Below are 55,030 nucleotides of genomic sequence, written 5' to 3' on the forward strand. Positions count from 1 at the left end.
GCGAGCGATCGTTCCAAAAGAGAGCACTGCAACGGACGGCAGGATGGGACGAACATTGGTCGAGAGGGCCGAAGAAACTCCCCGAGTGTCACGCCCGGGCGCCATGACACCGGACCTCACCATCGGCGTGGTCGGACCCCACGACCTGGTCGAGCGAGTCATGCTGATGGGTCACGCCGCGGCACCGCTGCCGTGTCGCCTGGTCGCGGCCGCGTACCGCGATGAGCAGGAGGCGCCCGACAAGGTGACGCGGCTCGGTCCCGGTGTCGACGCGTGCCTGTTCGCCAGCCCGGTCCCCTATGACCTGGCCAGGCGATCAGGCGTGCTGACGATGCCCGCGACCTACGTGCAACTCGGCGGAGCGGCATTGGTGGCGGCGCTGGCGAAGGCCGCACTTGACACTCGGATGGACCCGCAACGGGTCAGCGTGGACGTGGTCAGCAGGGCGGATGTCGAGGAGGCGTACACCGACCTCGGCATACCGGCCACGGACGTGCACAGCCGCGACGAGCCCGGAGCCACGGGCACGATCGCGGCCTACCACGAACGGCTGGCCCGCCAGGGCGCCACCTCGGGGGCACTGACGTGCCTGCCCGCGGTGGCCGAACGCCTGCACGCCGCCGGCGTGCCGGTCATCAGGATCAGGCCGACCTCGGCCGCGGTCCGGACGGCGCTGCACACCGCGGCGCTGCTCGGGGCGCATCACCGGCTGGAGGAGTCGCAGCTCACCGTGGTGCTGGTGGAGGTGCCGACGCTGCGCGAGCCCGTGCGGCGCGCGGCGCCGCGCTACTGGCGCGACGAGCTGCGGCTGTCGCTGCACCGGTTGCTGGTCCAGGAGGCGAACCGGATCAACGCGACCGTCTGGCCGATCGACGATCACAGTTACCTGGTCACCGCGACCAGGGGCTCGATCGCCGCGGCCACCGACGGGTTCCGGGTGCTGCCCTTCGCGGCCAGGATCCGGGACGAGCTGGGGCTGGCGGTCGAGGTGGGCGTCGGCATGGGGCGGACGACCCACGACGCGGAGTCGCACGCGCGGGCCGCGCTGGCCCGTACCCAGGCGGGCAAGCAGGCGCAGGGGTTCGCGGTGGACCGCGAGGGCCGGGCCCTCATCCCGGCCCCCCGGATGCCACCCACCGGGTCGACCGCGCTCAAGCCGAAGGGCGTGGAGGTGCTGGCCAGGCTGGCGGCCAAGCTCGAAGGCGGCGACACGGTGGTGGACGCCGAGGGCGCGGGCAAGATGCTCGGGGTGACGCCGCGCACGGCTCGGCGGTTGCTGCGCACGCTGGTTGACGAGGGACTCGCGTGGCCGCTTCCGCCGAACCGCACCCCGCAGCCGGGGCGTCCGCGCCAGCTCTACCGGCTCATCGTGGAGAAGCTCGGACCGCGGTGACCGTTCGGGGGCCCGTCGCCCCATTTCAGGGGCGACGGGTGCCCGGTTCTTGACCTGGGGAGTCAAAGGTACAGACAATCCGCTTGACTCTTGTGGTCTTATTGGTTGACCCGAGTAGATCCGGGTATGTTCTCCCACGCCCCCGATCGACGGGATTCGGACGGGGGCGCCAAACTTTCCCCGCACAGCCCCTTCGCCGCCGCCCTTTTTACGGAAGGCGTCCGGACGGGGCTGTGAGGCCGTTTGGCGGCACTGTCGGCCCACCGGGCATGTCCGGATATAGCCGGCCACACCAACCCGCCTGGGTCGCTTTCAGCAGGCGCACACCATCGCCCGTCCAGCAGACGCACGCCGTCGTCCGCGCCGGCTTCAGCAGGCGCACGCGATCCCCGACACCGGCGCCGTCAGGGCGTCGACCGGTCGCCGGCTCACGCCCGACGCGGTCTCGACCGGAAAGCCCTCCCTGGCCCAGTACTCGAAGCCGCCGAGCATCTCCTTGACCGCGTAGCCGAGCCTGGCGAACTCCAGCGCGGCCCGCGTGGCGCCGTTGCAGCCAGGGCCCCAGCAGTAGGTGACGACGGTGACGTCCCGGGGGATCAGCGCGGCGGCCCCGGCGGCGATCTCGGCCGTGGGCAGGTGCATCGCCCCCTGCACGTGCCCCTGGTCCCAGCTCTCCCGGCTGCGCGAGTCCACGACCACGACCCCCGGCACGCCGGCGGCCAGGTCGGCGGCCACGTCGGAGACGTCGGTCTCGAAGGCCAGGCGGGCGGCGAAGTGGGCGAGCGCGGCGGCGTTGGGGGCGGCGGGGGTGGAGGTGACGGCTGACATCTACGACATGTCCCTTCATTGCTGGTCAGTCGCGATCCTCCCAGCCGGCCCTCGCGCCCAACAGTGGCACGAAAGCCGCCTGTCGCCAATATCGCGCCAAATCCCGAAGTCCGATACCCGCAGGTGCTTTGTCGGAGTCGCCGGATAAAGTCATGACCCATGAGTGCGAACACCACTGACAGCCGGGCTCCCGTCCTCGTCTGGAGTGCCCTGGCGATCGTGTACGTGGTGTGGGGCTCGACCTACCTCGGCATCAGGATCGCCATCGAGACCATGCCGCCCATGCTGAGCGGCGCGCTGCGTTTCGTGACGGCCGCGCTGCTGCTCGGCGGCTTCCTGCTGATCAGGAAGGGCCTGGAGCCGTTCCGGGTGTCGTGGCGGCAGGTCTGCGGGGCCGGGCTGGTCGGCCTGCTCCTGCTGACCAGCGGCAACGGCATGGTGGCCGTGGCCGAGCAGCACATCTCCAGCGGCCTGGCCGCGCTGCTCGTGGCCTCGGTGCCGCTCTGGCTCGTCGTGTTCCGGATCCTGGTCAGGGACCGGCCGGCCGTGCTGACGCTGGCCGGCGTGCTCGTCGGGTTCGCCGGCGTCGCGGCGTTGTCGCTGACCGGCGGCCAGTCGGTGGACACCACCGGCATCGTGGTGATCCTGGTCGCCTCGTTCTCGTGGTCGGTCGGCTCGTTCCTGTCGGCGCGCATCCCCATGCCCGCCAACCCCTTCGCGGCCAGCTCGATCGAGATGCTGGTCGGCGGCGCCGGCCTGGCCGTGACCGGCACGGCGCTCGGCGAACGGCTCGACCTGGCGGCGATCTCCGGACGGTCCTGGGCGGCGCTGGCCTACCTGGTGCTGGTCGGCTCGCTGGTCGGCTTCACCGCCTACACCTGGCTGCTGGGGAACGCGCCGATCTCGCTGGTCTCCACGTACGCCTACGTCAACCCGGTCGTCGCCGTGATCCTCGGCGTGCTGGTCGTGAACGAGCATGTGACGCCGCAGATCATCGCCGGCGGGGCGGTGATCCTGGTGGGCGTCGCCCTGGTGGTCTCCACCGAACGACGCGCCAAGGCCAGGACCGCGCCCCTCGCCGAAGAGGTCAGCGCCTAACCGCGGAACGCCTTGGCCGCGGCGAGGAAGGCGTCGTTGGCCTCGGGGTCGCCGATGGAGACCCGGGCCCCCTCGCCCGCGAACGGCCGTACGGCCACGCCCTCCACCGCGCAGGCGGCGGCGAAGTCGAGGGTGCGCTCGCCGAGCCGCAGCCAGACGAAGTTCGCCTCGGTCGGCGGAACCGTCCAGCCCTGCTCGATCAGCGACTCGCGGACCCGGCTGCGCTCCTTGACCACCCGCTCGACCCGCTCCAGCAGCTCGTCCTCGGCCTTCAGCGAGGCGACGGCGGCGACCTGCGCGAGGTGGTTGACGGCGAACGGGATGATCGTCTTGCGGACGGCCGCCGCCACGGGCTCGTGCCCGATCAGGTAGCCGACCCGCAGGCCCGCCAGCCCGTACGCCTTGGAGAAGGTCCGCAGCACGCAGACGTTCGGCCGGTCGCGGTAGAGCGTCAGGCCGTCGGGGACGTCCTCGTCGCGGACGTACTCGCGGTAGGCCTCGTCCAGCACCACGAGCACGTTCTCCGGCACGCGGTCGAGGAAGGACACCAGGGCGTCGCGGCGGATCGCGGTGCCGGTGGGGTTGTTGGGGTTGCACACGAAGACCATGCGGGTGCGGTCGGTGATCGCCTCCGCCATGGCGTCCAGGTCGTGGTCCTCGCCCGCCAGCGGCACCTGGACGGACGTCACCCCCGCCAGGTCCGCCAGCAACGGGTACGCCTCGAACGACCGCCACGCGTAGACGACCTCGACGCCGGGCTCGCCGACCGTCTCGAACAGCTGCTGGGCCACCGTGACCGAGCCCGCGCCCAGCGCGATGTGCTCGAACGGCACGCCGTACCGCTCGGCGATGGCCTCGGTCAGCCCGACGGCGCCGGGGTCGGGATAGCGGTTGATCTGCCGGGCTCCCTCGGCGACGGCCTCGACCACGGAGGGCAGCGGGTCGTAGGGGGATTCGTTCGAGGAGAGCTTGTACGACCGGCCGTCGGCGGAGACCACGGCCTTGCCCGGCTTGTAGGGGGGCATGGTGTCCAGGATGTGGCGGAAACGAGGCATAGAACTACCTTAAAAGGCCACGCCCGATGAAGCATCCGCCAGCCCCCGCACGTCGGGAGGGCTCATGGCCGGGTGCGCTCCCAGCGGATCTCACCGTCGTGCACGAGGTCGGTGGGGTGCAGGCCGGCGTGCGCGGCGACCGCGGCGGAGGCCGCGTGGCCCGGGTGGATGTGGGCGACGACGGTGCCGAGGTCGTGGGCGTTGCACCAGGAGACCAGGGCGCGGGCGGCCTCGGCGGCCAGGCCGCGGCCCTGCCAGGGCACCCCGACCACCCAGGCGATCTCGGCCGTGCCCGCCTCGACGGTCGCCTGCACGTAACCGGCCAGCCGGCCGTCGGCGCGCAGGCGCAGCACCCAGTTGCGCCAGCCGGGCGGGCCCGCGACCAGGCGTTCGTAGCGGGCGCGCAGTTCCTGCTCGGTGGCGGGGGCGCCGCCGACGAACTCGTGCAGGCGCGGGTCGGCGAGCACGGCCGCCATCTCCGCGGCGTGCTCGACGCGCAGGGGCACGAGCGTCAGGCGAGGGGTCTCGATGACGTCGACGAGGTCGTTCGGGATGGTCACTCCTGAAGCATGGGCGGGTGGAGGAGCTCGGCGGGGCCGCGGCGGTAGAGCTTGGCGGGGCGGCCGCCGTCTCTGGTGGTGGTGGCGCCCGTCTCCACCAGGAAGCCCTCCGCCTTGGTGACCTTCCGGTGGAAGTTGCGGGGATCGAGGGCCCGCCCCCAGACGATCTCGTACACCCGCCGCAGGTCCGCGACGGTGAACTCCGGCGGGCAGAAGGCCGCCCCCAGGGACGTGTACTCCAGCTTGGCGCGGGCGCGGTCGACGCCGTCGAGCATGATGCGGCGGTGGTCGAAGGCCATGACGGAAAGCGCCTCGACCGGCTGCCAGCTCATGTGCGCCTGCTCCGAGGCCGGCAGGTCGGGGGCCAGGCCCAGGTAGGCGACGCTCAGCACGCGCTGACGCGGGTCGCGGTCGGGGTATCCGTACGTCTGGAGCTGCTCCAGGTGCACCGGGGCGCCCGGGAGCCCGGCCCGCTCGGCCAGCACGCGGTGGGCGGCGGCCGGCAGGTCCTCGTCGAGCTGGATGAACCCGCCCGGCAGCGACCAGCGGCGCAGGAACGGCGGGTTGTCGCGCCGCCACACCAGGGCGCTGAGCGCGTGGTTGCGCACGGTGAGCACGACCAGGTCGACGCTGACCGGGATGCTCGGGACCATGGACGGCACGTTACACGGAGTCCCGTCTGCCCTATGCGGATATGCGTACGTGGAGGGGCGTCGTGGCCTCCTTGCCGGACGCCCCCTTGATCCCTATCTTGACCCACTCCCCGGACGGCACCTGGGTCCAGTCGAACGGCACCCAGGCCGTCGCCATCCGGGCCGGGTGCTCGTCCAGCGGGTCCTTGTCCAGCCAGCCGACGGCCGCGACCACCAGTTCCTTGGTGCCGCCGGACCATTGGACGAGTACGGTGCTGCCGTCGAGGTTGTAGCCGCGCACCTCGACGCCGTCCTGCGGGTCGCGGGCCCGCCTGATGGCGTCCACGGCGATCGGGCGCTGCCAGTCGCGGGCGATCTCGTCCTGGAGCGAGGGGTCGCCGCAGGTCATGAAGTCGCTCCACATGTAGGAGACGATCTTCTGGACGTACCGGCCGGCCATCGTGACGGCCTGGTCCAGGCGCTTCTTGTCGGTCTGGCCGCGGGTGCCCTGCGGGGCGCACGGCTGCTTGCCGGACGGCTCGAACGCCTCCACGTTCGCCCACAGCTCCACCTCGTGACCGGCCTGGAGCATCTCGTCGCGGGCCTTGGCCATCTCCCGGTAGTAGTCGCGGGTCGAGCCGTGGTACGCGGTGCCGTACGTGGCCTCGCCCACCACCGGGCGCAGCCGGTCGTCCACCTCGGTGTCGCGCTCGTCCGGCCAGAACAGGCCGACCTTGCCGGTCCCCCGGCTGTCCTGCGGGGCGATGATGCCGACGCCGGTCCGGGCCAGCGCCTTGAACGCCTCGGCCACCTGCGCCGGCGTCTGGCCGAAGCCGACCCGCTTGCGCGCGTCCAGGTACGGGCTGATCAGGATCGGCTTGCCCAGCTCCTGCTCCACGATCCGGTGCTGGTCGGCGTACACCTCAAGGGTGGGGTTGGTGGCCAGCGTGGCCCCCATCTGGACTTCGAACGGCTGGTAGACGCCGCCCAGGGCCTGCCGGTCGGCGAAGCGCACGCCGTAGTCCTGCAGGATGCGCCGGGTCAGCGTGGTGAGGGTGCCGATGTGCCGCTTGTTCGCCCTGGTCGGCGTCTCGGAGTCGCGCGGGGCGAGCGGCAGCGCGGGGAAGACCCGCATGCTGAACTGGTCGGCCAGGTCGAGCAGCTCGTTCAGGCTGTCCTTGGCCGAGCCGGCCACCAGGATCAGGTCGTACGACGTGGCCTTCTTGGTGAAGTCGCAGGTGGCGTCGTCGGAGCCGTCCGGAGGGGCGACCATGCGGTAGTAGATGCGGTCGCCGGCCTTGACCGCGTGTTCCATCTTGGGGCAGCGGAACAGGCCGCCGCCGAACGCCTCGTCGGTGCGGTAGACGTACGTGCGCCCGATCCGGTTGCCGGGGTTGGCCTTGCGCAGGTCCCGTTCGGCGGCGTCGTGGCAGCTCAGGCCGTCCTCTTCGCACGCCTTGTACAGCGGGTCGAGCGTCCCGTCCTTCGCCAGCACCTCGCCGGTGTCGTCGGAGACGCTCCGGAACTGCAGGCCGTACCCGATCCTGATGATCGTGTCGCCGCCGGCGCGGTGGATCTCCTGGAGCTGGTGACGCCAGGTGCACGGGTTCGACTTCGGCGTGATCCAGTAGCCGGTGACGGCGTAGAAGTTCTTGGTCGTGGTGTCGAACGTGCCGCAGGGGTCGGTGAACTCCTTGACCTTCGGCGGCGGCGGTGTCGAGACCGTCCTGGACGGCTTCGGCGTGCTCGACGAGGACGCGACCGGCCGCTCGGACGACGACGGGAAGAGGATGATCACCACCGCGACCACGGCCAGGACGGCTGCGCCCACGAGCAGGAAGAGCCATCGCACGTTCAGGAACCTACCGCTCTCGTGATCTGCCGGAGATAAACCGCTATCGGGTGATCCCGGCCCATGCCTCAAGCTGGGTCACGAACCGCTTGGCCGAGTTCGGCCAGTGGTGGTTCGCGCGGGCCGCGGCGTACCCGCGAGCGCCCTGCGCCCGCCGCTCGCGCACGTCGTCGCGCAGCGTCAGCACCGCCTGCGCGACGGCCTTCGGGTCCTCCCAGGGCACGACGACGCCGCTGTCGTACCGCTCCACCAGCTCGACCGCGCGCGGCGACGGCGTCGTGATGACCGGGATGCCGTGCGCCATGTACTCCACGATCTTGGTCGGCATCGAGTGCCGGTAGTTGGGCTCGTCGTGCAGCAGCGACAGCCCGGCCAGCGCCCCGTCGAGCCGCTTGAGCGCCTCGTCGTTGGGCATGAAGTCACGCCACTCCAGCAGCCCGTCGGCGACGGCCTGGTTGAGCATGGGACGGCTCTGCGGATCGGCGTACCCGATCAGTTCGACCGTCACCCGGTACGGCTGCAGCAGCTTGGCCACCTCGACGGCCTCGAACACCCCGCGCGCCCGCGACAACCAGCCGAGGTAGACCACCCGGTCGTCGCCCGGAGGCGTCACCGAGTCCGGCACCCAGGTCTCGTTGGGCACGATCAGGTGGGCGTGCTTGAACCGGCCCGCGTAGGCGGTCTCGGCCAGCAGCAGGTGCATGTGCCGCTCGGCCGTGCCCTCCAGCATGCGGGCGAAGAAGCGCACCGGCGGGCGCAGGAACGAGGGCAGCCACGGCTTGAGCGACAGCGTCGCGGGGGTGTCCTCGTGCACGTCCCAGACCACCGGCGGCCGGTTGCGCACGCCCCAGACCGCGAACAGCAGCTCCGGGTCGTGGATCAGGACCAGGTCGACCTTGTTCCGCATGCGCTTGAACAGCCGCCGGGCGGCCCAGACGGCCGCCATGCGTTTGCGCTGGGCGGCCCTGGGCAGATCGACGCCGTTGACCCATGGACGCGGTACGACCCCGTGTGCCGAGAAGGAGGCGGCATACGTGACCTCATGACCGGCATCCACGAGGGCACGGATCTGCCGATGCAGAATTCTCGCGTCCTCGGGGTTATGCACCACCGTCATGACGAGCACGTGCACTGCGCGCAGCCCTCCGTCGCTACAGCCGCTCGACGCGTTCACCCTCGGTGAGCACACCGCGGGTGTCCAGCACGAGCTTGGCCTTCGCCTCGACCATGGCCAGATCGAACGCGGCGTGCTGCTGCAGCAGCAGCGTCACGTCGGCGTTGACCACGCCCTCGGTCAGATCCTCTTCCCGTGGCACCGGAGTGCCGTCGACCGACCACTCCTTGACGTACGGATCGGCGAACGAGAGGTCGGCCCCCAGTTCCAGCAGCGCACGCGCCACCGGCAGAGCCGGAGTTTCCCGTTCGTCGGCGATATCCGGTTTGTACGTGACGCCGAGCATAACCACTCGGGCGCCGTTCACGGGCTTCTTGTGTCTGTTCAACAGTCGCTGGACGCGCGCCACCACGTAGGACGGCATGCGCTCGTTGATCTCCTGGGCCAGCTCCACGAACCTGAACGGGTACCCGAGCTTGCGCACGGTGTAGGACAGGTACGAGGGGTCCACGGGGATGCAGTGACCGCCGACGCCCGGCCCCGGCAGGAACTTCTGGAAGCCGAACGGCTTGGTGGCCGCGGCCTCGATCGACTCCCACAGGTTGATGCCGAGCTCGTCGCAGAAGATCGCCATCTCGTTGACGAGGGCGATGTTGACATGCCGGTAGGTGTTCTCCAGCAGCTTGGCCATCTCGGCCTCGCGGGTGCCGCTGACCGGCACCACCTGCTCGATGAACTGCTTGTAGAACGCCGTCGCCCGGTCGCGGCAGACCGGCGTGTAGCCGCCCACGACCTTCGGGGTGTTCTTGAGCCCGAACTTCGGGTTGCCCGGGTCGATGCGCTCGGGCGAGAAGGCCAGGTGGAAGTCCACGCCGGCGGCCAGGCCCGACTGCTCCAGCAGCGGGCGGGCCACCTCGTCGGTGGTGCCGGGCCAGGTGGTGGATTCGAGCACGACGAGCGTGCCCTTGCTGAGGTTGCGGGCGACGGCCTTGGTCGCGCCCTCGACCGCGGACAGATCGGGACGGTGGTCCTCGTCCAGCGGGGTGGGTACGCAGATGACGATCGTGTTGCTTCTGGCCAGCACGGACTCGTCCAGCGTCGCGCTGAATCCGTTCGCCAGCATGTGATCGAGGTCAGCGTCGGTCAGGTCATCGATGTAGGACTGCCCGGCGTTGAGCGCGTCGACCTTCCGGGGGTCGACGTCCACGCCGACGACCCGCAGCCCGGCGGCAACCGCTTCCTTCGCAAGCGGCATACCGACGTAGCCCAGGCCGATGACAGCCAAGTCGATTTCTGTCACAGCAGTGCCTTCGAGAGCCGGAAACAACACTTCATGGTCGCAAAGGTTATCTCAAGTCCACCTAGCTCACGCCTAATGCGACCGAACCCGTCACAACGTACAGGCAACGTGGAGGTCATCTTTCGGCAAGCGATCGGTATAGGGCTTGATAAGTCTCGGCAACGCGGCTCCAGGTCCGCTTCGCGGCGACCTCGGCGCGTCCGGCCTCGCCCATCTCCGCCCGCCTGGCCGGGTCCTCACGCAGGCCGGCGATGGCCTTGGCCAGCTCGGCCGGGTCGCCGGGAGGCACCAGCAGGCCGGCACCGTCGGAGCCGACGAGCTCGGACAACGCGGGCAGATCGCTGAGCACCACCGGCTTGCCGAGCGCCATCGCCTCGACCGGCTTCAGGGGCGTGACGAGCCGACAGACCCGCAGGTCCTCACGCGGGCAGGCGAAGATGTCGATGGCGTCCTGGGCCTGCAGCGCCTCGTCGGGACCCACCCGGCCGGGCAGGACGGCGTCGCGCAGCCCCAGCTCCTCGACCAGGGCGAGCAGGTTCTCCCGCTCGGCGCCGTCGCCCACGATGAGCACCCGCACCGGCGTGCGGTCGTCGCGCAGCAGCGCGGCGGCGCGCAGCAGGGTCGCGAAGCCCTCGTAGGCCACGATGCTGGACACCGAGCCGACCACGATCTCGCCGGGGGCGATGCCGTACGCCTCGCGGAAGGAGGCGCCGTCGTAGTGGGCCGACAGCAGGGTGTCGTCGACGGCGTTGGGGGCCAGGTGGATGCGTTCCCTGGGCACGCCGCGCTCGACGATCTCGGTGGCCATCGTCTCGGCCAGCGTGACGACCGCGTCGGCCTCGCGCATGAGGAACGCCTCGCGCTCGCGCTGGAGCACGTGCCGCTGGCTGCCGACCCGGATCGGGTCGCGGGAGGCCCACGTCTCCTCCAGGAAGCCGCGCACCTCGTAGACGAACGGGGTGCCCGTCCGGTCGCGGACGGCGTGGGCGACCGAGCCGTTGCGGTGGTCGGTGGCGGCGTGCAGGACCTGCGGGCGCAGCTGCTCGACCAGGCGGGTGACGCCCTCGGCGCCCTTGACCATGCGGCCGCGCATCTCGAACGGCACCTCGCCGTGCCCGTCGGGCAGCAGGCGGTAGTACGGGATGCCGTCGATCTCCTCCTGCGCGGGCGCGTCGGCGTGCCCCTGGAGCATGGGCCAGCCCCAGCTCGTCACGACGTGCGGGTCGAGCCCGGCCGCCTTCTGGGAGGTGACGATCCGGTGGGTGCGCACGGTGTAACCGGCCTGCGTGTACGGCAGCGCGTTGGTGACCAGGTGCAGCACGCGGCCCTCGACGCGCCCGGCGATGGCGACCTTCGGCCCCGGCGGGATCGGGTCGGGGCTGATGGCGGCCAGCTCACCGCGGTAGTAGGCGGCCCTGCGCTTGACGAAGGGGTATTTGGTGTGCGCGTCGAGCACTTCGGCGGCCTGCGAGACCCGCCCGGCGTCCCAGTGGGCCTTCGCCTCGTTCCACGGCGCCTTGATCACGCGCATGCCGATCTTGCGCACCATGCGGCGGGCGCGGCGGGCGGCGGGCCATGCCACGCTGCCGACGAACGGGCGCAGCTTGGGCGGGAGCGCGTCGGCGGCGGCCTGCGCCACGCGGACGGGGTCGGACTTGACCTTGGTCACGACGACGCGGGAAACGATGACGGGGTGCTGGACGAAGCCTTTGAGAAGTCCCCCGACGCCGGCCCGGGCGGACTTCGCGGAAACCTTGGAGGAGTCTTGACGACTGGCGTCGGATGCCACGCTGGGACCGTACCATAGGCAGCGTTTTTTCCCTTCCGCTATGAAAGGCGAGGTCAATGAGGGAGAACCCCCTGGTCCTGCACGTTTTGGGTGCTCGTCCCAATTTCGTGAAAGCGGCCCCGGTGGTGCGTGCACTCGGTGAACTCGGCGTGCGGCAGGGCATCATCCACACCGGTCAGCACTACGACGCGCTGATGTCGGACGTCTTCTTCGCCGATCTCGGCCTGCCCGAGCCGGTGGCCAACCTGGCGGTGGGCTCCGGCACGCACGCCAGGCAGACCGCGGCCCTGCTCGTGGGCCTGGAGGACGTCTTCGTCGCCCAGGAGCCCGACCTCGTCGTGGTCTACGGCGACGTGAACTCGACGCTGGCCGCGATCCTGGTCGCCGCCAAGCTCGGCATCAGAACGGCGCACGTCGAGGCCGGGCTGCGCTCGTTCGACCGGGGCATGCCCGAGGAGGTCAACCGGGTCGTCACCGACGCGCTGGCCGACCTGCTGTTCGTCACCTCGCCCGAGGCCCTCGCCTATCTGGCCTCGGAGGGCGTGCCGCCCGCGAAGGTGCACCTGGTGGGCAACCCGATGATCGACAGCCTGTTCGCCGCGCTGCCCTCGCTGGACCCGGCGCCGGTGGTGGCGCGGCTCGGCCTGCCGTCCCGGTACGCCGTGGCGACCCTGCACCGCCCGGCCAATGTGGACACCGCCGAGGCCGCCAGGGAGCTGGTCGAGGCGGTGCTGGAGGTGTCGCGGCGGACGCCGGTCGTGGTGCCGGTGCACCCGCGCGGCAAGGCGCGGCTGGCCGAGGCGGGCCTGGTGGACGGCGACACGATCAAGGTCATCGAGCCGCTGGGTTATGTGGACTTCCTCTCACTCGTCCGGGGCGCGGCGCTGGTCGTCACCGACTCCGGCGGCGTGCAGGAGGAGACGACCATGCTGGGCGTCCCGTGCCTGACGCTGCGGCCCAACACCGAGCGGCCGATCACGATCACGCACGGCACGAACCGCCTGGTCACGCCCGCGCTGCTGCCCGCCGCCGCGGAGAAGGCGCTCGCCGACGGCGCCGCCACCCCGGCCGGCGAGCTGCCGGTGTTGTGGGACGGCAAGGCCGGTCCGCGCATCGCGACGGTGATCGCGGCGTGGCTGAAGGGCGACAACCTGGCCCCGGCTTCCCAGGCCAAACGCCCCGAATAGCGGCTGAATCCGCCGTACTATGACATACCTCCGCTGAGCGATAGGCGTATCACCATGGCCGAAAACCCTGAGCCCCCCGCGTTCCAGCGACTGGGACCCGTCAACTGGCTGCCCGAGGAGCGCAAGCTCGTCGAGCGGTACGAGGCCGAGGTCAGGGAGCTGCGGCGGCGGCTGGAGATCGCCGAGGCCAAGGCCGCGTACGCCGGCTGGAAGCTGGAGGCCACCCAGGCCAAGCGCACGTTCAAGCTGGGCGAGGCCCTGGGCTCGAAGAGCCCGGGCAGGATCGTCGAGGCGGTCAGGTCGAAGGACAAAGCGCCCAAGCCGCCCATGCCGGTCACCGAGGCGGTCGAGCTCGCCAACCACCGCCCCCCGCTGGTCGAGGTGCCGGCGGCGAAGTGGCCGCTCGGCCCGGTCAACCGGCCCGACCTCAAGGTGGCGGTCATCCTGGACGACTTCTCCAGGATGGCCTTCAGGTACGAGTGGGACCAGATCGAGTTCGGCCTCAAGGACTGGCCGGAGATCTTCGCCGACAAGCGCCCCGACCTGCTGTTCTGCGAGTCGGCCTGGCACGGCAACCAGGGCCGCTGGCGCTACCAGATGACCGGCACGAACGCCCCCAAGGAGCCGCTGCGCGACCTGGTCGCCTGGTGCCGCGCCGAGGGCATCCCCACGGTCTTCTGGAACAAGGAGGACCCGCCGAACTTCGACTTCTTCATCGACACGGCCAAGCTGTTCGACTACGTGTTCACCTGCGACGGCGACATGCTGCCGAAGTACCGCGAGGTGCTCGGCCACGACCGGGTCGACGTGCTGCAGTTCGCCGCCCAGCCGCGGGTGCACAACCCGATCCAGCAGAAGCAGGGCCGGCTGCACGACGTGGTGTTCGCCGGCATGTACTTCCGCGACAAGCACCCCGAGCGGCGCGAGCAGATGGAGGTCGTCCTCGACCCGGTGCGCGAGCTGGGCCTGCACATCTTCGCCCGCAACGGCGAGGTGGACGAGAAGTACGCCTGGCCGGAGAAGTACCGGCCGCACATCGTGGGCGAGCTGCCCTACGACCAGATGCTGGCCGCGTACCGGATGTACAAGGTCTTCCTCAACGTCAACTCGGTGCTCGACTCGCCGACCATGTGCGCCCGCCGCGTCTTCGAGCTGTCGGCGTGCGCGACCCCGGTGGTGTCGGGGTGGTCGCGGGCGATCGAGGAGACGTTCGGCGAGCTGGTGCCGATCGCGCGTGAGCCGGTCGAGTCGTACAACCAGGTGCTGCACCTGATCAACAGCCCCGAGCTGCGGGCCAGGATGGGCCACCTCGCGATGCGGGAGGTCTTCGACAAGCACCTGTTCTCGCACCGGGTGGACCAGATCCTGCAGAACCTCGGCCAGGCCACCACGCCCCGGTCGCGCTCGATCTCGGTCGTGCTGCCGACCAACCGGGCCGCGCAGATCGAGCACGCGATCTCGTCGGTGGCCCGGCAGCTCCACCGGCCGCTGCAGCTCGTCATGGTCCTGCACGGGCTGGACATCGACCCGGTGGTGGTCGCCGACAAGGCGCGGATGGCCGGCATCACGGACGTCGTCGTCCTGCCCGCCGCACCGGAGCTGACGCTCGGCGCCTGCATGAACCTGGGCATCGCCGCCGCCGAGGGCGACCTGATCGCCAAGATGGACGACGACAACCTCTACGGCGAGCACTACCTGTCGGACCTGGTGCGCGCGTTCGACTACTCCGACGCCGAGCTGGTCGGCAAGGGCGCGCACTACGCGTACTTCGAGGGCAGCAACACCACCATGCTCCGGCTGCCCGGCCTGGAGCACCGGTACTCCTTCCTCGTCCAGGGCGGCACGTTCCTCGGCAAGGCGGACATGTTCCGCTCGTACGGCTTCGCGGACATCACGCGGGGGGAGGACACCCAGCTGGTACGCCGGCTGAAGGAGGACTCCGTCAAGATCTACTCGGCCGACCGGTTCAACTTCGTCTACTGGCGCAGCGCCGACGCCTCGATGCACACCTGGCAGGCCGACCACATCAAGCTGACCCGCAACGCCCAGTTCTCCTTCGTCGGCCGCCCGGACGACCACGTGCTCATCTGAGCCTCAGCGGGTGACGCGGGCCAGGTTCTGGTCGGCCAGGCGGGCGAGCTCGTACAGGCCGGCCGCCTTCACCTTCTCGCCGACGACGAGCATGCTCATGATCAGGTGGGCCCGCCTGATCACGATCGACCCGATCTGGGCGCGCTTGTCGCCGCCGGAGGCCGTTGTCAGGTACGCCCGCGACTCGTCGCCCCTGGCCGGCATGGCCAGCTTGGCGGTGCGGTAGGTCACGTCCGCGCCCTCGACGGTGGCCTTGTACAGGGCGCACTGCGGCGGCAGCGGCGCCGGCATGGACGCCGACGGCATCGACACGACGGCCTGCGTGATCGAGCCGCGCGCGGCCGAGAAGGCGATCACGGCGGCGGGCGCCTGGGCCACCTCCGGCTTGGCCGCGTCGAGCTGGGCGGCCCCGGCGCACTCCGGACGTTCCAGCTTGGCCTGCTGAATGGCGGCCAGCCCCTCCTGGGTGGACTTGAGCGAGCCGAACGCCCCCATCTCCGGCCCGTACGCGATGCGCATGCCCTTGGGCACGGGCAGCAGGGCGGCGCGCAGCCGGGCCGCCTCCACCGCCGAGGAGGACGCGGCGGGCTGCGCCGACCCGGCGGCCTGATCACCGGCCTCGCCGGCGGAACATCCGGCGACGACCATCATGCTCAGACATACCCCCGAAATAGCCTTAAGCACGAATTCTCCCCTTGCTCTAGCGGCTTTTTCGAAAACGCTAGAGGAAGGGCCGAGTAAGGAGCCGAGTAACGGCGCTATTCACGGAATTCGGCGGGTTCGCGAGGGATTTCAGGTTCGCGAGAGGTTTTGGCTTCGCGCGGGACAACGGGTTCGGCGCCGTTCCGGCTTCCGCCGTCGAGCAGCGCCCTGGCCAGGCCGATCCCGGTGCCGCCGAGCGTGAGCGCCTTGGCCAGCAGCTCCTCCACGCCCTGAGCGCCGTTCAGCACCACCATGTGGTCCACGTTCCCGAACGCCTTCGCGCCCGCCTCGACGACCTCCGGCCAGCGCTCGGCGAGCTGCTGGGCGATGACCGCCTCCTGGTTCTCCTTCAGCGCCTCGGCCCGCGCCCTGATCGCCTCGGCCTCGGCCAGGCCCAGCGCCCTGGCCGCCTGCGCCTCGGCCAGCCCGCGCGCCTGGGCGGCCTGGGCCTCCGCCTCACCCGCGATCTTGGTGGCCGCGCCGGCCGCCTCGCCGCGCAGCCGTACGGACTCGGCCTCCGCGGCGGCGGCCAGCTTCACCTGGCTCGCCTGGGCCCCGGCGCGCAGCTCGGTCTCCTGCGCCTCGGCCTGGGCCTGGGCGATCCGGGCGTCCCGGTCGGCCTGCGCGAGCGTGACGGTCTCGTACGCCTTGGCGTCGGCGGGCTTGCGCACCTGCGACTGCAGTCGCTGCTCGGCGAGCTGGGCCTCCAGCTCAGCGGCCCGGGTCTCCTGGACGACGACCTCCTGCCGGGCGGTGGCCTCCGACAGCGGCCCGGCCTGCCGGGTCGTGGCCTGCGCCCGGTCGATCTCGGCCTGGTAGGCGGCCCGCTTGAGCTGCGCGTCGCGCTGGGCGGCGGCCTTGTTGGCGGCGGCGATCTGCTCGGCCTCGGTGGCCTCCTGGTCGCGCTGGGCCTGGGCGATGCGGGCGACGGCCGCGACCCTGGCGGCGTGCGGCTTGCCGAGGTTGGCGATGTAGCCGGTCTCGTCGTCGATCTCCTGGATCTGCAGCGAGTCGACGATCAGCCCGAGCTTGCTCATCTCGTCGGCCGCCGAGGCCCTGGTCTCGCTGGTCAGGCGCTCGCGGTTGAGTATCAGGTCCTCGATGGTGAGGTTGCCGATGATCGAGCGCAGGTGCCCGGTGAACAGCTCGTGGATCGCGCTGGTCATGAAGTCCTGCTGGTCGAGGAAGCGGCGGGCGGCGTTGGCGATCGAGGACAGGTCGTCGCCGACCTTGTAGATGACCACGCCGCGGATGTGCACGGGGATGCCCTGCTGGGTGACGCAGGAGACCTGGAGATTGGCCGCCCTGGTGTCCAGGCGCAGCCGCCGGGCGGCCTGGAAGCCGGGGAGCACGGCCGTGCCCTTGCCTGTGATGATCTTGAAGCCGAGGCTGTCGACGCCCTCGCCCCGGCGGCGCGCCCCCAGGCCGGAGATGATCAGCGCCTCGTTGGGCTCGGCGACTCGCCAGACGGCTTTGAACAGCAGAATCACGATGACGACCGCGACGACCGCGGCTCCGGCGACGATGAAGACCTCGGGGGACATCCGCCCCTCCCTAGACGAGTGCTCTGGCCACGTAAACCGTCCGCGGGGGGAAGTAGTCCACCACGACGACGATGGTTCCGAGGCCGAACTCCTCGTCGGGCACACTGGGGTGGGCGTAGAAGGCCTCCACCCCGCCCCTGACCGGGATCATGACCTCGCCGACGAGCCCAGGGCCGATCTTTCCGGTGACTCTGCCCTGCTTGCCGACCACCGCGCTCCCCCCGCTCGCTTCCGTTCCGGACGCTACTCCAAACGGGCATTCGCGGTAATAGGCCACGCAAAATGTTTCTCGAACCGCTGCGCGCCCCTGTGGGGCTTTTGGTCGAAGTGCTGATGATCGCCCTCATGAGCAGGAATCCGCGCGACCTCGGGATGGATGTGCCCATTTCCCGCCGTGACTTGTTCGACGGGATTGCGGTGAGCGCTCTGGCATGCTCGGCGGCGAAGGCCGTTGTCAATGCCGCGGAACCGGCCGGAGGACTGCGCGGGGACACCGCGCAGGCGGTCGCCGTGCCGCACGCGCTGCGCGACGGCCGCTTCTGGCGGCACGCGGGCCCGCCCGAGCCCACCGGCGAGAGCTACGACCTCGTGGTGGTGGGCGGCGGGCGCAGCGGTCTCAGCGCGGCGGCGGAGTGGCTGCGCCGGGAGCCGCGGGCCCGCGTGCTCGTGCTGGACAACCGCGACCCCGGCGAGCACGGCGGCCCGGCGGGGTTCGGCGCGCGCCCGGCCGTGCGCGTGATGTGCGACAGGGAGACCTTCGGCGCCGACACGCTGGTCCCGGCCGACCGGCTGGAGGAGCTGCCGCTCGCCGCGCGGGCCGTCGACGACCTGCGCATGCTGCGCGACGACCCGCCCGACTGGTTCCCCGGGCTGTCGCAGGAGGACAAGCAGGAGCGCCTGGCCGGGCTGACCTACTCCGGGTTCCTGCTGGAGGTCTGCGGCGTGCATCCTGACGCCGAACGGTTCTGCCGGACGCTGCCGTGCGCCGAACGGGCCTACGACGGCCGGGCGCTCGGGGCGGTGGACGCCTGGGCCGCGGGTTATCCGGGCTTCGGCGGCCTGGGGCTCGACAAGCCCTCGCGGTACGCCTCGGCGGCCGGGCCCGCGACCGCGGGCCCGGCCGGTGCCGCGCGGGCGGTGCTGCGGCCGTCCAGCCCCGTGGTCTCGGTACGGCACGGGGACGCGTCCGTGGTGGTCGCCTACTTCGACGGGCATCGGGTCAGGACCGTCGGCGCGGAGTCGGTGATCATGGCCTGCTGGAGCGCGGACGTGCCGCACCTGGTGCCCGACCTGCCCGAGCAGCAGCAGCGGGCGTTGCGTCAGGCGGCCCGGCTGCCGGTCCTGGAGGCGAGCGTGCGGCTGCGCGGCGGCCGGGCGCGGATCGGGCGCACCCGCTGGACGGGCGCGTTCTGGTTCCTGACCGAGCCCGCGCCCGAGGGGGTGCGCCTGCTGGCCACGCCGTGCCGGTCGGAGCTCGGGCCCGTGGCGGGGGCGGCGGCGGGCCGGCTGGAGATGATGGCGACGCCGTACGACCGGCTGGCGGACGGGGTGCGCGACCAGGTGGCCCGGCTGCTGGGCCCGCGGGCCGGCGTCGAGGCGGTCACCGTCCACCGCTGGGGGCACGGGCTGCCGGTGGCGTACTGCAGGCCTTGGCACCCCTTCTACCCCGACGGCCCCTTCCCCGCCGACGTCGCCCGCAGGCGGTTCGGCCGCATCGCCATCGCCGGGTCGGACACCGAACCGGCGGCCGGCGGCGACGCGGCGGTGGTGGCCGCGCACCGGGCCGTGCGCGAGCTCACCGCATGAGGCCCTGGCTGCGGGTCTTTCTCGGCGGGCTGGTCCTGTGGCTGGCCACGGTCGCCGTCACGGCCTGGACGGCCAACTCCAACCTGGTGCCGACCGTCGTGCTGTTCGGCAGCTTCCTGATCCCGGTGACGTTCGTGGTGTGGGCGCACGGGCGCGACCGCTCGCCGGTGGTCACGGTGGAGCTGCAGTTCCGGGCGTTCGTGGTCGGCGGCGTGCTCGGGGTGCTCGGCGCGTCGCTGCTGGAGAGCTGGCTGATCCGGCCCTCGTTCGTCATGTACGCGCTGGTCGGCCTGATCGAGGAGGGCGTGAAGCTGGCCGCGCTGATGTACGTCACCCGGCACGCGGTCCGGCGCTCGTCCAGGGACGGCGTGGTGCTCGGCGCGACGGTCGGCTTCGGCTTCGCCGCCTTCGAGAGCTCCGGTTACGCCTTCAACGCCCTGTTCACCGCCGACGGCCTGTCGCTGGCGCAGCTCGTCGAGACCGAGATCCTGCGCGGCATCCTGGCCCCGGTGGGCCACGGCCTGTGGACCGCGATACTCGGCGGCGTGCTGTTCGCCGCCCACGGACGCCTCACCGGGCACGTCGTGTGGTGCTACCTCGGCGTCTCGCTGCTGCACGCGTTGTGGGACTCGATGAGCGCCATCGCCATCGCGATCACACTGGTCCTGACCGGGCGGCGGTGGCAGTTCGAGCTGCTGCGGATCGGCCGGGTGCCGAACGTGACCGAAGGGCAGGTGCACGTGTACACGCTGGTGAACTGGGCCGGACTCATCGTGATCTCGCTGGTCGCGCTGGGGTGGCTCTGGCGGGTGCTGCGTGCGGCTCGCCGGGAGACCGAGATCATGCCCCAATAATCACGGTAATCATCCTGTTCCTCCCACTGCGCCGGAACCATAAACGATGCTAGTCTCCTGTGCGATCTTCCGGAGGTGTATTTACACAAGGTGTGGAAATGCCCCCGACTCGAGGTTGGGACATGGGCTCGCGAAACCGGTCAATTCGGTTCAAGATCTTTTTATTGCTGCTGCTACCCCTCCTGTCTCTCAGCGCGCTGTGGGGTTTCGTCCTCAACCTGACCATGGGCGACGCACAGTCACTCCTCCGGGCCGACACGCTCTACGAAACACTCGGCGTCACCTCCACCGACCTGGGCGTACAGCTCCAGTCCGAACGGGTGCGCTCCGCCGAGGCGCTCACCACCCGTGAACTCACCGAGGTCCTGGGCGCGCAGCGGGCCCGTACGGACAAGGCGGCGGCCGACTTCCGGCACGCCGTCACCGAGGCGGGCGACGCGGTCGGCGACGACCTGCGGACGCCGCTCGACGCCCTGACCGCCCACCTCGACCGGCTCGGCGCCATCCGCGCCGACATCGACGGCGGCATCAGCTCCCGCCTGGCCGGCGTGGACGCCTACAACCAGGTGCTCGACGCCGTCTTCGCCCTCTACGACCACCTGATCTCCGTCTCCGACCTGACCGTCTTCCAGCAGGCCACCTCCCTGCACGCCATGGGCAGCGCCCGGGAGTACATCGCCAGGGAGCACGCCCTCATCGTCGGCGCGCTGGTGGACAAGCGGCTGACCGAGCCCGAGCGGGCCGCCTTCACCGAGTACGCGGCCTCCAGGAAGTTCCTGCACGCCCGCGGGCTGGCCGGGCTCGACGTGCCGCTGCGCAGGCCGTTCGAGCAGGTGTTCGCGTCCCAGCCGTTCCTGACCTTCTCCGCACTGGAGTCCAGGGTCGTCAAGACCGGCGCACCGCCCGCCGACGCCGAGACGTGGAAGAGCGCGGTGGACCGGCTCACCACCGAACTGGACCGCGACAGCGCCGCCGCGGCCAGGACGCTGGCCGGCCGGACCTCGCGGGCCGCGACCGGCACGGTCGTCGAGATCGCCGTCGCGGGCGGCCTCGGGTTGATAGCCGTGCTCGCGTCGATCATCATCTCTGTACGCTTCGGTCGCCGCCTGGCGGGCGAGCTGTACGGGCTGCGCACCGCCGCGATCGAGCTGGCGGAGGTGCGCCTGCCCGACGTCGTGGACAGGCTGCGCAAGGGCGAGGACGTTGACGTGCGGAAGGAGGCCAGGGCCATCAGGGTGAGCGGATCGGCGGAGATCACCGACGTCGGCCGGGCCTTCGCGTCCGTGCAGCGCACGGCGGTGACGGCGGCCGTCGGCCAGGCCGCGCTGCGCCGCGGGGTCGGGCAGGTCTTCCTCAACCTCGCCAGGCGCAAGCAGGGCCTGCTGCACCGGCAGCTCGGGCTGCTCGACGGCATGCAGCGCCGCACGCACGACCCCGACCGGCTGGAGGAGCTCTTCCGCCTCGACCACCTGACCACCCGGATGCGGCGGCACGCCGAGAGCCTGATGATCCTGTCGGGCGCGCCCCCGGCGCGGGCCTGGCGCCGGCCGGTGCCCGTGATCGACATCGTCCGGGCCGCGGTCGCCGAGGTCGAGGACTACACGAGGGTCAACGTCGAGGCCATGCCGGTCAGCGCGTTCGACGGCGGGGCCGCGGCCGACCTCACGCACCTCGTGGCCGAGCTGATCGAGAACGCCACCATCTACTCACCGCCGGACACCGTGGTCCAGATCCGCGGCGACGTGGTCAGCAACGGCTACGCGATCGAGATCGAGGACAAGGGGCTCGGCCTGTCGGCCGTCGAATACGCCGCGATCAACAAGCTGCTGGCCGCGCCGCCCGAGTTCGACCTGGCCGACAGCGACCGGCTGGGCCTGTTCGTGGTGGCCAGGCTGGCCGAACGCCACGGCGTCAAGGTCCAGCTCCGCCGCTCGCCCTACGGCGGCACCGCGGCCATCGTGCTCGTGCCGCGCTCGCTGGTCGCCGACCAGGCCGCGCTGACCTCCGGCGACGACGACGGCCGGCCGGCCGAGCTGCCGAGCCGTACGAAGAAGGCACTCGCGGTGGTCACCTCGGGCACCCACGCCGGACTGCCCAGGCGCGTGCGCCAGGCGAACCTGGCGCCGCAGCTCAAGGAAGAACCGCCGGAGCCGGAGCCGCAGGCCGAACGCTCTCCCGACGAGGTACGCGATCTGTTCTCCGCGTTCCAGCGGGGAACCCAACGTGCCCGAGAAGAAGCCTCCGAGGAGGAGCCCATGAGCAAGGGGGACGCATGACTGCGCAAACCACCAACACCGGTGAGCTGAACTGGCTGCTCGACGACCTGGCAGGCAGGGTCGCCGCCGTCCGCCAGGCGGTCATCCTTTCCACCGACGGCCTGGCCGTCGGTTACTCCAAGGGATTGACCCGCGAGGACGCCGAGCACCTGTCGGCCGTGGCCGCGGGCTTCCAGAGCCTGGCCCGCGGCACCGGGCGCCATTTCGGCGGCGGCGACGTGCGCCAGACCATCGTGGAGATGGAGAGCGCGTTCCTGTTCGTCACCGCGGCCGGCCAGGGCACCTGCCTGGCCGTGATCGCCGAGGCGAACGTCGACGTCGGGCACATCGCGTACGAGATGGCGATGCTGGTCAAGCGGGTGGGCCAGCACATCACCACCAACCCGCGCGCGGGAACGGCATGACCGACGCCCCCCGCTGGTACGACGAGGAGGCCGGGCCGGTCGTCCGGCCCTTCGCCCTCATCCGAGGCCGGACGCGCTCGTCGGGAGACGCCTTCGACCTAGTCGCGTCCGTGCGCGCGCTCGCCGACCAGGCGGCCGACCTCGGGCCGGAACAGCAGCTCATCCTGCGGGCGGCGCGGAGCCCGATCTCGGTGGCCGACCTGGCCGTCGAGCTCGACCTGCCCGTAGGCGTCGTCCGGGTGCTGCTCGGCGACATGCGTGACCACGGCCTCATCTCGGTGACGTCGCCCTCGGCAACGGGGTCGCGTTCGAATGAGCGCATTCTCAAGGAAGTGATCAATGGACTCCGTGCTCTCTGAGGACCCCGTCGCGCTGAAGATCCTCATCGCGGGCGGGTTCGGCGTCGGCAAGACCACCCTGGTCGGGTCGATCAGCGAGATCAAGCCGCTGCGCACGGAAGAGGTGCTCTCCGACCGCGGGATCGGGGTCGACGACCTCGACGGCGTGGAGGCCAAGACGACCACCACCGTGGCGATGGACTTCGGCCGCATCACGATCCGCGACGGACTGGTCGTCTACCTGTTCGGCACCCCCGGCCAGGAACGGTTCTGGTTCATGTGGGACGAGCTGTCCTACGGCGCGCTGGGCGCGGTCGTGATCGCCGACACCCGGCGGCTGACCGACTGCTTCCCGTCGGTGGACTACTTCGAGCAGCGCGGCACCCCGTTCGTGGTGGCCGTCAACTGCTTCGACGGCGCCTCCCAGCACAGCGTGGACGACGTGCGCATCGCGCTCGACCTCGACGACGACGTCCCGGTGATGCTGTGCGACGTGCGGCGCAGGGCCTCGGCCAAGGAAGTGATGATCACCCTGGTCGAGCACTCCCTGCGGACGCTCACCGCCGCCAACTAGGACGCGCGGCCCGCCGCGAACCCGGGCGGGCACGGCCCGCCGCCGGGCTAGAGCGCGCGCAGCCCGTTGATCACCTCGCGGAGCAGGCTCTCCGTCGGGGTGGCGGTCTTGTCGCGCGGCGGGCGCACGTCGATCAGGTCGTACTCCAGCAGGTCGCCGAGCAGCACCCGGACCACGCCCACGGGCAGCCCGAGCTCCGAGGCGACCTCGGCGACGGGCCTGGAGTGACCGGTCAGGCAGCTCATCAGCCGCCGGTGCTGGCCGCTCAGCTCGGCCTTGGCCGGCGCGGGCCGTCCCGTCGAGACGACGGTCGCCAGCAGATCGAGGGCCGGGGACGAGGGCCTGGTGCGCCCCCGCGCCACGGCGTACGGCCGGACGACGGGCCCGGCCTCCTCGTCAACCCACTCGTGCTCGCCGCTCACGCTCGGGAACCCCCATCCTGGTCGCTTTCCTGCCGCCCCCGCTGCCATCCGGACTGGAGTGAGGAGAGCAGCGCCCTGGTCTCCTCAGGAGAACGCTCGTCGGCCACGGGCGTCATGGGCGCCGGTGGCGTCGGCGCGGCCAGGGGCGCCTGCCTGAGCCGCTGCCGCTGCGGCAGGCCCGTCTGCCGGTCGCGGCGGGGCAGGTCCTGCCCCTCGCCCGGCGCGGGCCCCGCGCGCTTGCTCGTGCGCACCCGGCGCGGCAGCTCGCCCGGCCCGGTCGCCTCCCCCGCGTCGGCCGGCCGCTCGGACCGGACGACGGAGACGGACACGGGCTCGAACTCCATCGGCCGCACCGGCGTCGCCATGGGCTCGACCAGCGATCCCGGCACGAGCACGATGGCGGTCGTGCCGCCGTACGGGGACAGCTTCAGCGTCACCTTGATGCCGTGCCGGGCGGCCAGCATGCCGACCACCGCGAACCCCAGCCGCTCGGTCTGCGCCGGGTCGAACTCGGGCGGGCTGGCCAGGCGGTCGTTGATGGCCTTGCGGGTCTCCTCGTCCATGCCGAGGCCGCGGTCCTCGATCTCGACCGCGAAGCCCCTGCCGACCATCTCGCCGCGCACCGAGACCTCGTTGGCGGGCGAGGAGAACGACGTCGCGTTCTCGATCAGCTCGGCGAACAGGTGCATGAGGTCGGCCACGGCCGAGCCGGACACGCCGCACTCGGGCATCGGGTAGACCCGGACCCGGGTGTACTCCTCGACCTGGGCGGCGGCGCCGCTCAGCACGTCCTCGACCGGGATGACGCCGCGCCACCTGCGGCCCGCCGTGCCGCCCGAGAGCAGCACCAGGCCCTCGGCGTGGCGGCGCATGCGGGTGGTCAGGTGGTCGAGCCGGAACAGGCGCTCCAGGGCCTCGGGCTCCTCGGTCTGGCGCTGCATCTCGTCCAGCATCCTGAGCTGGCGCTGCAGCAGCGACTGGCTGCGCCTGGCCAGGTTCCGCAGCGCCTCGGCCACGCCCTCGCGCAGCCTGGCCTGCTCGACGGCGGCGTCCACGGCGGTGCTCTGCACGCTGTCGAAGGCCGCGGCGAGGTCGGCGACCTCGCTGGTGGCGTTGCCGCCGACCTTGATCGGCGGCGCTTCGGCCTCGATGTCCACCCGCTCGCCGGTACGCAGCTTCGTCACCACGTCGGGCAGCCTGACCTCGGCCAGGTCCAGCGCCGTACGGCGGAGGGTGGCCAGCTCCCTGGTGATCCTGCGGCCCACCCGGACGGAGATGAAGATCGAGAAGGCCACCGCGATGAGCCCCAGCGCGCCCGCGATCGCGGCCCTGACCACGATGACCACGCCGGCCGGCTGCATCCGGCCGAGCAGCTTGTCCCCGGTGTCCCAGACGGCCTCGCTGTACTCCTTGAGCACCTGGTCGGCGATGCCGCGCCAGAGGTCCATGTCGGCCGGCTGGCCGGCGACGTAGCTCCGCAGGAGGCTCTCCATGGTGATGTACCTGGAGGAGTAGAACAGCTTCTCGAACGGCGCCCGCAGCTCGGTGTCGAGGTTGGCCAGCGCCTTCGGGAACAGGAACGTGCGGGTGCCGTCGATGCCGGCCAGCAGGTGCACGTCGTGCATCGAGGGACGGCCGTTCGAGCCGACCATCAGGGCGTTCTCGCGGCTGAGCAGCTCGCGCACCTCGTCGGCCGCGATCAGGCCGTGGGCCTGGAGGGACAGTTCGAGGTCGGTGCTGACGGTCAGCCGGGAGTACAGCAGGTGGACCTCGTCGGAGACCTTGGCGTACTCGGTGACCAGGTTGCCGGGGGTGATCCTGCGCTCGTCGACCTTGCGCCTGACCTCCGGCAGCCGGTCGACGGTGTCCAGGACGACCTGGAACTGCTTCTTCATGTCGTCGGTCATCGCCGACTGGGAGTCCTCCGACAGGGCCTGCTCGCGCAGGGTCTTCCTGGCGGCGTCCACCTTGGCGCGGGCCTTGGTCAGGGCTCCGGGCTCGGTCGCCGTGCCGGCGAGGCGTTCGGCGGAGGCCAGGCGTTCGACCTGGAGGCTGGAGACCAGGCCGTCGGCGTTGTTGATCACTCCCGACCAGATGGCGTCGACCTTGAAGAGGTTCAGCGCCTCACCCGTGGTCGTGCTCGCGGCGAAGCCCCAGAGCGCGATCAGGGAGATCAAGGGGATGACGAGCAGCGTCGAGATCTTGAATCGGATGGATCTGCCCGATGCCATGACACCTGCTCCCGCATAGAAGATCGCGGAGAGAATAGCATCGAAACAGACGAGATTAAGATCGACTAGCGATAAATCTGTGATATGTCGGGAAATTTGCGTCTACTGGGTGCTTCGGGGCGCGGACCGGCGACCACGTCAGCCACAGCGCCCAGGCCGCCAGCAGGCCGAGCAACGACACCTCGGCGCCCAGCAGCAGCCGCTCGACCAGGCCGATCATGACCCGCTCCCCCGGCAGGGCCACGTACGTGATCGCCAGCAGCCCGAACCCGCCCGCCAGCGCCACCCACTCCACGGCCCGCGCGACGGGCTTCCAGTGGGCGTTCGCGGTCAGCCTGGGCACCAGCAGGGCCCCGGCGGCCGGAAGGCTCACGAACGCCGCGATCGACACGTACCGGTGGATCTGGGCCGCGAGGTCGAGATCGAGACCGAGCGGGACGGTCGGGATGACCGCCACCACGATCAGCGCCGCCGACCACACCATCAGCAACTTCTCCGGCAGCCCCCGGATCGGCGCCCCCATCCTCCGCAGGGCGGCCAGCAGCGTGAGCGAGCCGACCCCGAGCACCGCCATCGCGACCTCCGTGACGCCCCCGCGGTCGGTCACGGCGTACTCGCTGATGGTCACGTTCATGGGGTCGAGGTAGGGGTCGGGCCCGAAGTGGCCGACCAGGATCGCGACCACCGAGAACACGATCGATGCACAGGCGATCAGGGGGTAGAGCCTCGTCGGGGTCAGGAGGGCCCTCAGATTCACGCTCCAGGGCGCTCTCGCGACTCTCACTCTGCTGTTCGGCACTGCGGTCATGTGCCCAACTCTCGCGCCCCCAGGCGTGCCGCCACATCCGGTGGCACCCCCGAGCCGTCCCTGAGTCCACCCCTGAGTCCCCCTCCCCTGCCCCCGGAGGTGGACGGCGCTCCCCCGTCCGGCGAGGGTCCCGCCGATGGGCAACCAGCCGAAGGGGGTGCCGCCGTCACCCGATGCGATGCCCGTCTCATCGCCGGTTCCCCTCTCGCAGGAAAGACATCCTGTGGTTCCGGATGTCACGCTGTTCGCAGCATCGCTTCGCACGGCCGCGATCAGTACGTCCGACACGCATCCGGACTTCTAAGGAATTGTCAACTGCGAGGCTTTTTCGCCCGATACCACAGCCCTCAGTCGAGCACGTGGGACGTGGCCCTGGCGTAGCGGGCGCGGATCTCCGGGACGGCCGGGGCGTCGTAGGTCTCGGTGTCCTCGGTCCGCCAGTCGGGGGTCGTCAGGAGGGCGGCGGCCTGGCGGGCGGCGCCGTCGGCGACGTACTCGCCGGGCGGCGGCACCGCGATCGGCACGCCGAAGACGGTCGGCGCGACGCGGCGTACGGCCTCAGAGCGCGCCGCGCCGCCGATCAGCAGCACCCGCTCCGGACGGGTGCCGAGCGCGTCGAGGGCGTCGGCGAGGCCGCACAACATGCCCTCGACGGCCGCGCGGGCCAGGTGGGCCGGGGTCGAGGTGGCCAGCGTGAGCCCGAGGATCGAGCCGGTCGCGGTGGGCCGGTTGGGGGTGCGCTCGCCCTCCAGGTACGGCACCAGCGTCAGCCCGCCGGCCCCCGCCGGGGCCCGGAGCGCGAGGTCGCTCAGCTCGTCGAGGCCGACCCCGGCCAGCCCGGCGGCCGCGTCGAGGACCCGGGCGGCGTTCAGCGTGCACACCAGCGGCAGGAAACGGCCGGTGGCGTCGGCGAACCCGGCGACCGCGCCGGTGGGGTCGGCGCTGGGCGTCTCCGCGACCGCGAACACCGTGCCGGACGTGCCGAGCGAGACCACGACGTCACCCGGCCCGGCCCCGACGCCGAGGGCGGCCGCCATGTTGTCGCCGGTGCCCGGCGCGAGCAGCGGCCCCGCAGACGCCGGGTCGCCCGCGCGGTCGGCGGGCCCCAGCACCCGGGGCAGCAGCGGGACGGCGCCGAAGGCCGCCTTGAGCAGGTCGGTGCGGTAGGCGCCGGTCGCCGGGGACCAGTAGCCGGTGCCCGAGGCGTCGCCCCGGTCGGTGGTGAGCAGGTCGAGCGGGGGCGGGGGCGCGTCGTGCCAGGCCGCGAGATCGAAACCGGCGCCGGAGCCGCCCGGACACGAGCCCTTGCCCGAACCGGAGCCGCCGCCCGGACACGAGCCCTTGCCCGAACCGGAGCCCCTGCCCGGACCGGAGCCGTTGGCCAGGGCGAGCGCGCCCGCCAGCCGCCAGGTCAGCCAGTCGTGCGGCAGGCAGACCGCCGCCGTGCGGCGGGCGTTGTCCGGCTCGTGCTCGGCCAGCCACCGCAGCTTGGCCACGGTGAACGCGGCGACGGGCACCGAGCCGACCGCGTCGGCCCAGGCCCCAGGCCCGCCCAGCTCCGCCACCAGGTCGGCGGCGGCCCGGGCGGAGCGGGTGTCGTTCCACAGCAGGGCGTCGCGCACGACCTCGCCGGACTCGTCGAGGCAGACCATGCCGTGCTGCTGCCCGGCCACGCTGACGGCGGCGACGTCGGCGAGCCCGCCGGCCTCCTCGACGGCCCGCAGCAGCGCGGTCCACCAGTGGGAGGGGTGGATCTCGGTGCCGGCCGGATGGGCGGCGCGGCCCTGTCTGACCAGCGCGCCCGTCTCGGCCTCGCGAATGACGACCTTGCAGCTCTGCGTGGAGGAATCAACCCCAGCGACCAGCGTCACCCGAACTCCTTATGCGTGCTCCCGCGCGAGATGGTTGAGATGGTATCCCCGCTCGGGAGCGACGTTCAGGGGCAATTCGGATGATTCACAACCCCGAGGGGTCGCGGCCGACGCTGATCTCCTCCGCGATCTTGCGGATCTCCGTCACCTCGAGACCTGGAGCCTTGGGCAGGTGGCGCAGCAACGCCTCCATGACGACGGGCACGGGCTGGCCCGCCATCAGCCCGGCGATGCCGTGGACCGTCCGGAACAGTGCCTCTTCGGTGTCGTGCATCGGCAATCCCCTCGTTCGGCTACCGGGAGAGGCTACGGCCTGGCCACGACAGTTCGCTCGCTACCGCTCCAGCGTGTCCCGCACGGCCCGCGACCAGTCGTTCCCGCGCGTCCCGCACGGCCGGGCGTTCTACCGTTCCAGCGCGCCCCGCACGGCCGAGCAGATCGCGCCGAGCTCGCGGACCTGCTCGGGGGTGAGGACGTCGAACAGGCTCCTGCGCACCTCCTCCACGTGGCCGGGGGCGGCGGCGGTCAGCGTGGCGAACCCCTCGTCCGTCAGGACGGCGAGGTTGCCCCTGCCGTCGGCCGGGCAGCGCTCACGGCGCACCCAGCCGCGCTCCTCCAGGCGGGCGACGGCGTGCGACAGGCGGCTCTGGGAGCTCTGGGCCCTGGCGGCCAGCTCGCTCATGCGCATCGACCGGCCCGGCGCCTCCGACAGGGCCACCAGGATCATGTAGTACGTGTGCGGCATGCCCGCCTCGCGCTGGAGCTGCCGGTCCAGCGCCTCGTTGATGAGCTGGCCGGCGGCCAGGAAGTCACGCCAGGTCTGCTGCTCGTCCGGATCCAGCCATCGGGTCACCCTCTCATTTTAGTTGAACTCTCATATACTCTGACCCGGGAGAAACAGGTGAAAGGGGACGACCATGCCGGTCCACAGGCTCAACCACGCGGTCCTCTACGTCCGTGACGTGGAGCGCAGCGTGGCCTTCTACCGGGAGGCGCTCGGATTCGAGGTGGTCATGGGCATGCGCGGCGCCGCGTTCCTCCAGGCCCCCGGCTCCAGCAACGACCACGACCTCGGGCTGTTCGAGATCGGCGCGGGCGCCGGCCCCTCGCCCGCCGGACGCACCGCCGTCGGGCTCTACCACCTGGCGTGGGAGGTCGACACGCTCGACGAGCTGGAGCGCATCGCGGTCACCCTGGGCGAGCTCGGCTCCCTCGTCGGCGCCTCCGACCACGGGACGACCAAGGCGCTGTACGCCAAGGACCCCGACGGGCTGGAGTTCGAGGTCTCCTGGCTCGTGCCGGCCTCGCTGATCACGGACGAGACCCTGGCCGCCAGGTCCGCCATCCGCCCGCTCGACCTGGCCGCCGACAAGGAGCGGTACGGCGCTCAGACGCGGGGCGGGGTAGGGGTGTCGATCCCGGCCTGAAGGTACCGTGGCAGGTATCCGACCGATTTGTTCCGGAGAGGGTCATGCCAAACGATCCGGATCACGTCCTCGACGCCATCGACGGCGTCGTGGACGAATGGGAGACGCTGAGCGCGGACGCCATGCGCTGGGCGCCTCCCGAGCACAAGTCGCCCGACCTGCTGGACGAGGCGACGGAGATCCTCAGGCCGCTGGCCGAGGCGCTCTCCGAGGTGCTGCGGCCGCTCGGCGACTCCATCAACCGCGCGCTGGAACGGCTCACCGACGACGACTGACCAGCCCTGACCAGCCCTGACCAGCCCTGACCAGCCCTGACCAGCCCTGACCGGCCCGTCATGGTGTGTTCTGGCGCGTAGCGGCTCGTGGCCGTCAGTCGGTTCTGCGGCGGCGGGTGCGGCGGGGGTAGGCCTTGGCCGTCTCGGCCAGCCGGGCCGAGTGCTCGGCCTGCCGCCGCCAGTGGCCGTACGCGTCGCCGCGCTGGGCCAGCCGGTCGAGCTCCCGCATGGTCGTGAGCGGGATGAACGCGGGCTCGGCGTCCCGCCAGGGCGTGCCGGGCAGCGGCATGAACGTGTGCGTGTGGATGCGGGCGCCCAGCTCGGCCAGGTCGCCGGCCAGCACGAGCGACTGGCGCTGGTCCTCCTCCGACTCCCCCGGCATGCCGAAGATGAAGTCGACGTTCGGCCTGAAGCCGTGCTCGACGGCGATCCGGACGGCTTCGCGCACGGGCGAGGTGCCGTGCCCGCGGCCCGAGGCGGCCAGCACCCGGTCGGACCCCGACTGGGCGCCGATGATCAGGTTGTCGTTGGCGACGTACCGCTTGAGCAGCCGCATGGCCTCGGGCGTGACGTGCTCAGGGCGCACCTCGGAGGGGAAGCTGCCGAAGAACACCCGGCCGTGCGGCGGCAGCTCCTCCTTGACCCCCGCCAGCAGTTCCTCCACCGCGCCGAGATCGGGATCGGGGCCCGGCGAGCCGTAGGAGAGCGAGGTCGGCGTGATGAACCGCACGTCCCGCAGCCCCTGCTCGACCATGCCCCTGACGTGCTCGCGCACGCTGGCCACCGACCGGTGGCGGAACTGGCCGCCGAACATGAACGGCGTCTGGCAGAACCGGCAGGTGTACCGGCACCCCCGGGTGATCTCGATCGGCCCCTTACGCCCCAGGAACGACGGGAACGCGTCGAGCGGGAGCTGCGGGGCCGGGCGTGTCCTGAGCGCGACGCCGTCGCCGTCCTTGACCGCGAGGCCGGGCACGGTCGTCAGCGGCTCGTCCCGCCGCAGCGCCTCGACCAGGGCGATGATCGTGGACTCGCCCTCGCCGATCGCGGCCAGGTCCCAGCCGGCGTCGATGACCTGCTGCGGCTCGGCGGTGGCGTGCACGCCGCCGGCGATGTGCAGCCCCCGGCCGTCGCTGAGCGACCTGACGGCGGCCAGCTCGGCGGCCATGGCCTCGGCGTCGGGCGAGTAGAACGACCAGAGCACGAGCACCCGGTCGGCCCGGCTCGCCGCGATGTGGGCCGCCGTCTCCTCCGGGGTGACGCCCAGCAGCTGCCGGTGCTCCACGCCCGAGGCCTCCAGGGCGGCGAGCACCGCGTGCACGCCGTACGTCACGGCCTTGCGGTAACGGACCACCACATCCACTGCCAGCGCCACGACCGGCAGCGTAGCTCAGGCGGAGGCCAGCCGCATGGGACGCAGCGCGCCGGTGAGCTTGGCCAGCTCGGCGAGCATGGCGTCGGCGGCGGCGATCATGACGTCGTTGGCCGCCACGCTGCCGTCCTCGGCGATGAACTGCTGGTAGAAGGGGATGTTGACGGCCTCGACCACGGGGATCATCTTCAGCGTGCTGACGACCTGGCGCAGGCCGTTCACCGCCCGGGTGCCGCCGGAGATCCCGCCGTAGCTGACGAACCCCGCCGCCTTGTGCTGCCACTCGTGGTGCAGGTAGTCCAAGGCGTTCTTCAGCACGGCCGTGAAGCTGTGGTTGTACTCGGGGGTCACGAACACGAAGGCGTCGCCCCGGTCGACGGTGGCGCTCCACTCCTTGGTGTGGGCGTTCACGTACTGCTTGAGCTTGGGGTGGTTCGGCTCGTCGAGGAACGGCAGGCCCACCTCGGCGAGGTCGACCAGCTCGACGTCGAAGTGGCCGGAGGCGACGGCCCGGCTCCTGAACCACTCGGCGACCTCGCGCCCGGCGCGGCCGGGACGGGTGCTGGCGACGATGATCTGCAGGACCGGCTTGTCCATGGGGTTCCTCCTCAGGTAGTTGATACCTCAACATTATTGAGTAACTAAACATTTCTTAGCAAATGCTAGGATCATCCCCGTGAGCCCCCATTCCGTCTGCGTCCGGTTCCACGTCGCCCTCGAACTGATCGGCGCCCGGTGGTCGGGAGCCGTGATCCACATGATCTTCAAGGGCGCCCATCGTTACGCCGATCTCAAGGCGGCCATCCCCGGCATCAACGACACGATGCTGGCCCGCCGGCTGCGCGAGCTGGAGACGGCCGGGCTCGTCGAGCGGCGGGTGCTGGCCACGTCGCCGGTGCGGGTCGAATACCACCTGACGGAGATGGGCCAGGAGCTGCGCCCGGTGCTCGACGAACTGGTCACCTGGGCGCACAAGTGGATCACGCTGCCCGAGGAACCGGCCAGATCCGCCTAGCGCGTACGGGCGAGCGCGGGGAGGCGGGCCGGGGTTAGACTCCGGGCATGCACTGGCGACATTGATGAACCACCAGCGGCCGACGCGGCAGGAGCGCGCGCGGGCCTCCGAGGTGCCGAGCACCAGACGGAGTCCCTGTCCGCCCCTTCCGAGAGGGCCGCATGTTCGTCCCCAAGCTTTACGTCTACACGTTCCTCGGCGAGTTCGTCCTGCTCTACCCGGTGTACACGCTGCTGTTCACCGATTCCGGGCTCTCGGTGGCCGAGACGTCCTCGCTGTTCGTCATCTGGTCCGTGACCGGCATGGTGCTGGAGATCCCCTCCGGCGCCTGGGCCGACGCGGTGTCCCGCAGGCTGTTGTTGTTCCTGGGTCCGCTGCTGGCCGGCGCCGGCTTCGCGCTGTGGGTGCTGTTCCCGTCCTACTGGGCCTTCGCGCTGGGCTTCGTGTTGTGGGGGGCCGAGGGCGCGCTCGTGTCGGGCGCCTTCGAGGCGCTCGCGTACGAGGAGCTCGAACGCCGGGGTCTCCAGGGCCGGTACGCCGCCGTCATGGGCCGGGCGCACTCGATCGGCATCGCCGCCGCCGCGTCGGCGATCGCCCTCGCCACGCCCGTCTTCGCGGTCGGCGGCTATCCGGCGGTGGGGGTGGCCAGCGTGGCGGCCTGCCTGTTGTGCGCCGCCACCGCGCTGACCCTGCCCGAGCGGCGTCCTGCCCGAGCGACGTCCGCTGATTCGGACGGGCGGTATCTCGCGGTTCTGCGGGCCGGTGTGACCGAGGCCCGTACCGATCGGAACGTGCTCGAAGCGATCGTCCTGATCTCCGTCGTGACGGCGATCTGGGGCGCGCTGGAGGAGTACGTGCCCTTCCTGGCCGCCGCGACCGGCGCGACCAGGACGGCCGTGCCGCTGCTCGTCCTGGCCGTCTGGGTCGGGGCGGCGGCGGGCGGCCTGCTGGCGGGGCCCGCCCGCCGCCTGAGCGAGCGGTCGTTCGCGCTGGTCCTGGCGCTGGCGGCGCTGGCCATGGCGGCGGGCGCGCTGGTTCCGCATCCGGCCGGGTTCCTGCTGGTCGCCGGTGCCTTCGGGGCGTTCCAGATGGCCGGCGTGGTGGCCGACACGCGGCTGCAGGAACGCGTCTCGGGCGATCAGCGGGCCACCGTGACGTCGGTGGCCGGCCTCGGGACGAACGTGGTCACCCTGGCCGTCTACACGGCCTACGGCGCGGGATCGCCGTTCCTGTCCCACGGCACGACGTTCGCCCTCCTGGTCCTGCCGTACGTGGTCATCGCCCTGTGGCTGGCCCGGGAGCGGGTCGCGCCGATGTGATCCTCTTCGACGCGAACGGGACGCGCTTGGGCAGCGGCGGCGGCTCCTCCCCCTCCTTCTCCGGAGCCGGCGCCCCGCCCCGGCGCGCCCGCCAGCGGGACGGGAACACCGAAGCGGTCAGCAGAATGCCACCGACCACCAACGACCAGGTATTCAGCAATGCCGTGTACGCGTCCAGATAATCGGCGGGAACCAGGTCGAATCCCATTCTCCGGTCGCCTCCCGTGGCGGCCCGCACGACCGTCGCCCCGGCCAGGGCGGTGAATGCCAGGCCGGGCAGCAGCGAGGCGACCGGAGAAATCCGGGAACCGGCCAGGACTCCGATGAGGAGCGCGGTTCCCGCCAGCGCCGCCGTCGCCGTCCAGTCGGGGACGGACTCGGGGACGGACGTGGTCGCGCGGGGTCCGTACAGAAGACCGGCCGCGATCAACGGGATCGCGGCCACCCCCAGCACGGCCCCGGCGAAATGACGAACACCATTACCCATAGAGAACACCTCCAGGCCCAATACGATACCGACATACCACCAGTTACAACTTTAGGACGAAAAATCTCCATTTGTGGCCGGTGGCCGGAAGGACGGGCATATCGCCTTAATAGGAAATGTTTGGTATCTCCTCATTTGTCTGTCAGCCGTTACCGTGACAGAACCCCCCATCGAGGAGCGGCGGCATGTTTCGCTGTGCAGTGGCAGGCGTCACCCTCCTGGCCGCCTGCCTGGCCACCCCCGCCCACGCGGCGTCCGACCCCGTGATCGAGGCGCTCTCGCGCGACCTCGGCCTCTCGGAGCCCGCAGTGGTCACCCGGCTGGCGAACGAGCGGCATGCCGCCGCCCTGGAGGCCGAACTGGCCACCTCGCTGGGCGACTCCTACGGCGGGTCGTGGCTGACCGACGACGCCTCCGCCCTCGTCGTCGCCACCACCGACCCCGATCGGACCGCCGCGATCTCGGCCCGGGGGGCGCGCCCTGCCGTCGTGCGGCACTCGCTGTCGGAGCTGGACGCCGTCGTGCGCCGCCTGGACCAGGCCGCCCGCCGCATCCGGACCGGCCCCGCCCTCTGGTACGCCGACGTCCGCGCGAACCGGGTCGTCCTCCAGGTCCCCTCCCCGTCCGGACCGGCCCCGGCCCCGGCCCTGGTGAGGGCGGCGCGCAGCGCGGCCGTCGTAGTGGCGCCGACCGTCGAACTGCCCCGCACGTACGCCGACATCATCGGCGGCGACCCCTTCTACATCGGCTCGATGCGCTGCACGATCGGCTTCTCGGTCACCAAGGGCAGCATGCCGGGCTTCGTCACCGCGGGACACTGCGGGCACACCGGCGACCCGGTCAAGTCGCCGGCCGGCACCGTCCAGGGCTCGTCCTTCCCGGGCAACGACTACGCGTGGGTCGCCACCCCGGGGTACACCGCGCAGCCGTACGTCCGCGGCCCAGGCGGGACGCTGGTGACGGTACGCGGCTCGGTCCAGGCGACGGTGGGCGCGTCCGTCTGCCGTGGGGGCCCGACCACCGGCTGGCACTGCGGCACCGTCCAGCAGCACAACGCCACCATCACCTACGCCCAGGGCACCGTGTACGGCCTGACCCGCACCAACGTGTGCGCCGAACCCGGCGACTCCGGCGGACCGTTCATCTCGGGCGGCCAGGCCCAGGGCGTGACCTCGGGCGGCTCCGGCAACTGCAGCACGGGCGGCACGACGTACTTCCAGCCGGTCAACGAGATCCTGAGCGCGTACGGCCTGACCCTCCGCACCGCCTGACCCCCACCCCGCCCTCTTCCAGGGCCACCCTGACCCTTCGGGAAAGCCGTTCGCGCGCTCCCTTCGGGAAATCCGTTCGCGCGCCACCGATGAGTTCCCATGCCCGGCCCGGTCTGCCCTCCCGACAGCGGATCCCCTCCGCCGCACCGACCACCGGGAGGCACCGATGACGCGCCCCAACCTGAACAGCCTGCTCCTGGCCAGCACCAACCCGGCCCGGCTACGCGCCTGGTACGCCGCCGTGCTCGATCCCGAGTCCGACACCGACGTCACCCATTACGGCGTGCTGACGTTCGGCGACTTCCACCTGATCATCGACACCCGGGCCGACGTGGCGGACAAGAATCCCGAGCCCGGACGGGTGATACTCAACTTCGACGTCCCCGACGCGCGCGCGATCGTCGCCCGGATGGAGGAGGCGGGCGTGTCCTGGCTGGCCGAGCTCGAAGACCGCGAGGGCAGCCTGTTCGCCACGGCGATCGACCCCGACGGCAACTATGTCCAGATCATCCAGCTCAGCGAGGAACACCGGAAGGCGATGTGACGATGTTCGGCAAGACGAAGGCGTTCAGCGGATTCTCTGTCAACGATCTGGCCGCCGCGAAGGCGTTCTACGGCGACACCCTCGGGCTGGAGGTGTCGGAGTCGAACGGCCTGCTCACCCTGCACATCGCCGGCGGCACCGACATCCTGGTCTACCCCAAACCCGACCACGTCCCCGCAACCTTCACCATCCTCAACTTCCCGGTCGACGACATCGAGCAGGCCGTCGACGCCCTGGCGGCCCGCGGCGTGCACTTCCAGCGCTACGACCACCTGAAGACCGACGAAAAGGGCATCTTCCGCGGCGGCGGCCCCCTGATCGCCTGGTTCACCGACCCGTCAGGAAACGTCCTCTCAGTCCTCCAGGACTGACGCCTAGGAGCCGGGCCGCGGTTCGGCGCCGCAGGAACACCTTCCCCACCCTGCGGCGCCCGCCCCACCCCGGACCGTCCCATCCCACGGCCCCGGCATGACTCACGTTTCCGCAGGCAGACCGCCTCTCGCGTGTCCCACCCTGTCCCACGGACGATGCGCACGACCTCGCCTCCGTGTTCGGATAAGCCCCGTCAGCACGCACCGCTCACCACGTACTGACGAAGGCACGAAGCACCGGCGAGTCCCCCGCGAATCCGATCAGAAAAGGCAGTGACCGGACATGAGCCACCACGTCAGCGAGAACGTCCTCAGCATCACGGACATCGAGCAGCAGCAGCCCAAGGCCCGCAGAATGAGGTTCACCCTCAACGGCGCACTCTGGTCACTCCAGGCGTTGTGGGGCTTCTTCTTCGCCGGCAGCGGCTTCGGCAAGGTGCTGCTGTACGACGACGCCCTGTTCGCGACAGCGCCCCGAGTTGTGGCCTGGTACGCGGCGGTGCCGCAGTCCCTGATCGTCTTCATCGGTATCGTCGAGGTGCTCGGCGGCATCGGCCTTATCCTGCCGGCGATGACGAAGGTCAAGCCGATGCTGACGCCGCTCGCCGCCGCCGGCCTGACGCTGACGATGATCCTCGCGGCCGGTTTCCACATCCTGCGCGGCGAGTACGAACTGGTTCCCGCCAACATCCTCCTGGGTGCCGTCGCGGCCTTCGTCACGGCCGGACGATGGAAGCTGCGCCCCATCTCCCCCGCACCCGTCACCACCCGAGGCGTACTCGGCGCGCTCGCCGTCCTGGTCGCCCTGGCCGTGCTGACGTTCGCTCCCACCTGGTACACGATGACGAACGTCCAGTTCTGATCACTGCGCCGGCAGGCAGAGGGCGCCGGGCGCGAAACCGCTGGGAACAAGACGCCGTGGGCTCGAACCCGGCACCGGCAGAGACTAGATGCAGATCCAGCAATAGATCATCTGCTCTTCCTCTTGCGCCCGTTGAGCAAGACCTCGCAGCCCGGTAAGAATCTCCAGCAGGTATCCAGCGCCCGGTGGCACGTAGGCGAACTCTTCGATCTGCTCCCATCGCTCGACGAGTTCGTCCACCCTGCTGTCCGGGATGCCGGCCAGCGTGTCGCGCACATCCGCAGAGAGCTCTTCGATTCCCGGCCCCTCCTTGTAAGGAGAGTCGTCGGGCAGAGCCTCCCACTCCTCCATCGTCGCCGGAGCGCCCTCGGGCGGCGGATAGACGGTGACCGGCCGCACCAGGTCCAAGCTGTACGGAACGTCTCTGGCAAGGGCTATCAGCTGGCCGAGAATCACGTAGGGGTCGATCCACTTGGCCTCCACGGCGTCGAACGTGGCCACCCCCGGGATGGGCTTCTCGACTGCACGTGGGTCATCAGGATTCTCCGCAGCGGCCTGCCTGTTCGCCGCCCGGTAATAGTCGTAGAAGACCCCCATGCGTCCCTCTCGTTCGATCGCCCGGCTTCCATGTTCGCGACAGATTAGGGGATCGTACGTATGTGCGAAAGACGCCTGGACTGCCAGCAGCTGCGCCGGCACCGATGTGCCCCTCCGGAGGCATATTCACTTGGAGCAATCGCGACCTGGAGATCACGCCGCAGGCAGGCGATCATCACGCTCATGACTTCGTGCCGAAGGGGCCATACCGCGTAGGCGCCCTTCAGCGGTTCGCACCCGAAAATTCATATGCGTAACCCACAGACCTTCGATTCATCTTGGACGCGGCCGCATCTCTACAGCCTCGTACTCCCCATCGACAGAAGCTTCCTCGCCCGAACGTCGCCAGCCCCCCGCCCGCATCCCCTGATTGGCCATGGCGGCGGCAGCGGCACCGCCCAACCGCGTGACGGCATGCATCCAAGCCTTGGCGGTGGGCTCGTTCAATCGAGGCATGCATTAGTCAGCAATGGCGACGCTGCCGAGCCGGCGATCCCAGAGACAGCCGCGCAGAGATGAAAAGTCCCTCCCCTGAAGACGGGGGAAGGGTCATTGATTTGGCGACGGATCGGGGATGCAACCCCGGATGGTGCTGCCACCAAATCGCATCAGCAGCTCGGTCCCAGGCCGTCTCATATGGGCCGATGCGGCGGGACGGTCTTGGCGGTACGGCGCAAAACTGCAACCCATAGCGATCAAATGACGGCGCCTACGAGGCGGCGGCCATGACCATATGATCATCTCGTGTCCGATCTCTCGCTCCCTGAAATTGTCGGCTTCGTTGTCCCCGGACTGTTCATCTGCGGCCTCGCCTTGTGGACGGTGGGCATGATCCGAGTCTTCAGACAGCGCCGCATACTCCGATACACAGACCGGTTCAGAGCCGAGGAGCTCACCGGACGCGTCCGTCAGCTCAAGATCCGCGGAGATGAGGAACAAGCAGTCCGGCTTACTCAAGTCGAACTCGGTATGTCGGTGAACTTGGCTCGCTCCTGGGTCAGGTCCATCTGAGGTAGATGACTGTTGACCAGCGGTCGGATGTACGTCATCTTGGCGCGCTGCATAACGGATTCCGCTGATGTACTGCTCGCAAAGACGCACGCCGATCTTGCTTCACCAGAGCAGACGCAGCTCAACGTATGGGCAGCATCGCCACCATGGCACCCCACCGCGGTCGCCGACCTGACGCAATGAGCATGCCGCCACGGGCGACGAACTCTATGATCATGTTCGTCCTGATCGTTGAGATTCGGAGAAGATGTCAATCTCATGCGCCGCGCCATGGTCCTTCTGGGTGGCGTCGCCCTCGTCATCGGCGCGTTCGTCCTCTTCTACCGGGGCCCGGGACAACCGTTCATCCGCGGCTACGTGAGCGACGTCAGCGCCACCATGCTGGTCTACGCGTTCTTGGGGCTGTTGTGGCGCACCACTGCCGCACGCCGCACCCTGGCCACGGCCGCGATCGCCGCCGCCGTCGAGTTCTACCAAATAGTCGGCATAACCCCGCCGGGCGTCGGCGGTGTCCTGGTCGGCGCGTTCCCCGACCCATGGGACCTGGTCGCCTACGCCATCGGGGTCGTCGCAGCCCTGGCCTGGGAACATCGATTGGTCCGAGCCGATGATCAGCCCGGCTGACTCTCGAACGCCACCCCACCGGCACGCCGACCGTACGGATGCCCCACAGCGGCGAGGTCATCGGGTTCGTCCGCGCGGCGGCCAACCGTCGCAAAGCAGAACCGCCGCATCTCAGGACAAGCCGGCGCGTCGCGTGGAGTCCATCCTCAAGCGGGCCCGGCGTACAGGACGTCCGCGTTCACGATGCCCGGCACACCGCCGCAACACTGTTGATAGAGCAGGGCGTCCACATCCGCGTCGTCCAAGAGATCCTCGGCCACACGCGGGTGACCACCACCGAGCGGTACACCCACGTGGCCACCCTTCAGATGAAGGACGCCAGCGACCGCATGGACTCCGCCCTCTGGGGCTGACGGGCCAACTGCAACCCACAGCCCCGCAGAGATCGAAAAAGGCCCTCCCCCGAAGATCGGGGAAGGGCCTTTCACCTGCGGAGGATCGGGGATTTGAACCCCGGATGGTGTTGCCACCAAACCGCATTAGCAGTGCGGCGCCATAGACCTGACTAGGCGAATCCTCCTGGAAGCCATCGCGGCTCAGCACAGCGTACCGGCCTTCTGCCGAGGCGGCAAAGCGGTTGCGCGTCGTGCCTTCACCAAGAGTTATCAACAGCCTGTGGGTAACCACCTGTGGATGAAGCCCGTCCCATGTCAGGACGGGCTTCCCGGGTGTGGATAACCCAGCTCAGGCGGGGTTCGCCTCGCCCTCGATCTCGATCTTGACCTTCTTGCCCACGAGCACACCGCCGGCCTCCAGGGTCTGGTTCCAGGTCAGGCCGAACTCCTCGCGGTCGAACTCGGTGTTGATGGAGAAGCCCCAGACCGAGTTGCCCCAGGGGTTGGTGCCGGCGCCGCCGTACTCGACGGTGAGCTCCACTTCCTTGGTGACGTCGCGGATGGTCAGGTCGCCTACGACGGTGAACTCGTCGCCGGAGTGGCCGACCACGCGGGTGCTGCGGAAGGTGATCTCGGGGAACTTGTCCACGGCGAGGAAGTCGTCGCTGCGCAGGTGGCCGTCGCGGTCGCCGACGCCGGTGTCGATGCTGGCGGTCTTGATCGTCAGCTCGGCCGTGGACTCCAGCGGGTTCTCCGCGATCGTCACGGTGCCGCTGAAGTCGCCGAAGCGGCCGCGGACCTTGCTCACCATCATGTGCTTGACCACGAACCCGATGCGGGTGTGGGCCACGTCGAGGTTGTACGTGCCGGCGGCGGGGATGGTCAGGGACTCCCAGGTGCGGGTGCTCATCGGGTTCTCCTTGGGAACGTTGCTGTGCGGATGTCTGCGGCAACAAATGTCTACACGAGGAATATTCCGCAAGTCAACTAACGTCGGTTAAGGTATGGACGTGAAGCACATCGATGACCCCAGGCTGACGGCGATGGGCCTGCTCGCCGAGGTTCACGCAGGCCTGTCGGCCCGGATGCAGCCCGTCTTCAGTGCGGCGGGGTTGTCGGGCATCGACTTCGAGACCGTCATCCGCCTGGCGCGATCACCGCGGCAGGCACTGCGGATGACCGACCTGGCCGCCCAGACGGGCTTGTCCACGAGCGGCGTGACCAGGGTCGTCGACCGGCTCGAACGCGAGGGCCTGGTGACCAGGCAGGCGTGCGCCACCGACCGCAGGGCCTCCTACGCCGCGCTCACGGACGAGGGGCGCGACCGGCTGGCGAGCGTCCTGCCCCAGCACCTTCAGGACATCGAGGACACCTTCACCGGCCTCCTGAGCCACGACGAGCTCGCCGCGTTCCTGCAGACGCTCCGCAAGATCAGAGACGTCGTACGCCCCTGCGCGACCGCCGGCGCCGAGGAGACCACCCCGTCGCTCAACTGAGGGCTCGGAGCCAACCGAGGGCTCGGAGCCGACCAAGGGCTCGGAGCCAGACAACCGAGGGCCTAGAACCAACCGAGGGCTTGGAGCGATCCTACGCGGACGTCTCCGGAACCCCCGGGCCCCCCGCCTCCGTGGAGATCCCCAAGGCGCTCCTCAGCTTGCCCATCGCCCGCGACACCGTGCTCTTGACCGTGCCGACGCTGATCCCGAGCGTCCTGGCGATCTCCGGCTCGGTCATGTCCTCGTAGTACCGCAGCACGATCGCGGCCCGCATCCGTTCGGGCAGCCCCTCCAGCGCCTGTTCCAGCAGCTCGTGCACCTCTCCGCAGGCCGGCGGGTCGGCCGTGGGCACCTCGGGCAGCTCGTCCGACGGGTACTCCTCCAGTTTGCGCCGCCGCCACTGCGAGATGTTGATGTTGACCATCGCCCGGCGGACGTACCCGTCCAGCGCCCCCCGGTCCTCGATCTTGCCCCACGCCAGGTACGTCTTGGCCAGGGCGCTCTGCAACAGGTCCTCCGCGTCCAGCGGATGCCCGGTGAGCTGACGGGCGGCGCGCAGCAGCGCGGGACCGCGGGCCATGACGTACTCGCGGAACTCCTCTTCCCACCCGGTGGTCTGCATCGTGGCCAGAATCGCAGCCTGATGCCCTTTTGCGACTGAGCCACAATTCAGGTTTCGGCCCGACGAAGACAAAGGTCAGTCAAGGTCGGTGGCAGATTGTTCGAAGGCGGGTGTCAACTACCTTCCCCGGGGATGCGTATTTTGCTCCCATCTGTTCGCCGCGGCACGAGCCGCTCCGGAGTCATGTGAACCTAGTACCTGACGAGGGAGGGCGGATGGGCTATCCGAACGTCGAGCGCCGCAGACTGCTCGCGGCCGCCGCGCTGGGCCGCGCCCCGGGCATCGCCGGCCCCGACCCGGCCGGCGGCCCGCCTTTGTGCGCCGTCACCGGCGAGATCCTTGACGTGAGCCCGCATCTCATCGTCGTCGAGACCTCCGAAGGCGCCGAGGAGCGGCTGGTGATCGCCCCCTGGGCCACGGCCTGGCACGGCGCGGAGATCGCGCCCGCCGACCTCCCGGTGGGCTCCATGGTCCTCATGCGCACGTTGCGCGAAGGCCGGGTGGTCGAGCGCATCTGGGCCGACACCACCCGCCTCACCGGCACGATCGTCTCGATCGAGGGGCGCCGGGAGCTGACGGTCGAGCTCGACTGCGGCCCCCACCGCGGCCCCCGCACGATCGTCATCCCCTACCCGGCCACCGGACGGCTGCAGGTGCGGCATCCGAAGTTCGAGCCGGGTTACCTGTTCGACGCCATCGGGATCAGGCGCGACGGCTCCGCCCTGGCGCTGCTGCCGGCGACCTCGCAGCCCGCTCACCGGTCGGGCAGCGTCCCGGCTCCGCCGCCGGCCTACGCCGGGGCGCAGGCGCGCATCTCCGGCACGGCCACCTGGTCCGACACGTTCGACGAGGAGGAGCGCGGCGCGGCGTACCCGATGCTGGAGCGCGTGGACACCGGCTGCCCCGACGCCGGGCTCTCCTGCGCCGGCCTGCCCTACCTCGCCATCGGCTCGCTGCTGCAGATCAGGAACACGTGCGCCGGCCGCACGGCCAACCTGCCGGTGGTCGCCTGCGGATGCCTGGCCGGGCGGTTCTGCGACCGCTGCGTCGAGTGCGAGACCTCGCCGCGCGGACGCGTCGCCGAGTTGTCGCCGGCCTCGTTCGTCGAGCTGGGCGGCGAGTTGATCAAGGGCTGCTTCAACGCTCAGATCGGATTGGGGTGACGGGCGTGCTGGAGACGGGCGTGCTGGAATCGCAGCTGCCGATCCTGATCGTGCTGCTGGTCATGGGCACCGGCGCGAAGGTGGTGACGGTCCGCGGGGGCGGCGAGCCGGGCGCCCTGTCCAGGCTGGGCCCGGCCGTGCTCATGCCCGGCCGCATGCAGGCGCCCTCGCTGCTGGTCTGCGCGGCGGGCGAGCTGGTGCTCGCCGTCGGGCTGCTGGCCGGCACCGCGCCGATCTTCAGGTGGGGGACGGTCTGCTTCTTCGCTCTGTCCACGTACGTGCTGATCGAGCTGCGCAGGCGACGTCCGGACGCGGGCTGCGGCTGCTTCGGCGAGGTTAGCTCGGCGCCGGTCGGCATGCGCTCGATCGGCCGGACGGTCGTGCTGACCGGGATGTCGGCGTTGTCGGTGGCCGCGCCGGCGTCCGGCTGGGCGGCGATGACCCACCCGACCTGGTTCACGGCCGCGGGGGTGGTGGTGCTCGCGCTGCTCTCCCCCGAGATCGAGGAGCTGGTCGACCGCGTACGGTACCGCGCCCCCTGCGAGCAGCGCCCCGGCCCCGCCGAGCAGGTGATGCTCTCCAGGCTCAGGTCGAGCGGCGCGTGGCGGACGTACCGGGAGGCGCTGGCCTCGCCCGAACCGTACGACAGCTGGCGCGAGCTGTGCTGGCGCTTCTTCGTCTTCACCGGCCACGACCACGACGACGTGGTCTTCGCGGTCTACCTGAGTGGACGGCGTCCGGCGGTGCGCGTGGCCGTGGTGAGCAGCGACGACAGCGACTCTCTGCCGGAATATACGTCAGTATCGGCGTGACGCTAGAGAGCCCTAGATTTCTCTATCCGGGCATGGCGATACAGCTCTATTGGGCTGTCTAGCTTCCCCACTAGACAGCCCAATAGAGGTCTAGGGGCGGCGCTCAGATGGGTTGAGCCCGCAGGAACCTTCCGAAGTGCGGCACCGTGAACGCGATCAGACCGCGTTCGGCGCTGTAGATGAGCCCTTTCTTGATCAGACTGTCGCGGGCGGGCGAGAGGCTGGACGGCTTCCGCCCGAGGGCGTCGGCCACGTCGGCGGTGGCGACCGGCTCGTCGCCGATCTGGGCCATGGCGTGCATGTAGTCGCGCTCGGCGGGGGTGGCGCGCTCGTAGCGGCTGCCGAAGAAGCCCACGGCGAGCTCCTCCTCGGCCTCGGGCGCGGACACCTTGACGTCGTCGAGGGTGATCGGGCTGCGCAGCGCGAGGTCCCAGGCGACCTTGCCGTACGCCTGGACGAAGTAGGGATAGCCGTCGGCGGCCTCGTAGAGCGCGTCGAGGGCCTCCTGGGTGAACTCGACCTTCTCCTCCCGCGCGGGCAGGATCAGCGCCAGGTCGGCCGCCTCACGGTCGAGCTTGTCGATGCGCGCGTAGCGAAAGAGCCGTTCGGAATAGCTCTTGCTGGCCGACAACACGCTCGGCAGGTGCGGCAGCCCCGCGCCCACCACGATCAGCGGCCCGCCCGACTGGGACAGCTCGTGGCAGGCGGCGCAGAGCGCGGAGACGTCGGCGGACTGCACGTCCTGCATCTCGTCGATGAACAGCGCGATGCCCACGCCGAGGTCGGTCGCCACGCCGGCGGCGTCGACGAACAGCTCGGTGAGGTCGATCTCCAGGTCGCCGGAGTCGGCGCGCCCGCGGCTGGCGGGCACCTCGATGCCGGGCGACCAGTGGGAGGTGCCCTTGGCCGCGGACGGGTCGCGCATCGCGAACGCCTTCAGCACGCCGAGGAACTCCTCGATGCGCTCGGGCGCGCGGTGGCGCGGAGCCAGCTCGCGGATGGCCATGTGCAGGGCGGCCGCCACGGGACGCCGGATCGACTGGTCGGGCCGGGCCTCGATCTTGCCCGTGCCCCACAGCCGCTGCATGGCCATGGACTTGAATGTGTTGAGCAGGACGGTCTTGCCGACGCCGCGCAGGCCGGTGACGACCATGCTGCGCTCGGGACGGCCACGGGCGACCCGCTCCAGCACCACTTCGAACTGCTGCAGCTCACGGTCGCGCCCGGCCAGCTCCGGCGGACGCTGCCCGGCGCCGGGGGCGTAGGGATTGCGCACAGGGTCCACGCTCTCGGACTTTATTGCCGGATATAGCGGCCGTCTTAGATTTGGGAAGAAAGTGCTACGGCGTGTCCGAGCAGGAGCTGTGGCGAGCATCGTCATCGGACACACCCCCTCTCACCAGGCCGAACCCTTGTTCGATTTCGATACCCAGAACTGTAGCGCGGACTCGAACATGCATGCGATGGTTTCGAGTAAAAGATCTTTGCAACAGTCCGGGACGCCCGTGCGTCTCGGTGTTGTGGAGTTCGAGGAGTTCGTGCAAGCGCGTGGCGCCGCCCTGCTCCGGTACGGATACGTGCTCACCGGGAACCCGGACGACGCCGCCGACCTCGTCCAGGAGGCGCTGCTCAAGCTCGGCGACACCTGGCGCAAGGTACGCAACAAGGACAACCCGGAGTCCTACGTACGCACGATCATGACCCGTCAGCACGTGAGCTGGTGGCGCCGGCGACGCAGGGAGCAGCTCACGGGCGAGGTGCCCGAGGGCGCCTACACCGACCGCCACTCCTCCGGCGAGCTGTGGCGGGAACTGGCGACGCTGCCGCGCAGGCAGCGGGTGGTCCTGGTGCTGCGGTACTACGAGGACCTGTCGGACCAGGAGATCGCCGACATCCTCGGCATCTCCCGCGGAACCGTCCGCAGCCAGGCGTCGCGCGCGCTGCACACGTTGAGGATCCGGCCGGCACTGCTGGAGAGGGAACGGGCATGAGGAGCGAGAAGGACCTGACCGAGACGCTTCGGGCCGCGGCGGAGCACGCTCCTGACCCCGGCGGGCTGCTCGCCGGGGTGGAGGGGCGGCGTCGGCGCAGGCGGAGGCGGCGTACCCGGGGGCTGGCCGTCGCGACGGCGGTGGCGGCCGTGCTCGCGACCGGCACGGTCATGGCGGCGAACGGGCGGCAGGCAGCCGCGCCGTCCCCGGCCGCGCGGCCCTTCCCGCAGGCGGTGGCCGTGCCCCTGGAGCGGGCGTGGCCGCAGGCCGTCGTCACGATGCCCGGCGTGCGCGCGGACGGCCTGTTCCGCTTCCCGGTCACCGCGCTCGACGCCACCCGGATCCTGGTCGTCGCCGGGCCCGGGATGGCCACGATCCGCGCGATCGAGGTCTACGACACCACCACCCGGACGTTCCGCGAGATCACCGGCATCTCGACTCCGCCGGGCATGAGAACCTACCGCCCCCAGCCGCCGGCGCATGACGGGCTGAACCTCGCCTGGCACGTGAACGCCGTACGGAAGGACGGCACGCGGGTGCGCGAGATCTGGACGGCCCCGCTCGCCGGCGGCGAGCCCCGGCAGGTCGCCGCGATGACCGGAGAGCACCTGCGGATCGAGCGCATCGCCCTCGACGGCGACCGGATCGTCTGGTCGGAACGGACCGGCGGCGTGTGGTGGATGCCGCTCGCGGGCGGCGCCCCGACGCGCTTTCCGGGCAGCGACGGCCTGCACCTCGTCGAATGGCCGTGGGCGAGCGACGTCACCGACGGCGAGGACCGGAACCAGACCAGGCTCGTGAACCTGTCGACCGGCCGCCACTCCACCAGGGACGTCGTCGCGCCCCCGGACGTGCTGAGGCTGCGCTGCGGGCCGTCCTGGTGCCGGGGCGTGCGGGGCGGGCGCACGTACCTGCAGCGCCTGGACGGCGGCGGCGCGGCCGAACCCCCAGGACTCGGGCTCGTGCCCAGGCTCGGCGACTACCCGGCCCTCGACCGTTTCGTGGTGAGCAGCGACGGCGCGGTCTACGACGTGCGGACCGGCACGCTGGCCACGTCGGACCGGCCGGGCATCTGGTGGGGGCACGAATGGTCCGCCGAACCGGCCGCGATCGTGTACTGGGCCGAGAGCCTGCGCGACGGGTACCGGGTGCTCAACTTGGCAGCCGTCCCGCCCGCGCAATAGCGTTCGTGGCCATGCGGACCTTCGCGAACGTACAGGAACTCAAGGCGGCCGTGGGCGAGACGTTCGGCCCGACCGAGTGGCGCACCGTCACCCAGGAGCAGGTCGACCTCTTCGCCGACGCCACCGACGACCACCAGTGGATCCACGTGGACGTGGAGCGCGCCAAGGAGGGGCCCTTCGGCGGCACGATCGCCCACGGCTACCTGACCCTGTCGCTGCTGCCGACGTTCATGTTCGAGATGGTGCGCGTCGAGGGCATCGCGATGGGCGTCAACTACGGGCTGAACAAGGTCCGCTTCCCGCGGCCGGTGCCCGTGGGCGCGCGGGTCAGGGCCGTGGGCGAGCTCACCGACGTCAAGGGCACCCCGGCCGGCTACCTGGCCAACCTGAAGATGACGATCGAGATCGAGGGCGAGCGCCGGCCCGCCTGCATCGCCGAGTCGCTCAGCCTGTACGTCCCCGCGAGCTGATCACCGCAGCGACAGGACGATTCCCACCACCGCGGCGAGCCCGATCAGCCCGAGATAGGCCAGCACGAGCCGGGTGTCCCTGAGCAGGCATTTGCTCCGGGTCAGCTCGGCCCGCCGCGCCTTCCAGTACCCCGCGAACCCCAGCGCCGCGAAGCCGAGCACCGCCCACGGCCCGAGCAGCCAGGCCAGCAGCGCCACGGTGGCGTACACGCACAACCGGAGCGGGTCGTACGGCCGGCTGTTCAGAGGATCACCAGCCCCGGCCTGGCGGCCACCGCGGACAGCCGCTGCCGCGACAGCTGCGGCCAGGCCTGTACGGCGCAGAACGGCGCGCACTGGTCCTGCGCGGCCCGCGTGCCGACGTGCACGCAGCACTGCGTGAGCCGCTCCTCGATCATGGTCGAGATGTCCATGAACGGCTTGATCGTGATCCGCACCACCCGCTCGCCCAGCATCCTGCGCAGCTTCTTCCGCCGGCCGGGCAGCGCCGAGGAGGCGAGGGTGAGCAGCGTGGCGACGCCGAGGTCGCAGTTCTCGCAGATGTCCCGCCACAGGTCGCCGATCTGCGGGTGGGACAGCGACGACTGCTCCGACAGCAGCCCGAGCAGCGATTCCTGGACGGCCGTCCGCAGCTCGCGGGGCAGCTCGGTGTCGGCGATGCGGTTGGAGACCAGGCCCAGGTTCTCCTTGAGGCGGTCGTGGCCGATCAGGGCGACCAGCGAGCGCCACTGCTGGGCGTCGTCGCGGATCAGGTAGCCGACCGAGCAGCAGTGGGGGTGCGAGCAGGGCAGGGCGGTCAGGTCGCGCCAGGTCACCAGGCCGCCGGTCTGCGGGCCGAGCCGCTTGAGCACCCCGGTGTGGGTGAGCCGGTCGGACGGGTCGATGACGCCCGATCTCCCCGAGCCGAACTGGGGTTGCAGCGACACGCCGCCGACGAACGGCGTGTCGAGCGCGAGGCGCACGACGTCGCCGATCTCGCCGTCGTTGACGCCCAGGGCCGCGGTCATGACCAGGGTCGTGAAGATCTCCCGCTCCGACAGCCGCCGTACGGCCTCCGCCTTGATCCGGCGCAGGTCGCCGCCGCGGTGGTGCTTGGACGCCTCGGCCGACGAGCCGTCGTACTGGAGGTAGACCTCCACCCGGTCGCGGTGTTCGGTGAGCAGGTCGAGCAGCGCGTCGTCCCTGGCGATGAGCACGCCGTTGGTGTTGATCAGGATGCGGGTGACCGGCCGGCTCACCAGCTCGGCGAGGAGGGTCTTCAGCTCGGGGTGGAGGGTGGGCTCGCCGCCGCTCAGCATCAGGACGTCGAGCTTGCCGTTCTCCCTGGCCAGACGCTGGTCGACGTTCGCCAGCACGTCGGCCACCGGGACGACGCCGGTCAGGTCGGGCGAGCTGTCGGCGAAGCAGGTGGGGCAGCGCAGGTTGCACGCCTCGGCGATGTCCTCCAGGAGGATGCAGGTGTGCTGGGTCTGCATCTCGGGCAGGCCGTTGAGGTACGCGCCGGGGATCGGGGCGAAGTTTCCGGACACGTCGGGGATGTGCTGCTTGGTGGGAGCGGTCCACTCCTCCAGGTAGGCGAGGATCTCCGGGTCCTCGTCGTACAGCGTGCGGATCAGGCCGTGTTCGCGGCAGCCGCGTTCCAGCCACACCTTGCCGTCGCGTTCGGCCAGCCAGCCGCTCAGCCGTTCGACCTGGTCGAGGTCCTGGCCGTGGCATTTCGGGCAGAACGCGTTGACGTACCGGAGGATGCGGTCTCCCCGTAGCCCCATCCCTGCGCTCATGTCGTGACCTTCCATCTGAAAAGGGCATCGTAGTGGCCTCGACGCCAGCCGTACGCGAGCCTGAGCGCGAGCAGCGTCAGGCCGGGGACCAGGAACCATTGCGGCCCGGTGAGGTCGAGCCACAACGTCTCGTTCGCCCTGGTGAACTCGACCAGGAACCGGAAGACCGCGTATCCGGCGAGATAGAGCGTGAAGAGCTCCCCGGGCTCGGTCAGCCGCTTGCGCGCCCACCGCAGCGCGACGAACGCGGCCAGCTGGAAGATGATCTCGTACACGAACGACGGGTGCATGGCCTGGCCCGTCAGACATCCCGGACATTCCGGGGTGGACGGCGGCGCGTGCACCCCCCAGGGCAGGTCCGTGGGCCTGCCGGGGGCCTCGGTCAGGTGGCAGCCGATACGGCCGATCGCCATGCCGAGCGCCACCGCCGGGGCGAACAGGTCACCGGTGCGCTCCTTGTAGCCGATGACCTTCTTGGCGACCAGCACGCCGACGTACGCGCCGGTCAGGCCGCCGAGGATGCTGCGGGAGCCGTACAGCCAGAGGTCGGCGAGGTCGAGCGTCTCCAGCCAGCCCGCCAGACGCATGCCGATCGCGCCCCCGACCAGGGCTCCGGTGACGGCGACCAGTGACTGCTCGTTGAGCGCGCCCCTGGCCCTGGCCTCGCGGACGAAGATCACCGCGGCCACCAGGACGCCCAGGCCGACGAATATCTCGTGGTAAGGCATGGTTCAGCCGTACAGGGTGGGGTTGGGACGACCGGTGCGGAGTCCGGCCGTCAGCGTCGACCACGACGCCCAGCCGATCGCGAGCCCCAGCCCCCGCCCCCGCCCTCGGGACCATGGCTTGCGCAGTAGACCGAACCCCAGACCGGCGGCCAGGCCGGCGAGGGCGATCAGGACCCCGGTGTAGGTGAGAACGCCCGCGACCAGCATCGCGCTGAGAAGCCTCATGGAGTTGCGACTACTGGGTGGTGGTGACTGTAGAGGCGTTGAGCGCTGCTGCTGCTGCTGCTGCGGCGGCTGCGAGTTCAACGCCCGCACGTGTGACGGCGGCGGCAACGGCCGCGGCTGTGACAGGGGCGGCGGCAACGGCCCCGGTCGTGGGGACGGCGGCGGCAACGGCCCCGGTTGTGACGACGGCGGCGGCAACGGCCCCGGTTGTGACGACGGCGGCGGCAACGGCCCCGGTTGTGACGACGGCGGGGGCAACGGCCCCGGTTGTGACGACGGCGGGGGCGACGATGGAGGCGACGGTGGTGGCCAGTTCTGGTGCTGCCCCGGCGGGCCCTGTGGCGGTGGCGTCGTCATCCCGCTACCTCTGGCCGACAGGCGATGCTACGTGCCGAACGATCAATGCCTTCACCTATGCGTACAGGCCGGGGTTCAGCCCCGTGCAATATCCGGCCGAGACGATCGACGCCAACGCCCATCCGATCATCAACCCGAGCCCCAGGCCGAACGACCACGGCTTGCGCAGGACGACCAGCACGATGCCCACGCCGAGCCCCAGGAGCAAGAGGAACCCCGCCGCGACGCCGATCGCCGCCGTGGACTGCACGCTAACGGCGAGCAGCCCGACCACCAGGTTGATCACCAGGTAGGCGAAACTCCCGGCCAGCGCCAACGCAACGGTCAGCCCGGCCTGCCGCCGCGGCTGCGGCGGCCCTACGGGAGGAGGCCCGGCTGGCGGCCCGCTGGGCGGCCCGAACGGAGGCTGCCCGGGAGGAGGCCCCGGTGGACGCTGCCCATACGGAACGTGCCCAGCCGCCCCAGACGCAGGCTGCCCGAACGGCGCCTGCCCAGACGGCCCGGACGGCCGCTGCCCAGACTGAGACCCAGGCACCCCTGGTGGACGCTGCCCAGACGGAGCCTGCCCCGACGGAGGCTGACTGGAGGGCGGCTGAATGGGCGAAGGCTGCCCGGACGAAGGCTGCCCGGACGAAGGCTGCCCGGACGAAGGCTGCCCGGACGAAGGCTGCCCGGACGAAGGCTGCCCGGACGAAGGCTGGCCACCGGGCGGCCCGGGTGGACGCTGTCCGAACGGAGGCTGCTCCGAGGGCGGCTCCCCCGGTGGAGGGGGCGGCGGCGTGGTCACGCCGTTCACCCTACGGGGCTAAAGCGACTCTGAGTAGTAAATCGCCGCCTGCACGCGGCTCTTCAGCCCCAGTTTGTTCAGCAGCCGGCTGACGTGCGTCTTCGTGGTGGCCTCGGCCATGTCGAGCTCCTTGGCGATCTCGGCGTTGGACAGGCCGCGGCCGATGCAGGCCAGCACCTCACGCTCGCGCGGGGTCAGGGCCTCCGGGTCGGGCGGCTCACGACGGGGCGGCTGGTCGGCGAAGGCGGCGATCAGCCGTCTGGTGACGCCCGGCGCGATCATCCCCTCGCCGCCCGCCACCAACCTCACCGCTTCCACCAGGGCATCGGCCTCGGTGTTCTTGAGCAGGAAACCGGCCGCCCCCGCCCGCAGCGCGCCGAAGACGTACTCGTCGACGTCGAACGTCGTGAGGATCAGGACGTCACTCACCCCCGCCAGCTCCCTGGTGGCGGAGATGCCGTCGAGACGAGGCATGCGGATGTCCATGAGGACGACGTCAGGGCGCAGATCGTGAGCCAACCGAACCGCCTGCTCACCATCAGCGGCCTCCCCCACGACCTCGATGTCGTCGGCGCCGTCCAGAATCATCACAATCCCGGCCCGTACGGCCGCATGATCGTCAGCCACCAACACCCTGATGCTCATGCCACGTCCGTTCCGCCATCACCGTTCCTGGGACGTTCACCATCCCTGGGACGCTCACCATCCCTGAGGTCTTCACCGTCGTCACCAGCGCTCTCATCCACCGGCGCCACCGCTGCCCCTCCGACCGCCCGCCACCGCACCGCCCGCCCATCCACAGCCCCAGCCTCCGGCCCCTGCACACCCGCACCCCGCCCCTCCGGATCCCGCGCCCCAGAAGCACGCACCTCCGCAGAACGACCACCCGAGACACGTCCACCGTCCGAAGCACCATCACCCAAGACACGCCCACCCACAGGACCGTCACCTGACCCACGACCGTTCGGCGGCCGACCATCGAGCGCCCGTGTACCGGGGTTGAGCGACGTCGGAAAGCCCGCCGCGATGCGCCACCCATCCCCCGACCGCCCCGCCTCGAAGAACCCTCCGACCAGCGAAGCCCGTTCGCGCATGCCGATCAGCCCCGCCCCCGAACCCGGCAGCCGAGCCCCCCGCCGCCCGACCTGGTTCTCGACCGTCAGGAGAACCTCCCCCGGTTCGTACGTCAGCGAGACGACGACCGGCGCCTCACCATGCTTGAGCGCGTTCGTCAGCCCTTCCTGAAGGATGCGATAACCGGCCAGGTCCACCGAAGCCGGCACCTCACGCAACTCCCCCTCGACCCGCAGCTCGACCGCCATCCCAGCCCGCCGCGTACGCTCGACCAGGTTCTCGGCGTCGGCCAGCCGCGGCCGGGTGGCCTCAAGCTCCGGCCCTTCCCCCTCGCGCCCGCCGTTGGCCTCCCGCAGCAGCCCGATCATGTCCCGCATCTCGGCCATGCCCTTGACGCTGTTCTCCCGTACGGACTCCATGACCTTGCGAACCGTCTCCCGATCCAGGTCCTTACGGGACAGAGCAGCCGTCGACTGGATGGCGATGGCGCTGAAATGGTTCGCGATCATGTCATGCAGCTCACGAGCCATCCGCGTACGCTCAGCCGCGATCGCGGCCTGCCGATCGAGCTCGGCCAGATGCGCGACCTGCTCGGCCCGCGCGCGTTCCGCGGCCGCCCGGTCGCGCTGCTCCCGCAGCACCCAGGCCGTGGTGACCGGCGTGACCAGCACCAGCCCCGCCTGGATCCCCATGACGGCCAGCAACCGCCAGTCCGCCGCGATGAACGCCGCCACCGCCCCGGCCACCACGGCCAGCACCGTCGTGATCCCGAGCAGCCACCGAGCGAGCCGCGCCGGCCCGTAGAGCGCCGCGGCGTAAAGATTGTCGGTGAACACCAGCACGGTCGCCAGCGACGGCCCCACCAGCCCGTCGATCGTGACGGCCACCACCCCCAGCGCCAGCGACCACAACGGGGCCCGCTGCCGCAGCAACACGGCCGAACAGGTGATCGCCAACGGCACCAGCAACACCCACACCGGCACGCCCCGACGCAGGTATCCACCAGCCAGAATCAGCAGCGCCCCCAGAACGAAGGCCGCCCCCGCCGCCACCCCAGGCGGCACCCTGCCCTTCTCCTGACCGCCGCCCCCGGAAGCCCCGCCCGCCTCGAACCGCCTCAACCACCGCGAACCCGCCCGCCCCCAGGCGTTCCACGGCAGCGGCACCGATCGCCACCACTGTGAAACCGACCGCGTCAAGGCCGTCGACCGGCCGGCGCCCCTACGCACCCGGACCACCCGGCCAGCTCCGGCCCCGCCCACACCCCGAACCACCCGAGCCGGCCCCCAGCGGCGCCCCGGACGGCGTCGCCCGACCCGCCACCGCCCGCGCCCCGGCGCCACAGCCCCTCACCGCCGCTCGTGTCATGTCCTCATCTCACCACTCCCGGACGCCGCCGCCGTCCTCCGAGGGTCAGCCTGTGGATACACCTTTCGATGTATCCACAGGCTCGTTTTCGCCGACGATGTGCCGGGCCGCGAATCCCCGCAAGCTGGTACACGTGATTGTCGCCATCCTCATCGGCTGCGAAATCGGCTTCTGGCTCCTCCTGGGCCTCGGCCTGGCCTGCCGCTACCTCTGGAAGCGCCGACGGCTGAGCACGGCCCTCCTGCTCTGCGTCCCGCTCCTCGACGTGGTCCTCCTGGCCGCGGCGGTCATCGATATGCGCGGCGGCGGCACGGCGGACGTGCGCCACGGCCTGGCGGCGGCCTACCTGGCCTACTCGATCGTCTTCGGCCACCGAACGATGCGCTGGGCCGACGCCCGCTTCCACCACCGCTTCGCCGGCGGCCCCCCGCCCTGGAAGCCTCCAGCAGGCGGACCCGCCCGGACCCGCTACGAGTGGGCGTTCTGGCTGAAACTGCTCCTGGCGTACGGAATCTCGTGCCTGATCCTCTTCGGCCTCATCTGGCTCGTGAACGACCCCTCGCGCACAAAAGCCCTGGTGGACTTCATGCTCAACCTCCTCAAGGTCCCCCTGATCGCCCTGATCTGGCCGGTGAGCCACACGCTCTGGCCCAAGAAGGAGCAGTCGGCTCGCCAGTGATCGCGGTATTCGGTTCGATGCACTGCACAGAACCCGCTATGCTTGCTTACGCAG

General features: G+C 70.6%; 59 protein-coding genes and 1 tRNA gene. 28 read left to right on the top strand and 32 right to left on the bottom strand.

The genetic code is table 11. The annotated features are described in order from the left end of the window. Positions 1-103: 103 nt before the first annotated feature. A complete protein-coding gene (locus AB0J71_RS26080; protein ID WP_125644142.1) occupies positions 104-1,393 on the top strand; it encodes a GTP cyclohydrolase IIa in 1,290 nt (429 codons plus the stop codon). Between the two features lie 369 nt (positions 1,394-1,762). On the opposite strand, the gene AB0J71_RS26085 is transcribed toward AB0J71_RS26080, so the two are convergent. Further along, positions 1,763-2,221: a rhodanese-like domain-containing protein gene (locus AB0J71_RS26085; protein ID WP_364416448.1), complete on the bottom strand. Its 459-nt coding sequence runs from the start codon at positions 2,219-2,221 to the stop codon at positions 1,763-1,765. A gap of 159 nt (positions 2,222-2,380) precedes the next feature. On the opposite strand from AB0J71_RS26085, the gene AB0J71_RS26090 reads away from it, so the two are divergent. Then, positions 2,381-3,319 carry an EamA family transporter gene (locus AB0J71_RS26090; protein WP_364416450.1) on the top strand — a complete coding sequence of 313 codons (939 nt, stop codon included), beginning with the start codon at positions 2,381-2,383 and terminating at the stop codon, positions 3,317-3,319. Here the strand turns inward: AB0J71_RS26090 and hisC are convergent. From hisC to AB0J71_RS26125, 7 genes are all read right to left on the bottom strand, one after another. Then, complete coding sequence (gene hisC, locus AB0J71_RS26095) at positions 3,316-4,374, bottom strand: histidinol-phosphate transaminase (protein ID WP_352318031.1); 1,059 nt, start codon at positions 4,372-4,374, stop codon at positions 3,316-3,318. The genes AB0J71_RS26090 and hisC overlap by 4 nt on opposite strands. 62 nt (positions 4,375-4,436) lie before the next feature. After that, positions 4,437-4,934, bottom strand: a complete 498-nt coding sequence (locus AB0J71_RS26100; protein ID WP_352318033.1) for a GNAT family N-acetyltransferase — start codon at positions 4,932-4,934, stop codon at positions 4,437-4,439. After that, positions 4,931-5,587, bottom strand: coding sequence for an NUDIX domain-containing protein (locus AB0J71_RS26105; protein ID WP_352318034.1), 657 nt, complete (start codon positions 5,585-5,587; stop codon positions 4,931-4,933). The genes AB0J71_RS26100 and AB0J71_RS26105 overlap by 4 nt, the downstream gene beginning before the upstream one ends. A gap of 31 nt (positions 5,588-5,618) precedes the next feature. Further along, on the bottom strand, positions 5,619-7,418 hold the full coding sequence (locus tag AB0J71_RS26110; RefSeq protein ID WP_352318036.1) for a DUF4434 domain-containing protein: 1,800 nt from the start codon (positions 7,416-7,418) through the stop codon (positions 5,619-5,621). Positions 7,419-7,461: 43 nt separating this feature from the next. Then, complete coding sequence (locus AB0J71_RS26115) at positions 7,462-8,550, bottom strand: glycosyltransferase (RefSeq protein WP_352318038.1); 1,089 nt, start codon at positions 8,548-8,550, stop codon at positions 7,462-7,464. A gap of 19 nt (positions 8,551-8,569) precedes the next feature. Next, entirely contained in the window at positions 8,570-9,832 is a 1,263-nt protein-coding gene (locus AB0J71_RS26120; RefSeq protein ID WP_352318040.1) for a nucleotide sugar dehydrogenase, read from the bottom strand. Positions 9,833-9,947: 115 nt separating this feature from the next. Then, a complete protein-coding gene (locus AB0J71_RS26125) occupies positions 9,948-11,621 on the bottom strand; it encodes a glycosyltransferase family 4 protein (RefSeq protein WP_352318042.1) in 1,674 nt (557 codons plus the stop codon). Between the two features lie 56 nt (positions 11,622-11,677). On the opposite strand from AB0J71_RS26125, the gene wecB reads away from it, so the two are divergent. Continuing rightward, on the top strand, positions 11,678-12,808 hold the full coding sequence (gene wecB, locus AB0J71_RS26130; protein WP_352318044.1) for a UDP-N-acetylglucosamine 2-epimerase (non-hydrolyzing): 1,131 nt from the start codon (positions 11,678-11,680) through the stop codon (positions 12,806-12,808). A gap of 54 nt (positions 12,809-12,862) precedes the next feature. Continuing rightward, positions 12,863-14,899 (top strand): glycosyltransferase, encoded by a 2,037-nt coding sequence (locus tag AB0J71_RS26135; RefSeq protein WP_352318046.1) that lies wholly within the window; start codon positions 12,863-12,865, stop codon positions 14,897-14,899. A 3-nt stretch (positions 14,900-14,902) separates the two neighbouring features. Here AB0J71_RS26135 and AB0J71_RS26140 read toward each other — a convergent pair whose 3' ends face one another. The 3 genes from AB0J71_RS26140 to AB0J71_RS26150 form a co-directional block, all read right to left on the bottom strand. Continuing rightward, positions 14,903-15,550: a hypothetical protein gene (locus tag AB0J71_RS26140; RefSeq protein ID WP_364416452.1), complete on the bottom strand. Its 648-nt coding sequence runs from the start codon at positions 15,548-15,550 to the stop codon at positions 14,903-14,905. Positions 15,551-15,657: 107 nt separating this feature from the next. Further along, positions 15,658-17,145, bottom strand: coding sequence for an SPFH domain-containing protein (locus AB0J71_RS26145; protein ID WP_352318050.1), 1,488 nt, complete (start codon positions 17,143-17,145; stop codon positions 15,658-15,660). A 10-nt stretch (positions 17,146-17,155) separates the two neighbouring features. Then, the gene (locus AB0J71_RS26150; RefSeq protein WP_358290673.1) at positions 17,156-17,356 is read right to left on the bottom strand and encodes a hypothetical protein; all 201 of its coding nucleotides are present in this window, start codon (positions 17,354-17,356) and stop codon (positions 17,156-17,158) included. Between the two features lie 206 nt (positions 17,357-17,562). On the opposite strand from AB0J71_RS26150, the gene AB0J71_RS26155 reads away from it, so the two are divergent. From AB0J71_RS26155 to AB0J71_RS26180, 6 genes are all read left to right on the top strand, one after another. Next, entirely contained in the window at positions 17,563-18,951 is a 1,389-nt protein-coding gene (locus AB0J71_RS26155; protein WP_364416454.1) for a hypothetical protein, read from the top strand. Next, positions 18,948-19,805: a PrsW family glutamic-type intramembrane protease gene (locus AB0J71_RS26160; protein WP_352318056.1), complete on the top strand. Its 858-nt coding sequence runs from the start codon at positions 18,948-18,950 to the stop codon at positions 19,803-19,805. The genes AB0J71_RS26155 and AB0J71_RS26160 overlap by 4 nt, the downstream gene beginning before the upstream one ends. 164 nt (positions 19,806-19,969) lie before the next feature. Further along, positions 19,970-22,081, top strand: coding sequence for a nitrate- and nitrite sensing domain-containing protein (locus tag AB0J71_RS26165; RefSeq protein ID WP_364416456.1), 2,112 nt, complete (start codon positions 19,970-19,972; stop codon positions 22,079-22,081). Beyond that, positions 22,078-22,485: a roadblock/LC7 domain-containing protein gene (locus AB0J71_RS26170; protein WP_352318060.1), complete on the top strand. Its 408-nt coding sequence runs from the start codon at positions 22,078-22,080 to the stop codon at positions 22,483-22,485. The genes AB0J71_RS26165 and AB0J71_RS26170 overlap by 4 nt, the downstream gene beginning before the upstream one ends. After that, positions 22,482-22,844 carry a DUF742 domain-containing protein gene (locus tag AB0J71_RS26175; RefSeq protein ID WP_352318062.1) on the top strand — a complete coding sequence of 121 codons (363 nt, stop codon included), beginning with the start codon at positions 22,482-22,484 and terminating at the stop codon, positions 22,842-22,844. The genes AB0J71_RS26170 and AB0J71_RS26175 overlap by 4 nt, the downstream gene beginning before the upstream one ends. Then, positions 22,825-23,397, top strand: a complete 573-nt coding sequence (locus AB0J71_RS26180) for an ATP/GTP-binding protein (RefSeq protein WP_352318064.1) — start codon at positions 22,825-22,827, stop codon at positions 23,395-23,397. Before AB0J71_RS26175 ends, AB0J71_RS26180 begins: the two co-directional genes overlap by 20 nt. Positions 23,398-23,444: 47 nt before the next feature. Here the strand turns inward: AB0J71_RS26180 and AB0J71_RS26185 are convergent, their stop codons facing one another. The 6 genes from AB0J71_RS26185 to AB0J71_RS26210 form a co-directional block, all read right to left on the bottom strand. Beyond that, a complete protein-coding gene (locus AB0J71_RS26185; RefSeq protein WP_352318066.1) occupies positions 23,445-23,819 on the bottom strand; it encodes a DUF742 domain-containing protein in 375 nt (124 codons plus the stop codon). Further along, a complete protein-coding gene (locus AB0J71_RS26190; protein ID WP_364416458.1) occupies positions 23,816-26,050 on the bottom strand; it encodes a nitrate- and nitrite sensing domain-containing protein in 2,235 nt (744 codons plus the stop codon). The genes AB0J71_RS26185 and AB0J71_RS26190 overlap by 4 nt, the downstream gene beginning before the upstream one ends. Positions 26,051-26,105: 55 nt before the next feature. Further along, positions 26,106-26,849, bottom strand: coding sequence for a DUF998 domain-containing protein (locus AB0J71_RS26195; RefSeq protein WP_352318298.1), 744 nt, complete (start codon positions 26,847-26,849; stop codon positions 26,106-26,108). Positions 26,850-27,205: 356 nt separating this feature from the next. Continuing rightward, positions 27,206-28,729, bottom strand: coding sequence for an FGGY family carbohydrate kinase (locus AB0J71_RS26200; RefSeq protein WP_364416460.1), 1,524 nt, complete (start codon positions 28,727-28,729; stop codon positions 27,206-27,208). An 85-nt stretch (positions 28,730-28,814) separates the two neighbouring features. Then, on the bottom strand, positions 28,815-29,003 hold the full coding sequence (locus AB0J71_RS26205) for a hypothetical protein (protein ID WP_352318071.1): 189 nt from the start codon (positions 29,001-29,003) through the stop codon (positions 28,815-28,817). Between the two features lie 129 nt (positions 29,004-29,132). Beyond that, the gene (locus tag AB0J71_RS26210; RefSeq protein ID WP_364416462.1) at positions 29,133-29,582 is read right to left on the bottom strand and encodes a MarR family transcriptional regulator; all 450 of its coding nucleotides are present in this window, start codon (positions 29,580-29,582) and stop codon (positions 29,133-29,135) included. 64 nt (positions 29,583-29,646) lie between these two features. Between AB0J71_RS26210 and AB0J71_RS26215 the strand changes: the two genes are divergently transcribed. Next, the gene (locus tag AB0J71_RS26215; RefSeq protein WP_352318075.1) at positions 29,647-30,156 is read left to right on the top strand and encodes a VOC family protein; all 510 of its coding nucleotides are present in this window, start codon (positions 29,647-29,649) and stop codon (positions 30,154-30,156) included. Positions 30,157-30,200: 44 nt separating this feature from the next. Beyond that, positions 30,201-30,431 carry a hypothetical protein gene (locus AB0J71_RS26220; protein ID WP_352318077.1) on the top strand — a complete coding sequence of 77 codons (231 nt, stop codon included), beginning with the start codon at positions 30,201-30,203 and terminating at the stop codon, positions 30,429-30,431. 94 nt (positions 30,432-30,525) lie between these two features. Here the strand turns inward: AB0J71_RS26220 and AB0J71_RS26225 are convergent, their stop codons facing one another. Both AB0J71_RS26225 and AB0J71_RS26230 read right to left on the bottom strand, forming a co-directional pair. Then, positions 30,526-31,806: a TIGR04013 family B12-binding domain/radical SAM domain-containing protein gene (locus AB0J71_RS26225; RefSeq protein WP_364416464.1), complete on the bottom strand. Its 1,281-nt coding sequence runs from the start codon at positions 31,804-31,806 to the stop codon at positions 30,526-30,528. Positions 31,807-31,821: 15 nt separating this feature from the next. After that, positions 31,822-32,400, bottom strand: a complete 579-nt coding sequence (locus AB0J71_RS26230) for an NAD(P)H-dependent oxidoreductase (RefSeq protein ID WP_352318081.1) — start codon at positions 32,398-32,400, stop codon at positions 31,822-31,824. Positions 32,401-32,479: 79 nt separating this feature from the next. Here AB0J71_RS26230 and AB0J71_RS26235 point away from each other — a divergent pair, with 79 nt between their 5' ends. After that, entirely contained in the window at positions 32,480-32,818 is a 339-nt protein-coding gene (locus AB0J71_RS26235; RefSeq protein ID WP_352318083.1) for a helix-turn-helix domain-containing protein, read from the top strand. A gap of 161 nt (positions 32,819-32,979) precedes the next feature. Further along, a complete protein-coding gene (locus AB0J71_RS26240; protein WP_364416466.1) occupies positions 32,980-34,137 on the top strand; it encodes an MFS transporter in 1,158 nt (385 codons plus the stop codon). On the opposite strand, the gene AB0J71_RS26245 is transcribed toward AB0J71_RS26240, so the two are convergent. Next, complete coding sequence (locus tag AB0J71_RS26245) at positions 34,094-34,645, bottom strand: hypothetical protein (protein ID WP_364416467.1); 552 nt, start codon at positions 34,643-34,645, stop codon at positions 34,094-34,096. The two genes, AB0J71_RS26240 and AB0J71_RS26245, sit on opposite strands and share 44 nt — an antisense overlap. Before the next feature lie 164 nt (positions 34,646-34,809). Between AB0J71_RS26245 and AB0J71_RS26250 the strand changes: the two genes are divergently transcribed. The 4 genes from AB0J71_RS26250 (at position 34,810) to AB0J71_RS26265 (ending at position 37,672) form a co-directional block, all read left to right on the top strand. Continuing rightward, on the top strand, positions 34,810-35,895 hold the full coding sequence (locus tag AB0J71_RS26250) for a S1 family peptidase (RefSeq protein ID WP_364416468.1): 1,086 nt from the start codon (positions 34,810-34,812) through the stop codon (positions 35,893-35,895). Between the two features lie 166 nt (positions 35,896-36,061). After that, on the top strand, positions 36,062-36,439 hold the full coding sequence (locus tag AB0J71_RS26255) for a VOC family protein (protein WP_364416469.1): 378 nt from the start codon (positions 36,062-36,064) through the stop codon (positions 36,437-36,439). 2 nt (positions 36,440-36,441) lie between these two features. After that, positions 36,442-36,810 (top strand): VOC family protein, encoded by a 369-nt coding sequence (locus AB0J71_RS26260; protein WP_352318092.1) that lies wholly within the window; start codon positions 36,442-36,444, stop codon positions 36,808-36,810. A gap of 283 nt (positions 36,811-37,093) precedes the next feature. Then, complete coding sequence (locus AB0J71_RS26265) at positions 37,094-37,672, top strand: DoxX family protein (RefSeq protein ID WP_364416471.1); 579 nt, start codon at positions 37,094-37,096, stop codon at positions 37,670-37,672. 84 nt (positions 37,673-37,756) lie between these two features. Here the strand turns inward: AB0J71_RS26265 and AB0J71_RS26270 are convergent, their stop codons facing one another. Further along, positions 37,757-38,269: a hypothetical protein gene (locus tag AB0J71_RS26270; protein WP_364416473.1), complete on the bottom strand. Its 513-nt coding sequence runs from the start codon at positions 38,267-38,269 to the stop codon at positions 37,757-37,759. A 744-nt stretch (positions 38,270-39,013) separates the two neighbouring features. On the opposite strand from AB0J71_RS26270, the gene AB0J71_RS26275 reads away from it, so the two are divergent. From AB0J71_RS26275 to AB0J71_RS26285, 3 genes are all read left to right on the top strand, one after another. Continuing rightward, complete coding sequence (locus AB0J71_RS26275; RefSeq protein WP_364416475.1) at positions 39,014-39,280, top strand: hypothetical protein; 267 nt, start codon at positions 39,014-39,016, stop codon at positions 39,278-39,280. Between the two features lie 270 nt (positions 39,281-39,550). Next, complete coding sequence (locus AB0J71_RS26280) at positions 39,551-39,904, top strand: DUF2809 domain-containing protein (protein ID WP_364416478.1); 354 nt, start codon at positions 39,551-39,553, stop codon at positions 39,902-39,904. 38 nt (positions 39,905-39,942) lie between these two features. Then, complete coding sequence (locus AB0J71_RS26285; protein WP_364416480.1) at positions 39,943-40,257, top strand: tyrosine-type recombinase/integrase; 315 nt, start codon at positions 39,943-39,945, stop codon at positions 40,255-40,257. A 78-nt stretch (positions 40,258-40,335) separates the two neighbouring features. On the opposite strand, the gene AB0J71_RS26290 is transcribed toward AB0J71_RS26285, so the two are convergent. Both AB0J71_RS26290 and AB0J71_RS26295 read right to left on the bottom strand, forming a co-directional pair. Further along, positions 40,336-40,424, bottom strand: a tRNA-Ser gene (locus tag AB0J71_RS26290). A 164-nt stretch (positions 40,425-40,588) separates the two neighbouring features. After that, complete coding sequence (locus AB0J71_RS26295) at positions 40,589-41,149, bottom strand: YceI family protein (RefSeq protein WP_352318104.1); 561 nt, start codon at positions 41,147-41,149, stop codon at positions 40,589-40,591. Between the two features lie 94 nt (positions 41,150-41,243). Between AB0J71_RS26295 and AB0J71_RS26300 the strand changes: the two genes are divergently transcribed. Beyond that, positions 41,244-41,735 carry a MarR family transcriptional regulator gene (locus tag AB0J71_RS26300; RefSeq protein WP_352318106.1) on the top strand — a complete coding sequence of 164 codons (492 nt, stop codon included), beginning with the start codon at positions 41,244-41,246 and terminating at the stop codon, positions 41,733-41,735. 91 nt (positions 41,736-41,826) lie between these two features. Here AB0J71_RS26300 and AB0J71_RS26305 read toward each other — a convergent pair whose 3' ends face one another. Next, positions 41,827-42,357, bottom strand: a complete 531-nt coding sequence (locus AB0J71_RS26305; protein WP_352318108.1) for a SigE family RNA polymerase sigma factor — start codon at positions 42,355-42,357, stop codon at positions 41,827-41,829. Positions 42,358-42,572: 215 nt separating this feature from the next. Between AB0J71_RS26305 and AB0J71_RS26310 the strand changes: the two genes are divergently transcribed. Next, positions 42,573-43,520 (top strand): hypothetical protein, encoded by a 948-nt coding sequence (locus tag AB0J71_RS26310; RefSeq protein ID WP_352318110.1) that lies wholly within the window; start codon positions 42,573-42,575, stop codon positions 43,518-43,520. 5 nt (positions 43,521-43,525) lie between these two features. Further along, positions 43,526-44,332: a MauE/DoxX family redox-associated membrane protein gene (locus AB0J71_RS26315; protein ID WP_364416482.1), complete on the top strand. Its 807-nt coding sequence runs from the start codon at positions 43,526-43,528 to the stop codon at positions 44,330-44,332. 103 nt (positions 44,333-44,435) lie between these two features. Here the strand turns inward: AB0J71_RS26315 and AB0J71_RS26320 are convergent, their stop codons facing one another. Beyond that, positions 44,436-45,617 carry an ATP-binding protein gene (locus AB0J71_RS26320; RefSeq protein ID WP_352318114.1) on the bottom strand — a complete coding sequence of 394 codons (1,182 nt, stop codon included), beginning with the start codon at positions 45,615-45,617 and terminating at the stop codon, positions 44,436-44,438. Between the two features lie 220 nt (positions 45,618-45,837). On the opposite strand from AB0J71_RS26320, the gene AB0J71_RS26325 reads away from it, so the two are divergent. The 3 genes from AB0J71_RS26325 to AB0J71_RS26335 are packed head-to-tail and all read left to right on the top strand — an operon-like array spanning position 45,838 to position 47,977. Next, positions 45,838-46,323 (top strand): SigE family RNA polymerase sigma factor, encoded by a 486-nt coding sequence (locus AB0J71_RS26325; RefSeq protein ID WP_364416484.1) that lies wholly within the window; start codon positions 45,838-45,840, stop codon positions 46,321-46,323. After that, the gene (locus AB0J71_RS26330) at positions 46,320-47,507 is read left to right on the top strand and encodes a hypothetical protein (RefSeq protein ID WP_364416486.1); all 1,188 of its coding nucleotides are present in this window, start codon (positions 46,320-46,322) and stop codon (positions 47,505-47,507) included. The genes AB0J71_RS26325 and AB0J71_RS26330 overlap by 4 nt, the downstream gene beginning before the upstream one ends. An 11-nt stretch (positions 47,508-47,518) precedes the next feature. Beyond that, positions 47,519-47,977 carry a MaoC family dehydratase gene (locus tag AB0J71_RS26335; RefSeq protein ID WP_352318119.1) on the top strand — a complete coding sequence of 153 codons (459 nt, stop codon included), beginning with the start codon at positions 47,519-47,521 and terminating at the stop codon, positions 47,975-47,977. Here the strand turns inward: AB0J71_RS26335 and AB0J71_RS26340 are convergent, their stop codons facing one another. The 7 genes from AB0J71_RS26340 to AB0J71_RS26370 all read right to left on the bottom strand — a co-directional run bounded on the left by AB0J71_RS26340 (position 47,978) and on the right by AB0J71_RS26370 (position 53,981). Further along, entirely contained in the window at positions 47,978-48,187 is a 210-nt protein-coding gene (locus tag AB0J71_RS26340; RefSeq protein ID WP_364416488.1) for a hypothetical protein, read from the bottom strand. It lies immediately after the preceding gene. Between the two features lie 32 nt (positions 48,188-48,219). Further along, complete coding sequence (locus AB0J71_RS26345) at positions 48,220-49,758, bottom strand: radical SAM protein (protein WP_364416490.1); 1,539 nt, start codon at positions 49,756-49,758, stop codon at positions 48,220-48,222. Beyond that, entirely contained in the window at positions 49,755-50,486 is a 732-nt protein-coding gene (locus AB0J71_RS26350) for a prolipoprotein diacylglyceryl transferase family protein (RefSeq protein WP_364416492.1), read from the bottom strand. The genes AB0J71_RS26345 and AB0J71_RS26350 overlap by 4 nt, the downstream gene beginning before the upstream one ends. Positions 50,487-50,489: 3 nt before the next feature. Further along, positions 50,490-50,711: a hypothetical protein gene (locus tag AB0J71_RS26355; RefSeq protein ID WP_364416494.1), complete on the bottom strand. Its 222-nt coding sequence runs from the start codon at positions 50,709-50,711 to the stop codon at positions 50,490-50,492. 412 nt (positions 50,712-51,123) lie between these two features. Then, a complete protein-coding gene (locus AB0J71_RS26360; protein WP_352318128.1) occupies positions 51,124-51,354 on the bottom strand; it encodes a hypothetical protein in 231 nt (76 codons plus the stop codon). A 519-nt stretch (positions 51,355-51,873) separates the two neighbouring features. Beyond that, complete coding sequence (locus AB0J71_RS26365; RefSeq protein ID WP_352318130.1) at positions 51,874-52,500, bottom strand: response regulator transcription factor; 627 nt, start codon at positions 52,498-52,500, stop codon at positions 51,874-51,876. After that, positions 52,497-53,981: a histidine kinase gene (locus tag AB0J71_RS26370; protein WP_364416496.1), complete on the bottom strand. Its 1,485-nt coding sequence runs from the start codon at positions 53,979-53,981 to the stop codon at positions 52,497-52,499. The genes AB0J71_RS26365 and AB0J71_RS26370 overlap by 4 nt, the downstream gene beginning before the upstream one ends. Positions 53,982-54,430: 449 nt before the next feature. Between AB0J71_RS26370 and AB0J71_RS26375 the strand changes: the two genes are divergently transcribed. Beyond that, positions 54,431-54,976 (top strand): hypothetical protein, encoded by a 546-nt coding sequence (locus AB0J71_RS26375; protein WP_364416498.1) that lies wholly within the window; start codon positions 54,431-54,433, stop codon positions 54,974-54,976. Positions 54,977-55,030: the final 54 nt, after the last annotated feature.

The organism is Nonomuraea sp. NPDC049637, from assembly GCF_040675235.1.
Lineage (GTDB): Bacteria > Actinomycetota > Actinomycetes > Streptosporangiales > Streptosporangiaceae > Nonomuraea.

Coding starts and splice junctions, on each gene's coding strand:
- AB0J71_RS26080 (WP_125644142.1), top strand. CDS start 104: ATGACACCGGACCTCACCATCGGCGTGGTCGGACCCCACGACCTGGTC.
- AB0J71_RS26085 (WP_364416448.1), bottom strand. CDS start 2,221: ATGTCAGCCGTCACCTCCACCCCCGCCGCCCCCAACGCCGCCGCGCTC.
- AB0J71_RS26090 (WP_364416450.1), top strand. CDS start 2,381: ATGAGTGCGAACACCACTGACAGCCGGGCTCCCGTCCTCGTCTGGAGT.
- hisC (WP_352318031.1), bottom strand. CDS start 4,374: ATGCCTCGTTTCCGCCACATCCTGGACACCATGCCCCCCTACAAGCCG.
- AB0J71_RS26105 (WP_352318034.1), bottom strand. CDS start 5,587: ATGGTCCCGAGCATCCCGGTCAGCGTCGACCTGGTCGTGCTCACCGTG.
- wecB (WP_352318044.1), top strand. CDS start 11,678: ATGAGGGAGAACCCCCTGGTCCTGCACGTTTTGGGTGCTCGTCCCAAT.
- AB0J71_RS26135 (WP_352318046.1), top strand. CDS start 12,863: ATGGCCGAAAACCCTGAGCCCCCCGCGTTCCAGCGACTGGGACCCGTC.
- AB0J71_RS26140 (WP_364416452.1), bottom strand. CDS start 15,550: ATGATGGTCGTCGCCGGATGTTCCGCCGGCGAGGCCGGTGATCAGGCC.
- AB0J71_RS26145 (WP_352318050.1), bottom strand. CDS start 17,145: ATGTCCCCCGAGGTCTTCATCGTCGCCGGAGCCGCGGTCGTCGCGGTC.
- AB0J71_RS26160 (WP_352318056.1), top strand. CDS start 18,948: ATGAGGCCCTGGCTGCGGGTCTTTCTCGGCGGGCTGGTCCTGTGGCTG.
- AB0J71_RS26170 (WP_352318060.1), top strand. CDS start 22,078: ATGACTGCGCAAACCACCAACACCGGTGAGCTGAACTGGCTGCTCGAC.
- AB0J71_RS26175 (WP_352318062.1), top strand. CDS start 22,482: ATGACCGACGCCCCCCGCTGGTACGACGAGGAGGCCGGGCCGGTCGTC.
- AB0J71_RS26180 (WP_352318064.1), top strand. CDS start 22,825: ATGGACTCCGTGCTCTCTGAGGACCCCGTCGCGCTGAAGATCCTCATC.
- AB0J71_RS26190 (WP_364416458.1), bottom strand. CDS start 26,050: ATGGCATCGGGCAGATCCATCCGATTCAAGATCTCGACGCTGCTCGTC.
- AB0J71_RS26205 (WP_352318071.1), bottom strand. CDS start 29,003: ATGCACGACACCGAAGAGGCACTGTTCCGGACGGTCCACGGCATCGCC.
- AB0J71_RS26215 (WP_352318075.1), top strand. CDS start 29,647: ATGCCGGTCCACAGGCTCAACCACGCGGTCCTCTACGTCCGTGACGTG.
- AB0J71_RS26220 (WP_352318077.1), top strand. CDS start 30,201: ATGCCAAACGATCCGGATCACGTCCTCGACGCCATCGACGGCGTCGTG.
- AB0J71_RS26230 (WP_352318081.1), bottom strand. CDS start 32,400: ATGGACAAGCCGGTCCTGCAGATCATCGTCGCCAGCACCCGTCCCGGC.
- AB0J71_RS26240 (WP_364416466.1), top strand. CDS start 32,980: ATGTTCGTCCCCAAGCTTTACGTCTACACGTTCCTCGGCGAGTTCGTC.
- AB0J71_RS26250 (WP_364416468.1), top strand. CDS start 34,810: ATGTTTCGCTGTGCAGTGGCAGGCGTCACCCTCCTGGCCGCCTGCCTG.
- AB0J71_RS26255 (WP_364416469.1), top strand. CDS start 36,062: ATGACGCGCCCCAACCTGAACAGCCTGCTCCTGGCCAGCACCAACCCG.
- AB0J71_RS26260 (WP_352318092.1), top strand. CDS start 36,442: ATGTTCGGCAAGACGAAGGCGTTCAGCGGATTCTCTGTCAACGATCTG.
- AB0J71_RS26265 (WP_364416471.1), top strand. CDS start 37,094: ATGAGCCACCACGTCAGCGAGAACGTCCTCAGCATCACGGACATCGAG.
- AB0J71_RS26270 (WP_364416473.1), bottom strand. CDS start 38,269: ATGGGGGTCTTCTACGACTATTACCGGGCGGCGAACAGGCAGGCCGCT.
- AB0J71_RS26280 (WP_364416478.1), top strand. CDS start 39,551: ATGGTCCTTCTGGGTGGCGTCGCCCTCGTCATCGGCGCGTTCGTCCTC.
- AB0J71_RS26285 (WP_364416480.1), top strand. CDS start 39,943: ATGCCCCACAGCGGCGAGGTCATCGGGTTCGTCCGCGCGGCGGCCAAC.
- AB0J71_RS26295 (WP_352318104.1), bottom strand. CDS start 41,149: ATGAGCACCCGCACCTGGGAGTCCCTGACCATCCCCGCCGCCGGCACG.
- AB0J71_RS26300 (WP_352318106.1), top strand. CDS start 41,244: ATGGACGTGAAGCACATCGATGACCCCAGGCTGACGGCGATGGGCCTG.
- AB0J71_RS26305 (WP_352318108.1), bottom strand. CDS start 42,357: ATGCAGACCACCGGGTGGGAAGAGGAGTTCCGCGAGTACGTCATGGCC.
- AB0J71_RS26310 (WP_352318110.1), top strand. CDS start 42,573: ATGGGCTATCCGAACGTCGAGCGCCGCAGACTGCTCGCGGCCGCCGCG.
- AB0J71_RS26330 (WP_364416486.1), top strand. CDS start 46,320: ATGAGGAGCGAGAAGGACCTGACCGAGACGCTTCGGGCCGCGGCGGAG.
- AB0J71_RS26335 (WP_352318119.1), top strand. CDS start 47,519: ATGCGGACCTTCGCGAACGTACAGGAACTCAAGGCGGCCGTGGGCGAG.
- AB0J71_RS26345 (WP_364416490.1), bottom strand. CDS start 49,758: ATGAGCGCAGGGATGGGGCTACGGGGAGACCGCATCCTCCGGTACGTC.
- AB0J71_RS26350 (WP_364416492.1), bottom strand. CDS start 50,486: ATGCCTTACCACGAGATATTCGTCGGCCTGGGCGTCCTGGTGGCCGCG.
- AB0J71_RS26355 (WP_364416494.1), bottom strand. CDS start 50,711: ATGAGGCTTCTCAGCGCGATGCTGGTCGCGGGCGTTCTCACCTACACC.
- AB0J71_RS26365 (WP_352318130.1), bottom strand. CDS start 52,500: ATGAGCATCAGGGTGTTGGTGGCTGACGATCATGCGGCCGTACGGGCC.